Origin of the sequence: Shewanella litorisediminis (assembly GCF_016834455.1) — a bacterium.
Taxonomy (GTDB): Bacteria; Pseudomonadota; Gammaproteobacteria; order Enterobacterales; family Shewanellaceae; genus Shewanella; species Shewanella litorisediminis.
Genome location: NZ_CP069213.1, coordinates 2,965,421 through 3,023,091 on the forward strand (window position 1 = coordinate 2,965,421; position 57,671 = coordinate 3,023,091).

The 57,671-nt window shown below is 54.4% G+C and carries 52 protein-coding genes (2 of these 52 running past the window's edge); 12 read left to right on the forward strand and 40 right to left on the reverse strand.

Features of this window, described 5'->3' with window-relative positions:
* The 7 genes from JQC75_RS12980 to JQC75_RS13010 all read right to left on the reverse strand — a co-directional run.
* Positions 1 to 1,399: the 5' portion of a methyl-accepting chemotaxis protein gene (locus JQC75_RS12980; RefSeq protein ID WP_203324495.1), read on the reverse strand. 551 nt of this gene lie to the left of the window's left edge; 1,399 of the gene's 1,950 nt are visible here — the first part of the coding sequence; it begins with the start codon at positions 1,397 to 1,399; the stop codon falls past the left edge of the window.
* Between the two features lie 432 nt (positions 1,400 to 1,831).
* Positions 1,832 to 5,062 carry a carbamoyl-phosphate synthase large subunit gene (gene carB / locus JQC75_RS12985; protein ID WP_203324496.1) on the reverse strand — a complete coding sequence of 1,077 codons (3,231 nt, stop codon included), beginning with the start codon at positions 5,060 to 5,062 and terminating at the stop codon, positions 1,832 to 1,834.
* 24 nt (positions 5,063 to 5,086) lie between these two features.
* Entirely contained in the window at positions 5,087 to 6,232 is a 1,146-nt protein-coding gene (gene carA, locus JQC75_RS12990; RefSeq protein WP_203324497.1) for a glutamine-hydrolyzing carbamoyl-phosphate synthase small subunit, read from the reverse strand.
* Between the two features lie 180 nt (positions 6,233 to 6,412).
* Entirely contained in the window at positions 6,413 to 7,225 is an 813-nt protein-coding gene (dapB, locus tag JQC75_RS12995) for a 4-hydroxy-tetrahydrodipicolinate reductase (protein ID WP_203324498.1), read from the reverse strand.
* 53 nt (positions 7,226 to 7,278) lie between these two features.
* Positions 7,279 to 7,896, reverse strand: coding sequence for a BamJ family beta-barrel-assembly machinery protein (locus JQC75_RS13000; protein WP_203324499.1), 618 nt, complete (start codon positions 7,894 to 7,896; stop codon positions 7,279 to 7,281).
* Positions 7,897 to 7,979: 83 nt separating this feature from the next.
* Positions 7,980 to 8,780, reverse strand: coding sequence for a M48 family metallopeptidase (locus tag JQC75_RS13005; RefSeq protein WP_203324500.1), 801 nt, complete (start codon positions 8,778 to 8,780; stop codon positions 7,980 to 7,982).
* A gap of 82 nt (positions 8,781 to 8,862) precedes the next feature.
* On the reverse strand, positions 8,863 to 9,873 hold the full coding sequence (locus JQC75_RS13010) for a GlxA family transcriptional regulator (RefSeq protein ID WP_203324501.1): 1,011 nt from the start codon (positions 9,871 to 9,873) through the stop codon (positions 8,863 to 8,865).
* A gap of 98 nt (positions 9,874 to 9,971) precedes the next feature.
* Here JQC75_RS13010 and JQC75_RS13015 point away from each other — a divergent pair, with 98 nt between their 5' ends.
* Positions 9,972 to 10,598 (forward strand): glutathione S-transferase family protein, encoded by a 627-nt coding sequence (locus JQC75_RS13015; RefSeq protein ID WP_203324502.1) that lies wholly within the window; start codon positions 9,972 to 9,974, stop codon positions 10,596 to 10,598.
* 78 nt (positions 10,599 to 10,676) lie between these two features.
* Here the strand turns inward: JQC75_RS13015 and dnaJ are convergent, their stop codons facing one another.
* Positions 10,677 to 11,807, reverse strand: a complete 1,131-nt coding sequence (gene dnaJ / locus JQC75_RS13020; protein WP_011760619.1) for a molecular chaperone DnaJ — start codon at positions 11,805 to 11,807, stop codon at positions 10,677 to 10,679.
* Between the two features lie 88 nt (positions 11,808 to 11,895).
* A complete protein-coding gene (gene dnaK / locus JQC75_RS13025; protein ID WP_203324503.1) occupies positions 11,896 to 13,809 on the reverse strand; it encodes a molecular chaperone DnaK in 1,914 nt (637 codons plus the stop codon).
* A gap of 267 nt (positions 13,810 to 14,076) precedes the next feature.
* Between dnaK and JQC75_RS13030 the strand changes: the two genes are divergently transcribed.
* A complete protein-coding gene (locus JQC75_RS13030) occupies positions 14,077 to 14,988 on the forward strand; it encodes a DMT family transporter (RefSeq protein WP_203324504.1) in 912 nt (303 codons plus the stop codon).
* Positions 14,989 to 15,039: 51 nt separating this feature from the next.
* Here JQC75_RS13030 and JQC75_RS13035 read toward each other — a convergent pair whose 3' ends face one another.
* Positions 15,040 to 15,666 (reverse strand): hypothetical protein, encoded by a 627-nt coding sequence (locus JQC75_RS13035; protein ID WP_203324505.1) that lies wholly within the window; start codon positions 15,664 to 15,666, stop codon positions 15,040 to 15,042.
* A gap of 240 nt (positions 15,667 to 15,906) precedes the next feature.
* Here JQC75_RS13035 and JQC75_RS13040 point away from each other — a divergent pair, with 240 nt between their 5' ends.
* Complete coding sequence (locus JQC75_RS13040) at positions 15,907 to 16,329, forward strand: hypothetical protein (protein WP_203324506.1); 423 nt, start codon at positions 15,907 to 15,909, stop codon at positions 16,327 to 16,329.
* A gap of 105 nt (positions 16,330 to 16,434) precedes the next feature.
* On the opposite strand, the gene JQC75_RS13045 is transcribed toward JQC75_RS13040, so the two are convergent.
* The 4 genes from JQC75_RS13045 to JQC75_RS13060 form a co-directional block, all read right to left on the reverse strand.
* Complete coding sequence (locus JQC75_RS13045) at positions 16,435 to 17,697, reverse strand: glutamate-5-semialdehyde dehydrogenase (protein WP_203324507.1); 1,263 nt, start codon at positions 17,695 to 17,697, stop codon at positions 16,435 to 16,437.
* A complete protein-coding gene (gene proB, locus JQC75_RS13050; RefSeq protein ID WP_203324508.1) occupies positions 17,697 to 18,836 on the reverse strand; it encodes a glutamate 5-kinase in 1,140 nt (379 codons plus the stop codon). The genes JQC75_RS13045 and proB overlap by 1 nt, the downstream gene beginning before the upstream one ends.
* Before the next feature lie 165 nt (positions 18,837 to 19,001).
* The gene (locus tag JQC75_RS13055; RefSeq protein ID WP_203324509.1) at positions 19,002 to 20,291 is read right to left on the reverse strand and encodes an NCS2 family permease; all 1,290 of its coding nucleotides are present in this window, start codon (positions 20,289 to 20,291) and stop codon (positions 19,002 to 19,004) included.
* Positions 20,292 to 21,146: 855 nt separating this feature from the next.
* Positions 21,147 to 22,676 (reverse strand): M17 family metallopeptidase, encoded by a 1,530-nt coding sequence (locus JQC75_RS13060; protein ID WP_203324510.1) that lies wholly within the window; start codon positions 22,674 to 22,676, stop codon positions 21,147 to 21,149.
* A gap of 212 nt (positions 22,677 to 22,888) precedes the next feature.
* On the opposite strand from JQC75_RS13060, the gene JQC75_RS13065 reads away from it, so the two are divergent.
* Positions 22,889 to 24,349 carry an aminoacyl-histidine dipeptidase gene (locus JQC75_RS13065; protein WP_203324511.1) on the forward strand — a complete coding sequence of 487 codons (1,461 nt, stop codon included), beginning with the start codon at positions 22,889 to 22,891 and terminating at the stop codon, positions 24,347 to 24,349.
* 67 nt (positions 24,350 to 24,416) lie between these two features.
* On the opposite strand, the gene JQC75_RS13070 is transcribed toward JQC75_RS13065, so the two are convergent.
* Positions 24,417 to 25,325 (reverse strand): LysR family transcriptional regulator, encoded by a 909-nt coding sequence (locus JQC75_RS13070; RefSeq protein WP_203324512.1) that lies wholly within the window; start codon positions 25,323 to 25,325, stop codon positions 24,417 to 24,419.
* 385 nt (positions 25,326 to 25,710) lie between these two features.
* On the opposite strand from JQC75_RS13070, the gene aguA reads away from it, so the two are divergent.
* From aguA to JQC75_RS13095, 5 genes are all read left to right on the forward strand, one after another.
* Entirely contained in the window at positions 25,711 to 26,808 is a 1,098-nt protein-coding gene (gene aguA / locus JQC75_RS13075; protein WP_203324513.1) for an agmatine deiminase, read from the forward strand.
* Positions 26,809 to 26,934: 126 nt separating this feature from the next.
* Positions 26,935 to 28,638 carry an amidase gene (locus tag JQC75_RS13080; protein WP_203327223.1) on the forward strand — a complete coding sequence of 568 codons (1,704 nt, stop codon included), beginning with the start codon at positions 26,935 to 26,937 and terminating at the stop codon, positions 28,636 to 28,638.
* A gap of 180 nt (positions 28,639 to 28,818) precedes the next feature.
* Positions 28,819 to 29,070 carry a hypothetical protein gene (locus JQC75_RS13085; RefSeq protein WP_203324514.1) on the forward strand — a complete coding sequence of 84 codons (252 nt, stop codon included), beginning with the start codon at positions 28,819 to 28,821 and terminating at the stop codon, positions 29,068 to 29,070.
* Between the two features lie 31 nt (positions 29,071 to 29,101).
* Positions 29,102 to 30,538 (forward strand): helicase HerA-like domain-containing protein, encoded by a 1,437-nt coding sequence (locus JQC75_RS13090; RefSeq protein WP_203324515.1) that lies wholly within the window; start codon positions 29,102 to 29,104, stop codon positions 30,536 to 30,538.
* 75 nt (positions 30,539 to 30,613) lie between these two features.
* Complete coding sequence (locus JQC75_RS13095) at positions 30,614 to 31,030, forward strand: hypothetical protein (protein ID WP_203324516.1); 417 nt, start codon at positions 30,614 to 30,616, stop codon at positions 31,028 to 31,030.
* A gap of 76 nt (positions 31,031 to 31,106) precedes the next feature.
* On the opposite strand, the gene JQC75_RS13100 is transcribed toward JQC75_RS13095, so the two are convergent.
* The 22 genes from JQC75_RS13100 to JQC75_RS13205 all read right to left on the reverse strand — a co-directional run bounded on the left by JQC75_RS13100 (position 31,107) and on the right by JQC75_RS13205 (position 52,750).
* A complete protein-coding gene (locus JQC75_RS13100; protein ID WP_239002010.1) occupies positions 31,107 to 32,243 on the reverse strand; it encodes a tRNA/rRNA methyltransferase in 1,137 nt (378 codons plus the stop codon).
* A 109-nt stretch (positions 32,244 to 32,352) separates the two neighbouring features.
* Complete coding sequence (gene dinB / locus JQC75_RS13105; protein ID WP_203324517.1) at positions 32,353 to 33,420, reverse strand: DNA polymerase IV; 1,068 nt, start codon at positions 33,418 to 33,420, stop codon at positions 32,353 to 32,355.
* A gap of 85 nt (positions 33,421 to 33,505) precedes the next feature.
* Positions 33,506 to 35,503, reverse strand: coding sequence for a methyl-accepting chemotaxis protein (locus tag JQC75_RS13110; protein WP_203324518.1), 1,998 nt, complete (start codon positions 35,501 to 35,503; stop codon positions 33,506 to 33,508).
* Between the two features lie 194 nt (positions 35,504 to 35,697).
* Positions 35,698 to 36,168: a bacterioferritin gene (gene bfr / locus JQC75_RS13115; protein ID WP_011760638.1), complete on the reverse strand. Its 471-nt coding sequence runs from the start codon at positions 36,166 to 36,168 to the stop codon at positions 35,698 to 35,700.
* 11 nt (positions 36,169 to 36,179) lie between these two features.
* Positions 36,180 to 36,650, reverse strand: a complete 471-nt coding sequence (gene bfr / locus JQC75_RS13120; protein WP_011760639.1) for a bacterioferritin — start codon at positions 36,648 to 36,650, stop codon at positions 36,180 to 36,182.
* A gap of 145 nt (positions 36,651 to 36,795) precedes the next feature.
* A complete protein-coding gene (locus JQC75_RS13125) occupies positions 36,796 to 37,755 on the reverse strand; it encodes a GGDEF domain-containing protein (protein ID WP_203324519.1) in 960 nt (319 codons plus the stop codon).
* Positions 37,756 to 37,892: 137 nt separating this feature from the next.
* A complete protein-coding gene (gene nqrM / locus JQC75_RS13130; protein ID WP_203324520.1) occupies positions 37,893 to 38,117 on the reverse strand; it encodes a (Na+)-NQR maturation NqrM in 225 nt (74 codons plus the stop codon).
* Between the two features lie 3 nt (positions 38,118 to 38,120).
* The gene (locus JQC75_RS13135) at positions 38,121 to 39,146 is read right to left on the reverse strand and encodes an FAD:protein FMN transferase (RefSeq protein ID WP_203324521.1); all 1,026 of its coding nucleotides are present in this window, start codon (positions 39,144 to 39,146) and stop codon (positions 38,121 to 38,123) included.
* Positions 39,147 to 39,221: 75 nt separating this feature from the next.
* Positions 39,222 to 40,478, reverse strand: coding sequence for an NADH:ubiquinone reductase (Na(+)-transporting) subunit F (gene nqrF, locus JQC75_RS13140; protein WP_203324522.1), 1,257 nt, complete (start codon positions 40,476 to 40,478; stop codon positions 39,222 to 39,224).
* Between the two features lie 49 nt (positions 40,479 to 40,527).
* Complete coding sequence (nqrE, locus tag JQC75_RS13145) at positions 40,528 to 41,136, reverse strand: NADH:ubiquinone reductase (Na(+)-transporting) subunit E (RefSeq protein ID WP_203324523.1); 609 nt, start codon at positions 41,134 to 41,136, stop codon at positions 40,528 to 40,530.
* Positions 41,137 to 41,141: 5 nt separating this feature from the next.
* Positions 41,142 to 41,768 carry an NADH:ubiquinone reductase (Na(+)-transporting) subunit D gene (locus JQC75_RS13150; protein ID WP_203324524.1) on the reverse strand — a complete coding sequence of 209 codons (627 nt, stop codon included), beginning with the start codon at positions 41,766 to 41,768 and terminating at the stop codon, positions 41,142 to 41,144.
* Entirely contained in the window at positions 41,768 to 42,565 is a 798-nt protein-coding gene (locus JQC75_RS13155) for a Na(+)-translocating NADH-quinone reductase subunit C (protein ID WP_203324525.1), read from the reverse strand. Before JQC75_RS13155 ends, JQC75_RS13150 begins: the two co-directional genes overlap by 1 nt.
* A complete protein-coding gene (locus JQC75_RS13160) occupies positions 42,558 to 43,757 on the reverse strand; it encodes an NADH:ubiquinone reductase (Na(+)-transporting) subunit B (RefSeq protein WP_203324526.1) in 1,200 nt (399 codons plus the stop codon). Before JQC75_RS13160 ends, JQC75_RS13155 begins: the two co-directional genes overlap by 8 nt.
* Complete coding sequence (locus tag JQC75_RS13165) at positions 43,757 to 45,091, reverse strand: Na(+)-translocating NADH-quinone reductase subunit A (RefSeq protein WP_203324527.1); 1,335 nt, start codon at positions 45,089 to 45,091, stop codon at positions 43,757 to 43,759. The genes JQC75_RS13160 and JQC75_RS13165 overlap by 1 nt, the downstream gene beginning before the upstream one ends.
* A gap of 385 nt (positions 45,092 to 45,476) precedes the next feature.
* On the reverse strand, positions 45,477 to 47,279 hold the full coding sequence (locus tag JQC75_RS13170) for a hypothetical protein (RefSeq protein WP_203324528.1): 1,803 nt from the start codon (positions 47,277 to 47,279) through the stop codon (positions 45,477 to 45,479).
* Positions 47,280 to 47,395: 116 nt separating this feature from the next.
* Positions 47,396 to 47,905, reverse strand: coding sequence for an S-ribosylhomocysteine lyase (gene luxS, locus JQC75_RS13175; RefSeq protein ID WP_203324529.1), 510 nt, complete (start codon positions 47,903 to 47,905; stop codon positions 47,396 to 47,398).
* An 87-nt stretch (positions 47,906 to 47,992) separates the two neighbouring features.
* Positions 47,993 to 49,042: a TRAP transporter substrate-binding protein gene (locus JQC75_RS13180; RefSeq protein WP_380796528.1), complete on the reverse strand. Its 1,050-nt coding sequence runs from the start codon at positions 49,040 to 49,042 to the stop codon at positions 47,993 to 47,995.
* 75 nt (positions 49,043 to 49,117) lie between these two features.
* Positions 49,118 to 50,479 carry a TRAP transporter large permease gene (locus JQC75_RS13185; RefSeq protein WP_203324531.1) on the reverse strand — a complete coding sequence of 454 codons (1,362 nt, stop codon included), beginning with the start codon at positions 50,477 to 50,479 and terminating at the stop codon, positions 49,118 to 49,120.
* Positions 50,479 to 50,985 (reverse strand): TRAP transporter small permease subunit, encoded by a 507-nt coding sequence (locus tag JQC75_RS13190; RefSeq protein ID WP_203324532.1) that lies wholly within the window; start codon positions 50,983 to 50,985, stop codon positions 50,479 to 50,481. The genes JQC75_RS13185 and JQC75_RS13190 overlap by 1 nt, the downstream gene beginning before the upstream one ends.
* 150 nt (positions 50,986 to 51,135) lie before the next feature.
* A complete protein-coding gene (locus JQC75_RS13195) occupies positions 51,136 to 51,435 on the reverse strand; it encodes a BolA family protein (RefSeq protein ID WP_203324533.1) in 300 nt (99 codons plus the stop codon).
* Between the two features lie 55 nt (positions 51,436 to 51,490).
* Positions 51,491 to 52,018 (reverse strand): glycine cleavage system transcriptional repressor, encoded by a 528-nt coding sequence (locus JQC75_RS13200; protein ID WP_203324534.1) that lies wholly within the window; start codon positions 52,016 to 52,018, stop codon positions 51,491 to 51,493.
* Positions 52,019 to 52,129: 111 nt separating this feature from the next.
* Positions 52,130 to 52,750, reverse strand: a complete 621-nt coding sequence (locus JQC75_RS13205; RefSeq protein WP_203324535.1) for an alpha-ketoglutarate-dependent dioxygenase AlkB family protein — start codon at positions 52,748 to 52,750, stop codon at positions 52,130 to 52,132.
* A 91-nt stretch (positions 52,751 to 52,841) separates the two neighbouring features.
* On the opposite strand from JQC75_RS13205, the gene JQC75_RS13210 reads away from it, so the two are divergent.
* Positions 52,842 to 53,993: a methyltransferase gene (locus tag JQC75_RS13210; protein ID WP_203324536.1), complete on the forward strand. Its 1,152-nt coding sequence runs from the start codon at positions 52,842 to 52,844 to the stop codon at positions 53,991 to 53,993.
* A gap of 98 nt (positions 53,994 to 54,091) precedes the next feature.
* Here the strand turns inward: JQC75_RS13210 and grxB are convergent, their stop codons facing one another.
* Positions 54,092 to 54,742 carry a glutaredoxin 2 gene (gene grxB / locus JQC75_RS13215; protein WP_203324537.1) on the reverse strand — a complete coding sequence of 217 codons (651 nt, stop codon included), beginning with the start codon at positions 54,740 to 54,742 and terminating at the stop codon, positions 54,092 to 54,094.
* 130 nt (positions 54,743 to 54,872) lie between these two features.
* Here grxB and JQC75_RS13220 point away from each other — a divergent pair, with 130 nt between their 5' ends.
* Positions 54,873 to 55,307, forward strand: a complete 435-nt coding sequence (locus JQC75_RS13220; RefSeq protein WP_203324538.1) for an ATP-dependent zinc protease family protein — start codon at positions 54,873 to 54,875, stop codon at positions 55,305 to 55,307.
* Positions 55,307 to 56,212, forward strand: a complete 906-nt coding sequence (gene rimK, locus JQC75_RS13225) for a 30S ribosomal protein S6--L-glutamate ligase (protein WP_203324539.1) — start codon at positions 55,307 to 55,309, stop codon at positions 56,210 to 56,212. The genes JQC75_RS13220 and rimK overlap by 1 nt, the downstream gene beginning before the upstream one ends.
* Positions 56,213 to 56,217: 5 nt before the next feature.
* Here the strand turns inward: rimK and JQC75_RS13230 are convergent, their stop codons facing one another.
* Positions 56,218 to 57,117, reverse strand: a complete 900-nt coding sequence (locus JQC75_RS13230) for a sterol desaturase family protein (protein ID WP_203324540.1) — start codon at positions 57,115 to 57,117, stop codon at positions 56,218 to 56,220.
* 87 nt (positions 57,118 to 57,204) lie between these two features.
* Positions 57,205 to 57,671: the 3' portion of a DUF2804 domain-containing protein gene (locus JQC75_RS13235; RefSeq protein WP_239002011.1), read on the reverse strand. The gene runs 565 nt beyond the window's last position; only the last 467 of its 1,032 coding nucleotides appear in the window; its start codon lies beyond the right edge, outside the window; the stop codon is at positions 57,205 to 57,207.

A 57,671-nucleotide genomic window follows, 5' to 3' on the forward strand; every position in this document is an offset into this window, starting at 1 on the left:
CGCTCACATCCCTGATGTTATCCACCAACACCATGATGCTGCGTCGGGTGTCTTCCACAATTCCCATTCCATCCTGGGCATGGTGATCGGCCTCAGAGGCCATTTCTGACGCGCGCTGGGCGTTTCGGGCGATGTCATCCACAGTATGGGTCATCTCCTGCATGGCTGAGGCGGTGTGCACCAACTGATCGGCTTGAGATTCAGAGTTCACCCTGCTCTCCTGGGTTACCCCAAGCATGCCACTGGAAGACTCTCCCAGGGTTCGGGAAGCGTCGGTCAGCTCGCTGACGATACGCCGCAGATTGTCATTCATTTCGGCCATGGCCGCATAAATACCTGTACTGCCTTCGCGTTGGAAATTCTGCCCCAGGTTTCCGCCGGCAATTTCGCGGGCGATGGACGCCATTTCTCTGGGCTCGCCACCCACAGGTCGACGAATACCACGCACTACGGTGATGGCCAGCCAAATAGCCAGCAACAGCGCCGCTATGGCAACCACAACAACCGTATCTATGGCGTTTTCCCTTTCCTGCTGGGTGTGCAACCCCAGTTCATCCTGTTGCTGCTCAATCGCTTTATTGTATTCCTCGAGCACACCGGCCACGTTGGGTCCGATGACATTCAACCCCTCATTGATGCGTTTGTTCTGGTCCTGAATAATGCCGAAAACCGCTTTAAGGGCATCACGATATTGAATTCGTCCCTCATCAATACCCTGCACCTTGTCGGCAATAACAGACGCACTATCAACACTTTTAAGGCCATTAATGGTGCCGTCGAGGGCAGAGAGTTCCTGCAACGCCCGCTTATAGTCCTCTTCTCTGTTGGAAATCAGAAAACTGGCAGCAAAAAGCCGGGCAAGCATCAGTTTTTCCTGGCTCCTTGCCGCAATAAACAGGCCTTCAGCGTCCCCTTCCTGATACATGGCGGTGATCACATCGGTCACGTTTTCGCGCATTCTCAGCCCGGCAGGGTCCAACAAATCGCGCACCACCTGATTGCGAGCGGCAAAATCGCCTGTCACGGCTTTAAAGGTGGAAGCATAGCTTTTCACCAGCCCATCGGCCTGTGCCAGAAGACTATCCCGACCGGCATCAAGCTCCAATTCCCTGGCATTGGTAAAGTCTTGATTGAGTTCTGCTATGTTTTTCTGAAATGACTGATAAATGGCGTCGTCGGGAGTATTAAGGTATCTGAGTACATCGACCCGAGCCCGGAGCAAGGTGGCTTCAGCTTCACTGGCGGCATTTGAGCTTTTCGCCAACTGTCCATATTCGCTGAAGTTTTCGAAGCCGTCTGTCAATCCCCTGTATCCGGCCACTGTGACTACCAATAAGAGAACAATCACCACACCGAAAGAGTAATAGAGCTGCTGAGAAAGCCTCAGGCTGGAAAACATACGGGATCTCCTGTTTTTTGAGTTATATAAATCCGCACACCTCCCTGACAGTCGGAATGGTTCCGCAGTGCACGACGAGAATCAACCAACCAAGCACGCCCCGGCACCGCAATAACCCGCCAATCCTTGTTTCAATATAATTAACTAAATGTAAAGAAATAACAACGATTTGACATATACAGACACTAATACCATGTCATTTTCGCTCGGCTCTCCCCCAACGGCAACGCCCCCTAGCGGTAAGACCATACCCATCCAGGTGAACTTCCTGTGACAGGATAACCGGCCTGCGCTTCCCTGCAGGCATGGATTACAGGCTCTGACCTTGCTTTATAAGCACAGTATTAAGGGCTTCAATCAAGCCCCCTGAAAAGCAGAAACAAAAAAGCCACCCTGAGGTGGCTTTTTCAATGGAACATAACCCTTAGGCTATCAGCCCTGAGACTGCTTTACGCGCTCGTGCAGCTCTTGTACCGAGGCCACTTTATTGCGGTCATCGGCGTTGTGAGCCATACAGTTGGCGAAGGCGGCGTTCAGGGTGGTGGTGTAGTTCACCTTGTAACGCAGCGCAGCGCGACGCAGCTGGCGTGAATCTTCGATGGCTTGACGGCCTTCGGTGGTGTTCACTATGTAGCTGTACTCACCGTTCTTGATACGGTCAAGAATGTGTGGACGGCCTTCGTGCACCTTGTTCACCAGACGTGGGTTGATACCGGCTTCACCGAGGATAACCGCGGTGCCGTGGGTGGCATCCAGCTCATAACCCAGTTCAATCAGACGGGCAGCCAGGTCGGCAACCTTTTTCTTGTCGCTGTTACGCACAGACAAGAGGGCGCGGCCTGAGCGTGGTACGTCCTTGATAGAGCCCAGTTCAGACTTGGCATAGGCTTCGGCGAAGGTATCACCCACCCCCATTACCTCACCGGTAGAGCGCATTTCAGGGCCGAGCAGCGGGTCAACGCCGGGGAACTTGTTGAAAGGCAGTACCACTTCTTTCACTGAGTAGAAAGGCGGGATAACTTCCTTGGTAAAGTTCTGCGCTTTCAGGCTCTGACCTGCCATCACACGGGCGGCGATCTTGGCCAGTGGCACACCGGTGGCCTTGGATACGAATGGCACGGTACGGGCAGCACGTGGGTTAACTTCAATCATATAGATTTCGTTATCCTTTACCGCGAACTGCACGTTCATCAGACCCACTACGCCAAGCTCAAACGCCAGCTTGGTTACCTGCTCGCGCATCTGGTCCTGAATCGCCTTGGACAGTGTGTATGGCGGCAGCGAACAGGCTGAGTCACCAGAGTGAACACCGGCTTGTTCGATGTGCTCCATGATGGCACCGATAACCACGGTTTCGCCATCGCACACGGCATCGATATCCACCTCGGTGGCATCATCCAGGAAGCGGTCCAGCAGTACTGGCGAGGCGTTGGATACGCTCACGGCTTCGTTGAAGTAGCGGCGCAGGTCCTGCTCGTCATAGACGATTTCCATGGCGCGGCCACCCAGCACGTAGGATGGGCGAACCACCAGTGGGTATCCGATACGCTCGGCGGCGATCACGGCACCTTCCACTGTGGTTACAGTGTCGTTCTCAGGCTGCTTCATGTTCAGGCGCTTGATGGCCTGCTGGAAGCGCTCACGGTCTTCGGCACGGTCGATGGCATCAGGGCTGGTACCGATAATAGGCACACCGGCGGCTTCCAGGGCACGGGCCAGCTTCAGTGGCGTCTGGCCACCGTAGTGCACGATAACGCCCTTTGGCTTCTCGATGCGGACGATTTCCAGTACGTCTTCCAGGGTGACTGGTTCGAAGTACAGACGGTCTGAGGTGTCGTAGTCGGTAGAAACGGTTTCAGGGTTACAGTTAACCATGATGGTTTCAAAGCCGTCTTCACGCAGCGCCAGCGCGGCGTGCACACAGCAGTAATCGAACTCGATACCCTGACCGATACGGTTTGGACCACCGCCGAGCACCATGATCTTGTCTTTGTCAGACGGATTGGCTTCGCACTCTTCCTCATAGGTGGAGTACATGTAGGCTGTGTCGGTGGCAAATTCGGCGGCGCAGGTATCCACGCGCTTGTACACGGGGAATACGTTGAAGCGCTCACGCAGCTTGCGGATTTCGCCTTCGCTGATGCCAAGCAGTGCACTCATGCGAGCATCGGAGAAGCCCTTGCGCTTTAGCTTACGCAGGAAGTCTTCATCGATACCGGTTACGCCCAGCTCTTTAACCTTGGCTTCCAGCTGGATGATTTCTTCAATCTGTACCAGGAACCAGCGGTCGATGTTGGTCAGGGTGAAGATATCGTCCACAGACAGGCCGGCACGGAAGGCATCGCCTATGTACCAGATACGGTCTGCGCCAGGCTCTTTGAGCTCATGGCGGATTTTCTGCAGTGCATCGGCATCGTTCAGGTCGACGACAGGGTCGAAACCGTTGCGACTTACTTCGAGGCCACGCAGGGCCTTTTGCACAGACTCCTGGAAGGTACGGCCAATGGCCATCACTTCACCCACGGATTTCATCTGAGTGGTCAGACGGTCGTTGGCGCCGGCAAATTTTTCGAAGTTAAAGCGTGGCACCTTGGTGACCACGTAGTCGATGGACGGCTCGAAAGACGCAGGAGTGCGACCGCCGGTGATGTCGTTCATCAGCTCATCGAGGGTGAAACCCACGGCCAGCTTGGCGGCAACCTTGGCAATCGGGAAACCGGTTGCTTTAGAGGCCAGCGCTGAAGAGCGGGACACACGGGGGTTCATCTCGATAACGACCATACGGCCGGTTGTCGGGCTGATACCAAACTGTACGTTTGAGCCGCCGGTTTCCACACCGATTTCACGCAGTACCGCCATGGAGGCGTTACGCATGATTTGGTATTCCTTGTCGGTAAGGGTCTGGGCAGGGGCCACAGTGATGGAGTCACCTGTGTGCACGCCCATGGCGTCGAAGTTTTCGATGGAGCAGACGATGATGCAGTTATCGTTGCGGTCACGGACCACTTCCATCTCGTACTCTTTCCAACCGATGAGCGATTCGTCAATCAAAAGCTCGTTGGTAGGTGACAGTTCGAGACCCTGAGAACAGATTTCTTCGAACTCTTCCTTGTTGTAGGCGATACCGCCGCCCGAGCCACCCATGGTGAAGGAGGGACGGATGATACAGGGGAAACCCACCTGGTCGAGTACCGCGTAGGCCTCTTCCATGCTGTGGGCGATACCGGCGCGTGGACACTCCAGGCCAATCTTCTTCATGGCCTTGTCGAAACGGGCGCGGTCTTCGGCCTTGTCGATGGCATCGGCGGTGGCGCCGATCATCTCAACGTTGAATTCCTTCAGAACGCCTTTGGCTTCCAGCTCCAGGGCACAGTTCAGTGCTGTCTGGCCGCCCATGGTGGGCAGAATCGCATCCGGACGCTCTTTCTTGATGATGTTGCGCACCACTTCCCAGTGGATAGGCTCGATGTAAGTGGCATCGGCCATCTCTGGGTCGGTCATGATGGTGGCCGGGTTGGAGTTCACCAGGATGACACGGTAGCCTTCTTCGCGCAGGGCTTTACAGGCCTGGGCGCCAGAGTAGTCGAATTCACAGGCCTGGCCGATAACGATGGGGCCAGCACCCAGGATAAGAATACTTTTTATGTCGGTACGTTTTGGCATTGCTTCTATCTTCTCCAGCTCGGCTTACTTGGCGTTCTTGCGATACTCTTCAATCAGTTCGATGAAATGGTCGAACAGCGGGGCACAGTCGTGAGGACCTGGGCTGGCTTCAGGGTGGCCCTGGAAGCTGAACGCAGGTTTGTCGGTGCGGTGAATGCCCTGCAAAGAACCATCGAACAGCGACTTGTGAGTCACCTTGAGGTTGGCAGGCAGTGTCGCCTCATCAACCGCAAAGCCGTGGTTCTGGCTGGTGATCATCACAGTGCCTTTTTCCACATCCCCCACAGGGTGGTTGGCACCATGGTGACCAAACTTCATTTTCAGGGTCTTGGCTCCGCTGGCGAGGCCGAGCAGCTGATGGCCCAGACAGATACCGAAAACCGGGATGTCTGTCTTGAGAATTTCCTGAATGGCGGCAATGGCATAGTCACATGGCTCTGGGTCACCAGGGCCGTTTGACAGGAATACACCGTCCGGATTCATCGCCAGCACTTCGCTGGCCGGGGTCTTGGCGGGTACGACAGTCACGTCACAGCCACGGTCCACCAGCATACGCAGGATGTTGGTTTTCACGCCGTAATCGTAGGCTACCACTTTGAACTTGAGTTCAGATTCAGGGGTATCTGAAGGCAGACCGCCTTCCAGACGCCAGCTGCCACTGCGCCACTGATAGCGCTCGGCGGTGGTCACTTCTTTGGCGAGATCCATGCCTTTCAAACCAGGGAAGGCTTTGGCCGCAGCCAGTGCCTTGTCGCTGTCCAGGTCACCCACCAGAATGCAACCGGCCTGAGCACCCTTTTCACGCAGAATACGGGTCAGCTTGCGGGTGTCGATGTCGGCGATACCAACCACATTGTTGGCTTTGAGATAGTCGCTTAAGGATTGGGTGGAACGGAAACTGCTGGCGATAAGGGGAAGATCGCGAATGATGAGACCACAGGCATGAACTGCACTGGATTCTGTGTCTTCATCGTTGGTACCTGTATTACCGATGTGTGGATAAGTCAGTGTGACTATCTGGCGGGAATAAGAAGGATCCGTCAATATCTCTTGATAGCCTGTCATGGAAGTGTTAAAAACGACTTCTCCGACAGCAATTCCATCAGCACCGATTGCGGTACCTGAGAACAGGGTTCCATCTTCGAGTACGAGTAAGGCAGACTTTGTCAACGCGACCTCCGAAAGAGCCAAGTTATTGTTATGTGTGGATTTTTTTCGATTAAATTACCAAGTTTCCGTTAAAACACGAAATTTTGACAAATTCCGATGATTTTATAGGAAAACCCGCATTTCGTCTATACATTCGGGGCACCCAACCTAAAAAAAACCGCCTGACGGCGGTTTTTTCGATCAATTGAGTCCCAGCACCTGCTGCATGTCGTAAAGACCAGGTTTTTGTTCAGCAAGCCATTTGGCGGCACGCATGGCGCCATTGGCAAAGGTCATACGACTGGAGGCCTTGTGGGTGATCTCCAAACGTTCGCCGATATCGGCAAACATGGCGGTGTGCTCACCCACCAAATCGCCGGCGCGGATGGTGGCAAAACCTATGGTTTCGCGATCGCGCTCACCGGTAATGCCTTCACGGCCGTACACGGCCACTTTTTCCAGATCGCGACCCAGCGCCTGGGCTATCACTTCACCCATCTTGAGTGCGGTGCCGGACGGCGCATCTTTCTTGTGTCTGTGGTGACCTTCGATGATTTCGATGTCGGTGTAATCACCCATGACTTTGGCTGCCAGCTCCAGCAGCTTCCACATCAGGTTAACGCCAACCGACATATTGGGCGCCATCACTACAGGGGTTTCTTCGGCAAAGGCCACCACCTGCTCTTTTTGCGCATGGTTAAAGCCCGTTGTACCAATGACTATCGCCTTACCATGCCTGGCACACCACTCCAGATTGGACAGCGTGCCTTCTGGCGAGGTGAAGTCGATAAGTACATCAAACTTGTCGGCAACCGCATCGAGATTATCGACCAGCGCCAGCCCAAGGTGGCCAATGCCTGCCATTTCACCGGCGTCGACGCCAACCAGGGTCGAACCGGCACGCTCAATGGCAGCACCGAGGACGATGCCGTCATGATTGTCACAAGCTTCAAGCAGTGCACGGCCCATACGGCCGCTGGCGCCAATCACGGCTACCCTTACTTGTCCTGTCATTTCTTGCTCCCTGATTGCAAAAAAACGCCCGAGCATTGCTCAGGCGTTTCACATCAAACGATATCCAGCAGCTCAACCTCAAAAATCAGGGTTGAGTATGGTGGGATAGAAGCGCCGGCACCACGCTCGCCATAGGCCAGGTGGAAAGGCACGTACAGCTTGTACTTGGCGCCAACATTCATCAGTTGCAGTGCTTCGGTCCAACCGGCGATAACGCCGGAAACCGGGAATTCAGCTGGCTGACCGCGCAGCACAGAGCTGTCAAACACGTCGCCGCTGATGAAAGAACCATGGTAATGAGTGCGAACGGTAGACTCGTAAGTTGGCTTGTCGCCATTGCCTTCGGTCAGAATTTCGTATTGCAGACCTGATTCGGTCACAAACACGCCGTCACGCTTGGCGTTGTCAGCCAGGAACTGCTCGCCTTCGGCGATGGCAGCTTCGGCAGCCGCTTCCTGCGCTTTTTGCAGGCGACGGCTGATTTCGGTAAAGGCAACCTGCAGTTCCTGCATGGAAACGGCGCTTTCTTTACCATCGAATGCATCGGCCAAACCGGCCTGTACGGCTGGAATATCCAGACCTTCAAAGGAGTTGGCAGCCAGCTGCTCACCCAGCTGACGGCCCACGCCGTAGCTAGCCTGCAGCTCAACAGTGCTGAATTTATCAGACATAATTCGGTTTCTCTTGAACGTACGTGAAGTTAACGGCGTGCATTCTATCACAGAATGCGCCCGCGCGGCGAAAAAGGTCTGGCTTATTTAGTAATTTGACAGTTCTTCACACCGGCGGCTTTGGCCGCCTCATAAAGGGGCATCACTTTTTGTTCCAAGCGGGCCAATTCCGAAATACGGGTACTGTGGGATGGGTGGGTGGAGAGCAATTCCGGCCCCTGATCACCGCCTGCTTTAGCCATGTTTTGCCACAACAGGGTACCGGCTCGCGGATCGAACCCGGCGCGGGCCATTAATTCCAATCCCATGATGTCCGCTTCAGATTCCTGTGCCCGTCCATAGGGCAGAATGTAACCCACCTGAGTGCCCAGCCCCAGAGCCGCCATGTAAAGATCACGGTTGGACACGCCACCGGCACCCAGTGCCACATCGGCCAGTTGCAACCCGGTGTTGGTCAGCTGAGTGCGGGACACCTGCTCGTTACTGTGCTGCGCCAGCACGTGGGCGACCTCATGGCCAAGCACCACCGCCAGTTGGTCTTGGTTTTCAGCGACCTTGAGCAAGCCGGAATAGACGCCAATGTGGCCGCCGGGCAACGCAAAGGCATTCACCTGAGGTGAATCAAACACCACAACCTCCCACCCCTGAGACTGGTCAGGCAGTGCCGCTGTCACCCGCATGGCAACGCAGGAAACATAGGCATTGAGTCTGGCGTCCTTGCTGATTTTTTGCTGCTTCTTCATTTCTTCAAAGGAGGCTGCGCCCAGCTGGTTCATTTCAGCGGCTGAAAACAGTAAGGTTTGGCTGCGCCCCGTGGGGGATTGGGTAGTAACACAGCCACTTATCAGGCCAAGCATTAACAGGGGGGCGAGTAATTTTTTCATATTTCTTAATCCATTAAAGCCATGACGAACACAGTTTTGTCCTATTCTACCCTTGGCACTTCACCAAGCCAACCGCACGGCTTTAACCACTGGCACTGGCCGGGCCAAAGCGGCGCCGGTACTGCTCCATGGTCACGCCGGTTTGCCGCTTGAAGAGCCGCCGAAAGGAGCTAGCATCCTCATAACCCACCGACCAAATCACCTCAATGCTGGTGCGGCTCGACTGTTCCAATTGCCGCTTTGCAGCATCAATACGCACTCGCTGCAGGTATTCAATGGGGGTAACACCGGTAGCCGCTTTAAAGCGCCGTTTAAAATTGCGGGTGCCCATGGAAATGGCCTCGGCGGCTGAATCGACACTGATAGGCTTATCAAAGTGGTGCTTGAGCCAGCGCTCGGCTTTGCGAATGGCATCATCCTCGTGCTGTTTGCCGCTTTGCTGCAAAAAGGGTTGTTGCAGCTCCCGATTGGGTTCAAGCAGCATCAGCCTAGCACACATAAGCGCCAATTCCCGTCCGCCATAGCGCTCGAGCAACTTCAGCAATATGTCGGTAAAGGCAAAGAAGGCACCGCCACAAATGACATTGCCGTATTCCAGCAACATACGTTCACCATGATAACGCACCCGGGGGTAACGACGCCGGAATGCCCCTTCGAGCAGCCAGTGGGTGGTTGCCTCGCGGCCATCCATTAACCCGGCTTCAGCCAGCAGAAAGGTACCGCTACAGGCACTGGCCACCAGCGCCCCCTCAGCAGACCGGGCTTTAAGCCAGGCGGCCGCTTCTTGCTGCGCAGCGAGGTAATTGTCCACATCCGCATGGGATGCAGAGGCCTCAAAAAGACTGGTCACTATCACTATATCGGCAGCCTTTGCATCTGCCATGGCAAGCTCCGGCTGTATCCGTTGGCCGGATGCGGTTTCCACCGCCTTGCCGTCGGGAGAAACCACCTGAGCACTGAAACGCGCATTGTCGGGAATCGTGCTGCCATCGCTTTTTTCAAGGCAGCGGTTGGCCACATAAAAGATGTCCAGGGCAACCTGTACCGAGGACGCCATACAACCAGGCATGGCAAGCAGCAGTATTTTAGGCATGGCTAATGTCACTTTTCGCATCTAATTGGGCAAATATGACCATTAGTTGCCGTCAGTGCAAGGACTACACTGAGCCAAACCATCAACAAGGAGTTTGCATGATTACTCTCTACGGCACCCCCAATACCCGCACAGTGCGTGCGCTTTGGGCATTGGAAGAAACAGGCATAGCCTATGAATACCGCAAAATGGATCTTAAAGGAGGCGAGTGCCGGCAAGCAGCCTATCTTGCCATCAATCCCAACGGTAAGGTGCCGGCATTGGTGGATGGGGATCTGACGCTGCTGGAAACCAATGCTATCTGTGACTACATTGCCGAACTCGGTAATGGCTTACTGCCAACAGATGCCAAGGCCAAAGCCAAGGTGCGCCAGTGGAATGATTTTGCCCTGTCGGAGTTGGAAGTCGCCCCCTGGATGCTGCTGAAAAACCAACTGGTTTACCCCGAAGACAAGCAGCTCCCCCCTGAGGTGCTGCGAAACACCATGGTATGGGAAAGCCAACGTGCCCAGCACATTCTGGCTTTGGCCTTGAAGGAGCAGGACTACTTGCTGCCAGCGGGTTTCAGCCTGGCAGATATCAATATCTGCGTTGGGCTACTCATGCACTTTAGAACTGATTTGCCGCTGAACCCTGAGCTTTTGCCTTATCTCAAGCGCTGTATGTCACGTCCGGCGATAGCCAAATTGCAGGCCATGGGCGAATTGTCCCCCTTGCCTCTGTAAGCTGCCGTTTAAAAGTGCGATGCACACAGATAATAAAAAGCCCGGCATTTGCCGGGCTTTTCTGTGTCAGGTATGGGATCAGTTATTCAGATCCTGAAAGAACTTTTTCACACCATCGAAAAAGCCTTCAGCCTTTGGGCTGTGTTTTTTCGACTCACCGGTGAGGCTGGCTTCAAACTCGCGCAGCAGCTCTTTCTGACGCTCGGACAGGTTAACCGGCGTTTCCATTACCACCTTACACAGGAGGTCACCAACGGCATGGCTGCGAACCGACTTAACACCCTTGCCACGCAGACGGAACATGCGTCCAGTCTGGGTTTCGGCGGGGATCTTCAGGCTGACCTTGCCATCCAGGGTCGGCACTTCGATTTCGCCGCCAAGGGCCGCCTTGGCGAAGGAAATCGGCACTTCACAGTAAAGGTTGTTGCCGTCGCGCACAAAAATCGGGTGCTCACGCACGGTAACCTGAACGTAGAGATCCCCTGGTGGTGCACCGAATTCGCCCGCTTCACCTTCACCGGCCAGACGGATACGGTCACCGGTATCGACACCGGCCGGAATTTTCACCGACAGTGTCTTGGTCTTCTCGACACGGCCATTGCCATGACACTTGCTGCAAGGATCTTTAATAATCTTGCCGCGGCCATGACAGGTTGGACAGGTCTGCTGCACGGCGAAGAAGCCCTGACGCATCTGCACCTGACCCATACCATGACAGGTACCACAGGTCGTGGCAGACGAGCCTTTCTTGGCACCTGAACCATCACAGCTGTCGCAGCCAACCAGGGTTGGCACTTTCAGCTCTTTGGTCAGGCCACGTACGGCCTCTTCCAGCGACAGCTCCAGGTTGTAACGCAGGTCGGAGCCACGGGCTGCCTGACGCTGACCGCCACGACGGCCGCCGCCAAAAATATCGCCGAACACGTCGCCGAAGATGTCGCCGAAGTCACCGCCGCCACCGAAACCACCGCCACCGCGGTTGGGATCAACACCGGCATGGCCAAACTGATCGTAAGCGGCCTTCTTGTCGGTGTCGGTGAGGATTTCGTAGGCTTCCTTCACCTCTTTAAAGCTGGCTTCGGCCTCTTTGTCACCGGGGTTACGATCGGGGTGATACTTCATAGCCAGGCGCTTATAGGCCTTCTTGATTTCCCGCTCGCTGGCATCACGGCCAACGCCGAGCACCTCGTAATAATCTCGCTTTGACATAGGTTCACGCTATCTGGGATTCGTTAGGACAAACGGGCGTTAGGGTTTCCCCTTAACGCCCGCCACTTAAGTTAATAGGCCGGGCCTATTACTTCTTGTCGTCTTTCACTTCTTCAAACTCGGCGTCAACCACATCGTCTGCGGTCTTCTCGGCAGAGCTACCCTGAGCGCTGCCCTGGGCGCCCTGCGCCTTGGCCTGAGCGATTTCTACCAGCTTGGCAGAAGCTTCAATCAGTGACTGGGTGGCAGTGTCGATGGCTTCTTTGTCGTTGCCCTTCACTGCTTTTTCAACTTCAGCAATGGCCGCTTCAATCTTGGCCTTGTCGTCGCTGCCCAGCGCTTCACCGGCTTCTTCTACCTGCTTCTTGGTCGCGTGCACCAGACCATCGGCCTGGTTACGGGCCTGAGCCAGCTCTTCGAACTTCTTGTCTTCGTCGGCGTGGGCTTCAGCGTCGCGTACCATTTGTGCGACTTCTTCATCAGACAGACCAGAAGAAGCCTTGATGGTAATCTTCTGCTCTTTGCCGGTCTTCTTGTCTTTGGCAGACACGTGCAGAATACCGTCGGCGTCGATGTCGAAGGTCACTTCAATCTGAGGCATGCCGCGTGGAGCAGGCTCGATACCTTCCAGGTTGAACTGACCCAGAGACTTGTTGGCGCTGGCCTGCTTACGCTCACCCTGCAGCACGTGGATGGTCACGGCGCTCTGGTTATCGTCGGCAGTAGAGAACACCTGGCTTGCCTTGGTAGGAATAGTGGTGTTCTTTTCAATCAGCTTGGTCATTACCTGACCCATGGTCTCGATACCCAGAGACAGTGGGGTTACGTCCAGCAGCAGTACGTCTTTTACGTCACCGGCCAGCACGCCCGCCTGCACGGCAGCACCGACTGCCACGGCTTCGTCAGGGTTTACGTCCTTACGAGGCTCTTTGCCGAAGAAGTTGGTTACCGCTTCCTGCACTTTTGGCATGCGGGTTTGACCGCCCACCAGAATCACTTCGTTGATGTCAGACACAGACAGGTCCGCATCGGCCAGAGCCACTTTCAAAGGCTCCAGAGAGCGCTGGATGAGGTCTTCAACCAGAGATTCCAACTTGGCACGGGTCACTTTCACCACCAGGTGTTTTGGACCTGTGGCATCGGCAGTGATGTACGGCAGGTTCACTTCGGTCTGGTTGGTGCTGGACAGCTCAATCTTGGCTTTTTCAGCGGCTTCTTTCAGACGCTGCATGGCCAGAGGATCGTTACGCAGATCCAGACCCTGCTCCTTCTTGAACTCGTCAGCCAGGTAGTTGATCAGACGGTTGTCGAAGTCTTCACCACCCAGGTGAGTGTCACCGTTGGTAGCCAGTACTTCGAAGGTCTGGTCGCCGTCGTTGTTGTCGATTTCAATGATGGAGATATCGAAAGTACCACCACCGAGGTCATACACGGCCACAATGTTGTCGCCCTGCTTCTTGTCGATACCATAGGCCAGCGCCGCAGCAGTTGGCTCGTTGATGATACGTTTTACTTCCAGACCCGCGATACGGCCGGCATCTTTGGTAGCCTGGCGCTGCGCATCGTTGAAGTAAGCAGGTACAGTGATAACCGCTTCAGTGACTTCTTCACCGAGGAAGTCTTCAGCCGTTTTCTTCATCTTTTTCAGCACTTCGGCAGACACCTGAGGAGGTGCCATCTTCTTGCCGCGGCTTTCTACCCAGGCATCACCGTTGTCAGCCTGAATGATTTTGAATGGCATGATGTTCACATCACGCTGTACTTCGTCATCTTTGAAACGGCGACCAATCAAACGCTTGATAGCGAAGAAGGTGTTGGTTGGGTTGGTCACGGCCTGGCGTTTTGCAGGCTGGCCCACCAGCGTTTCGTCTTCAGTAAAAGCAATGATGGAGGGCGTAGTGCGATCGCCTTCAGCGTTTTCAATCACTCGCGCCTTGCCGCCATCGAGCACAGCTACACAAGAGTTGGTTGTGCCGAGGTCGATACCGATAATCTTACCCATGGAGTCCTCCAAAAAATTCTGTCACGCAATAATTCGTTACCTGATGTCGATATGGGGACGGGATTTTGGGTTTTCAAGCCCCGGTTCCATCGCTCGCCATATCATCCTTAACGCCTATATTGGGTCAGTCATTTCGATTACAAGGGCTGAGCAAAAATTTTTGATCCTTTTTACAGAATCAGGGCCGCAAACACGTATAATGCATGCAATCGAAGCGTTGACCCGTTCGGGTTGACCGGTTTGTCTCGAGTCACAGGAATCTGTTAGTTGAAAACCTCAAATCTGGCCTATCTGTACGGTATGGCCGCGGTGCTTTTGTGGTCTACCGTTGCGACCGCCTTTAAACTGGCGTTGGCCGAGTATTCACCTCTGCAATTGCTGTTTATTGCTGTCATCACTTCCATTCTGGCCTTGGGGGCCATTCTGGGGTTTCAGGGAAAACTCAGGCATGTCGTCCGTCAGTGGCAGGAAAGACCCCTGTTTTATCTGCAAACCGGGCTCCTCAATCCATTCCTCTATTATCTGGTGCTCTTTAAGGCGTACGATCTCCTGCCGGCGCAGCAGGCGTTATCACTCAACTACACCTGGGCCATTTTATTACCGCTGCTGGCCGTGCCTTTGCTCGGTCAACAGCTTCGCAAGACCGACCTGATAGCGGCCTTGGTCGCCTACGGCGGTGTATTTGTGATTGCCACCGGAGGCAGTTTGGCCGGGTTTTCCCTCTCGGAGCCAACCGGTATTGTGATGGCGCTGACCAGCACCCTGCTCTGGTGTCTCTACTGGATAGTGAATACCAAGGATAAGGGCGATCCTGTGGTGAGTCTGCTGCTCAGCTTTTTGATAGGCTTGCCCTTTGTGACCGTGGCTATGCTAATGACGCAGGGATTGCCTACTTTTTCCGGCAAAGGCCTTGCCGCCGCCGTGTATGTGGGATTGTTTGAGATGGGCGTAACCTTCGTGCTCTGGCTGATGGCACTCAAAAGCAGTGAACGCACCGCCAGCATCAGCACCCTGGTATTTCTCTCACCTGTGCTGTCGATTGGCTTTATCGCACTGGTGCTTGGTGAAGATATCAGGCTTTCCACCTTTATCGGCCTTGGCCTTATTCTCAGTGCATTGGCCCTGCAGCAATGGCTGCCGCGCTGGCTGGGCAGTCACACCGAAACCGTCAAATCATGAAAAAAGGCCCTGCACAGGGCCTTTTTTCACTAAGTCACTCTACAGCATCGGTTAAAGCTGCTGAATGCCTACTTCGCCAACGCCGACGTCAACCTTCAGCTTGCCTGTTCCGCTGCTTTGGGATTGAAAACTCTGGCTCACCAGCGCCTGGCTGATCGGCTGCTGCTGACCATTGCGGAGGAAGTTGACCTCACCGACTCCTGAGTGCAGCGAAATACTGCCATAGTCATGGCTGTGGTTTACCTGCACCTCGCCTACACCCAAATCGATTTCCAGGCTGTTATCCAAACCGGATGTGGCGATTCGCCCAACGCCCATATCAACGGATACGGCCGCATCGGCAGGCAAGGTTATGCGCCAGTGTTCCTTGAGGTCGTCATTGTCATTGAGTGACAATACCAGGCGTTTACCCTCTGTTATCTTGGTGTTAAGTTCAACTTCGCTGATATCCGTTTTACCGCCAAAGAGCCATCCAGAGCCTTTGGCCGGGGTCAGCACCACTTCCACACTAACTTCATCGCCGTCACCGGCCTCTATCTCTACTTCGCCCACTCCCACGTCCAGATAGAGGGTCTCTCCCTGATACGCAAAGGTTTGTGAAAGCGTTCTCTCCCCGGCAAGCACAGGCGCAGCTATCAGTATGGTCGCGAGGGTCACAGCGGTCAGGACAGGTTTCATGTTTATTCTCCATTCAGTAAACAGGCGCAGATTGATTCCTGTACTCAGCAAAGAGAATGCCAAAATTTATATTCATATTTATCAATGACTTGATGAATTAAGGTTTTCAGCATTAAGCCAACTCCCCAATCTGTTGGTCAATTTCACCACTCATGCAGCAAATTCGGCACAACAAGGTTGAAAACACCAGTTAACAGGTTTATAACTTTAAACCTCAAGTGCAAAGGAGAGCGCAAGAGCATGAGCCTGGTTATCAACGGCACCCCAATACTCAACCTGTCATCCATGGCTGAAAAACGCCTTCGTTTCAGTGCCTTGTCTGTGTGTATTGTCATGATTGTTGTCGACCATTACTACGGCAATATCTTCACTACCACCGCATTATTGCTGTACGCCATGTTTTTGTTTCCGGCGATTTATTTAAACCGCAATGTGCAACTTAAGTACTTTTCCCACGCTCAGGATCCAATAATCGCTTTTCGAATTATGAGTCTGCTGATTTGCGCCGCCTTGGTATTGGTATGGACTGTGGCGATTGTGGACCATATCGTTAATCCGCCGGTTTTCCCCAAAGAAGAGCGGTTCAAAGAGTTAATGGGTGAACATTATGAGCGGCCACAAACCATGACTCAGGCAAGGCCACTCACAGATGCAACCAAGTGATGCAACATAGCCACGCCCCAAGCGGCGGTTGAGCCGGAATTTGCCCATTAAAAAAGCCGCAGCATGCGGCTTTTTTAATGCAACTGACCAACACTGCGTTGGCGCTTATCGGCAAGTGTAATCGCCAATTCCCAACCATTTATAGGTGGTCAGGGCCTCAAGCCCCATGGGACCTCTGGCGTGCAGTTTCTGGGTGCTGACTGCAACCTCGGCGCCAAGCCCGAACTGGCCACCATCGGTAAAGCGGGTGGACGCGTTCAGATACACAGCGGCCGAGTTAACCTCATTCATAAAGTGGGTCGCAGCGGCAAGATTATCGGTGAGAATCGCCTCTGAGTGCCCGGATGAGTAGTGGCGGATATGGGCGATGGCCTCATCGATATCCGAAACCACCTTCACCCCCAGGGTCAGGGACAACCATTCTGTCCCGAAACTCTCATCAGAAGCAGCTTCAGAGGCAATACCTGCGCCATCAAGCTGTTTACGGCTTTGCTCGCAGGCTACCAGCTTCACGCCTTTCTCCTGCAAAGACTGTGCAAGCTTTGGCAACCAGCCAAGTTTGTCCTGATGGATAAGCAGGGTGTCCAGCGCATTACACACGGTGGGGCGCTGCACCTTGGCATTGATAATCACGTCTGCTGCACGATTTGTGTCGGCGTCCTTGTCCAGGTAAAGATGGCAGATGCCTATGCCACCCAAAATGACCGGGATGGTGGCCTGCTCGGCACACAGACGCTGCAATCCCTGCCCGCCTCTTGGCACTATCATGTCGACGAATTTATCCAGCTTCAAAAGGCCACTGACCAGGGCACGGTCCGGGTTATCAATCAGCTGCACGCAATCTTCCGGCAAGCCTTCGCTGGCCAATGCACGGCGAATGGCAGCGGCCAGTGCGATATTCGACTCGCGGGTTTCTTTTCCGCCGCGAAGAATGACCGCATTACCGGTTTTCAGGGCCAGCACGGCAATCTCTACGGTGACATTGGGGCGGGCCTCATAAATCACCCCAATTACCCCCAAGGGGACCCGGCGACGGCACAGGCGCATGCCGTTATCCAGTAGCCGACTGTCAAACTCTTCGCCTATGGGGTCGGCAAGGGAAATCACGTTATCGATATCGGCAATGATGCCCTTGAGCCGGTCTTCATTGAGGAGCAGCCTGTCAATCATGGCTTCACCCAAACCCGACGCGCGCGCCGCAGCCACGTCTTTGCCGTTGGCGGCCAAAATATCGTCAAATGCCAGCTGAAGTTCAGTGCCAATACGGCCAAGCAAGCGGTTCTTGGCAATCACGCCAAGGTTTGCCAGTGCAAAGCCCGAACGCTTGGCGGCCTGCCCCAATTGCAGCAAATAAGCCTGTGTGTCCATTACCTGGCCTCCCCAATCATTTCCAACACCACCATGTCGTTGCGGTGCACCACGGCATCGCCATAGTCATAGCCCAGCAGGGGTTCAATCTCGTCAGAGTGCTTACCGGCAATCAGATTCAATGCCTGCGACTGATAGCGGGCAATACCTCTGGCCACCACACGGCCATCGGGACTCACCAGTTCAAGGGTATCGCCACGTTCAAACAGGCCTTCAACCCCTGTGATGCCTTTCGATAACAGGCTGCGGCCCCGGCAGGTCACTGCGGCCACGGCACCTAGATCCAGCAGCAGGCGCCCCTTCGCCTTGGGGCCGGCCAAAATCCACTGCTTACGACTCTCCAGTGGGCTCTCAATGGCCAGAAAACGGGTACCCACAGCCTCGCGGCGGGCCGCCTTGAAAATCACTTCCGGATGATGACCCGAGGCAATAATCACTTCCACTCCGGCGCGGCGGGCAATGTCGGCGGCCTGTAACTTGGTGGCCATCCCACCTGTGCCAAGGCCTGACACAGAGCCACCTGCCAGCAGTCGCAGGCTGTCGTCGATATGCTCAACCTCAGGGATCAGGCGCGCATTGGGCTCTTTGCGGGGATCGGCATCAAACAACCCTTTCTGATCGGTGAGCAGCATCAGGAGGTCGGCATCACACAGGAGCGCCGCCCGGGCCGACAGATTATCGTTATCCCCCACCTTGATTTCGGTGGTCGCCACCGCATCGTTTTCGTTGATGATGGGGACAATCCCCTGTGCGAGCAGCGCATTGAGGGTGTCGCGGGCATTGAGATAACGCTCACGGTCATGAAGATCAGCCCGGGTCAGCAGCAGCTGGCCCACGTGCAATCCGTAGATACTGAACAGTTGTGACCAGGCGAGAATGAGCTGGCTTTGCCCGACAGCGGCCAGGAGTTGCTTGTTGGCCATGGTGTCGGGCAAAACCGGGTAGCCCAGGTGTTCACGACCGGCTGCAATGGCACCCGAGGTCACCAACACCACTTCCACACCTGACTTCATCAGCCCTGCCATTTGTCTGGCAAGCTCCACCATGTGTGCCTTATCCAGCGACTTGCTGCCGGATGTCAGTACACTGGTCCCCAGTTTCACCACTACCCGTCGGTAGCCCTGCACACTCGAGTTCATCTTGATCCATGTAAAAAAGCCGAACTCACCTTATACCCAAAGCAACCGCCCTTGCACAACGGCGCCGATGGATATTTGCCACAAAAAGCGCTCAAGTTAAAAAAATACATAAAAAAAGGGCCATACATTGTATGACCCTTAATCTATCAGACTGTGAGGGGACTATCAGGCAAAGGCAAACTTGGCCACAAACAGCAGTGCCAGCACCACAACGCCCACATTCAGGTCGCGGAAACGGCCACTCAGGGCCTTGATAGCCGCGTAGGAGATAAAGCCAAAGGCGATACCGGAAGCAATAGAGAACGTCAGCGGCATCAGGAGACACACCACCACAACGGGGGCCGCCTCGGTGATGTCCTCCCACTCTACATGTACCAGGCCCGACATCATCAGAATGGCCACGTAGAACAGGGTACCTGCGGTGGCATAAGCCGGTACCATACCCGCCAGCGGCGAGATAAACAGCGCGGCCAAAAACAACAGCCCCACGACCACGGCAGTTAAACCGGTACGGCCACCGGCACTCACACCGGCAGTACTCTCGATATAGCTGGTTGTGGTGGAGGTACCCAGACCCGCACCGGCGATGGTTGCCACACTGTCGGCGGTCAGGGCACGGTTCAGACGAGGCAGGCGGCCCTTGTCATCGAGGAAACCACCGCGCTGCGCTACAGCAACCAGGGTGCCTGAGGTGTCAAAGAGATCCACAAACAGGAAGGCAAACACCACCGACAGCATGCTCACTTCGAGCACGGCTGAGAGATCCATCTTCATAAAAGTGGGGGCGATTGACGGTGGCGCCGAAACCAGACCATTGTACTGGATGTCACCAAACAGCAGGCCCAGACCGGTAATGGCCAGAATGCTCAGGATAACGGCGGATTTCATACCGCGGTTTACCATGGCGATGATGAGGAAAAAGCCCAGAACCGCCATCACAGCTGGAAAGGCCTTGATGTCGCCCATGGTCACCAGGGTGGCAGGGCTGGCTACCACAATACCCGCGCTCTTGAGGCCAATCAGCGCCAGGAACAGACCGATACCGGCAGCGATACCAAGACGCAGCGACATGGGAATGGAATTCACAATCCATTCGCGAATGCGCACCAGCGACAAAATCAGGAAGCAGACACCGGACATGAACACGGCACCGAGCGCCGTTTCCCAGCTGTAGCCCATTTCACCGACCACTGTGTAGGTAAAGAAGGCGTTAAGGCCCATACCGGGCGCAAGTGCGATGGGATAGTTGGCCATCAGCCCCATGATCAAACAGCCTACGGCCGCCGCAAGACAGGTCGCCACAAACACGGCGCCATGGTCCATACCGGCATCGGCCAACATCATGGGATTGACGAAAATAATGTACGCCATGGTCAGGAAGGTTGTTAAACCCGCAACCACTTCCTGCTTTAAGGTCGTTTGGTTTTCTTTGAGTTTAAAGAGTTTTTCTAACATGGAACTGGGTTCCTTGATCTTGTTTTAGTATTGGGTACGAGAGGGTGAATGTAAAAATGCCTTAACATTCTCGATTCGGCGCAGATTATAGGGGCTTTCCCCTGGTCAGGCCAGAACAAATGCCCAAGGCGGGCGCTGGCGCAGAATGCAATCGATTGCGATGGTTAGAAAGGAAGCTTTCGATGGATAAAAAAAAGCCTGCTCAATGAGCAGGCAAAGACATGTTTCAAGCGTCCCGGATGGGAAAAGAATTACCGCGCTAGCGGAAACACCTTGGTATGTTGAATGATGCGAATCAACATACTACTTGAGTCCAAAAGTACCCAAAGGGGTAACACAAAGGTTGATGGATGATGGAAACTACTTCAAGAAGGGGTAGTTAAGCCCTTGAATCGCCATAGAGGGGACGATTAGCCCTTAAAAGTCATACTGTACAGACCACCGCGCAACAGAGTCGCGTTAAACCAGGTGTTCTGCCAAACGAAAGCGTTTTTACCAGTGTAAGACATAGTCATAAGCTCCAAATTAACAAGTCAGTAAGTACTCTAGCAAAGCTTGGCTCGGTTCCCTGGAGCTAGAGATTCTCATTTCCGTGGAGACAACTTGTCACTCGGTTCCCTGGAGAGGTATCCATCCTGGATTGACTAGAGGTGACAGGCATCTTGCCCTGTCAACGAGAGCCAGTATACCCAACTGTAGTTTTATTACAAGCATTATTTGAATATTTTTTGTTTTAGGTGATTTTCTGTAATTTTATTACACATTAAAACTGGGGTTATTTGTGATGGATGTCGGATAAAAATACGGAACACCTAAGGCATTCCGCTTTTTTTCAACAAGTTATAAATTGTGTAATTATTTTGTAATGTAATGACACATTACCGCCAAAGGCGATGCGGTTGGTTTACCATACAAAGGGTCCCCTTCTGTGGCACTGCCGGCAATGTCCAGATGCACATAGGGCAAGGGTTTATCACTGCCAAGACCGTGGGCTTCCAGGCCCGAGGCGCGGATAAGAAACGCCGCCGGGAACTGATGACCACGGGCCGTAACAGACGAAGGCGCATTATTGGAAGACAAAATATCCGACGCACCGGACACGTCCTTAATCTTGTCAAAGTCTTCCCGGCGCAGTCTGGAAACCTCGAAGGGCTCGCCAACGCTGTCACCGAGTGCAGCAATCACACCGGTCACGCCGCCGCTATGGGCCACCGAGTTGGCCACTGCCGCCGGATAACCTCCGTAGGCGCGAACCACGTGGCCAGTCAGGGTTGCCACCGAAAATATCTCCGGGTTGACGGCGCCCACGGCCTTTTGACGCAGGTGACTTAAGATGTCAGCCAGCACCAGTCGGCCTTCGGCATCGGTATTGCCAATGCGCACCCGCACACCGGCATGGCTTGGGATGATTTCATCGGTGACAAAAGCCTCAGAGCCAATGCTGTTACGCACCAGTCCGAGTTCAGCAATTACACGGATCCCTTTGGGTTTCAATAAAGACAGGGTTTTCATCAGGCCTGCCACGGCGGCTGCGCCGCCCTTGTCACGGCTCATGCCTGCCATGGCGCCGCCAATTTTCAAATCGGCGCCGCCTGTGTCGTACACCACGCCTTTACCGGCAAACAGGAAGGTACGCTCAATCTCGCCCTCGCCCAGGTATTCGAGTTTCACGACTCTTGGCTGGTGACGACCCACCGCAAAAGAGGCGCGGCCAACGGCGCTTAGCAGCGGATAGTCGCGCTCCAGTTCATCGCGGCCTTCAATCACCCGGGTGTGGATGTTGCTGCCCTCAAAAGCTTTAACGCAGTAATCAGCAAAAGCGGGCGCCGACATACGTTCAGGCTCGGTGCCGCACAGGTCCCGGGCAAGATTGCGGCCGGTTTCAAGGGCACAGGCAAGTGTGGCGAGCGACTCATCGGCGCCATAAAGGCCGATGGCTTCGATACTGCAAGGGGCAGCGCCCTGCTCCCGGGCCTCAAGGCTGGTCCATAATTCCTGTCCACAGCCCAGAGCGGCAGCCAGCATGGCTTCAGCCTTATCGTCACGGCCAAACACCGCCAGCAGTGGCCGGGAAGCACCTGCGTCTCTTGCCATGGCAATGGCGCTGCGGGCAGCTTGGGTCACTGAGCGCACGTCTTCGTAATCGCCATAGCTACTGCCGATGGGGGCGTAAATCAAGCGGCCACCGGCGAGGCCCGGTGCCAGCAGTAAGGTGGTGGTCTTTCCCACCCGGTTGTCGATACTGGCGGCGTGACCTGCCAACAGACGTACTTCATCGAAGGAAACTGCATCCAGTGAGGGGCTCAGCACCAAGAGCGCATCAAAGCCCTCGCCGGCGAAGATGCCATTTTCATCCTGTTCAACAACAAATTGTGCCTGAAACATGACCCGTCCTTTTGTTTTGATTGTGTATTGCAAGGCTCGGCTGATTATTCCTGCAATCAGTTTCATTTGCCACCCGGGATAAGACGTTTCACTGGAAACTTTGGCTTCCACGGCATGGATGTTTGCCCATCCACCCGGGCAACACACTGTGGTAAACTCGGCGCAATCAAGGGCGCACCGCCCAGTCATGACAAAAAAGCCGGGAGTATTCCGTGACTGCTATTAATCAGCTCTACCCTCAGCCCCTGTGGCAGTGGTTCGAACAAATCTGTGCCATTCCCCATCCGTCCAAACACGAAGCCGCCCTGAGTCAGCATATTCAGACCTGGGCCAAGGACAAGGGCCTGGCCGTAACAGTAGACAAGGTCGGCAACCTTATCATCCGCAAGGGTGCCACCGCCGGCATGGAAAACCGCAAGACTGTGGTGATCCAGGCGCACATCGACATGGTGCCGCAAAAGAACAACGACAAGGTACACGACTTCACCAAAGATCCCATTGAAGCCTATGTGGACGGCGAGTGGGTAAAGGCCCGTGGCACTACCCTTGGCGCCGACAATGGCATCGGTATGGCATCTGCCCTGGCCATCCTTGGTAGCGATGACATTCCCCACGGCCCACTGGAAGTGCTGCTGACCATAGACGAAGAAGCCGGTATGACCGGCGCCTTCGGTCTGGAAGCGGGTTACCTGGATGCCGAAATCCTGATTAACACCGACTCCGAACAGGAAGGCGAAATTTACATGGGCTGCGCCGGTGGTGTGGATGCCGAAATCACCCTGCCCATGGTGTGGGAAGCCCCTGCCGAGGGTTACAAGAGCTTTGCCCTGACCCTGTCTGGTCTCAAGGGTGGTCACTCCGGAGTGAACATTCACCTTGGCCGTGGTAACGCCAACAAGCTGCTGGCCCGTTTCCTGTTTGAAAACGTCGAGGCTCTGCAGCTGGAGCTGGCCGATTTCAACGGCGGCTCACTGCGTAACGCCATTCCCCGCGAAGCTGGCCTGACCCTGATGGTACCGGCCGAGCACGAGCAAGGCTTGAAAGACGCCGTCAGTGCCTTTGAAGCCCTGGTGCGTGAAGAGTTGGCGATTGCCGATCCCGGCGCCGTTCTGACCCTGACCGAAGTCGCCGAGCCCAAGCGGGTGATGAGCGAGCACAGCCAGAACACCTTTATCGACCTGCTGAACGCCTGCCCCAACGGCGTAATGCGCATGAGCGATGAAGTGGCCGGTGTCACCGAGACCTCGCTGAACGTGGGCGTTATTACCACAAGCGAGCAGGACGTAAAAATTCTCTGCCTTATCCGCTCACTGATTGACTCTGGCCGCACCCAGGTTGAAGGCATGCTGATTGCGCTGTCTAACCTCGCCGGCGGTGAAATCGAGCTTTCTGGAGCCTACCCTGGCTGGAAGCCGGACAACAGCTCACCTGTGATGGCCATCGTCCGCGAAACCTATCAGGACATCTACAACAAAGAGCCTGTGATCATGGTTATTCACGCCGGTCTCGAGTGTGGCCTCTTTAAGAAGCCCTACCCCGAGATGGACATGGTCTCCATTGGCCCCACCATTCGCTTCCCCCACAGCCCGGATGAGATGGTCAACATCGAAACCGTGGGCCAGTACTGGCAGCTGCTGCTGGCGGTGCTGGAGCGTATTCCAGAAAAGGCCTGAGCCTAATCCCATAAAAAAGGGCGACTCTTCAGTCGCCCTTTTTATTTATCTGTTGAAAATAGAAAATCTAGCCGCTCACCAACGTCTTCATCAGGCTGCGAAGCCAAATCAGCGCCGGATGAGCACCAAGCGCCGGGTGCCAAACGCAGTTCAGGTGATAGCCAGGCACATCCTCGGGCAGCTGCAACCGCTTCATCGGCCAGTGTTCAGCCAGCAAATCTGCCACCTTTTTGGGCAGCACCAATAGATAGTCGCTACGGCACACAATCGCCGCCGCCGACATATAGCTTTGGCTGTTCACCGAAATACGCCGCGACAAACCCTGACTTTCAAGCCAGTTATCGAGCCTTGCTTCTGAGGTGCCAAGGGGGGAGTGAAACACATGGGCCATGCCGATAAGTTCGCTAAGCGCAATCTGCTCGCCAACACCGGGTAGGTCTTTGCGCACCAAACCTGCCAATGGCTCGGTCAGCCAGGTCTCCTTGCCAAGATACGCCGGCACCTGCATGTATTCATCAAAGCCCAGCACCAAGTCTATCTCACCGGATGCCAGCTCCGCCTCCGGCAAACGATCCCGCAGGATACGGATTTCGATACTGACGCCGGGGGCGAGCTCATTTAGCCGCTGCATCAAAGGCGGCATCAGCACACACTCCACATAGTCGGTGGTGCACAGCACAAAGCGGCGCCGTGAGCTTTGGGGATCGAACGCTTCTTCTTCGCTGAGCTGCTGCTCCAAAAGCCTAAGCGCCTGACGCACGCCGCTGTGCAGATGCTGGGCGCGGGGTGTTGGCACCATACCCTGCGGGGTGCGCACCAAAAGTTGATCGCCAAAGGCGGTGCGCAGCCTGCCAAGGGCATGACTCATGGCCGGCTGACTGATAAAGAGGGACTCGGCCGCGCGGGTCACGCTGCCCTGGGTCATCAGGGCGTCAAAGGCAAGCAGCAGGTTAAGGTCGAGTTGATGGAGTTTCATGACCAATATTCATATCAATTATGGGCATATACATCTTATTCATTTGTTGTATGGCAGTGCAACTTCTTACACTGTGAAGGCTTCGACTTTGTCCCTGTGATGCAAGGCTTTTTCGATAAGGCTTCACTGCGTTTGAGTGGCGGGTTTGATTGGCGGGTTTAAGTGGCAGACTTGATCGATTGCCTTGAGCCATTGCTTCGAAAAAGTCTCCAGGCTTGCCCGTGCCACAATACCCACGCTGGGATTCTGGACGTTCGAAGCTAAGATTAATTTCACCGCGCTGCCATGCTGCCAGACGGCGGCGCAAGACATAACGGCATGAGCCATTTTCCCATTACCGCCCCTGCGTGGCTTAATGCCGATACAGGGTCGCAAGGACACAGCGATGAGCATCAAGACCATTAACTCTACTCCCGCCAGTGATGGCTTCACCATGCCAGCCGAATGGGCACACCAGCAGGCCGTTTGGATGATCTGGCCCTATCGCCCAGATAACTGGCGCGAAGCCGGTCGCTTCGCACAGGCGACCTTTGCCAAGGTAGCCGATGCCATTGGCGGCGCCACGCCAGTGTTTATGGGGGTTCCAGCCGAGTTTATGGATAAGGCCCGCGCCATCATGCCCGCCCACGTGACCCTGGTTGAGATGAACAGCGATGACTGCTGGGCCCGTGACACAGGCCCCACTGTGGTCACCAACGCCGCCGGCGAGTGCCGTGGCATCGATTGGGGCTTCAACGCCTGGGGCGGCCACAAGAGCGGCCTGTATTATCCATGGGATCAGGATGAAAAAGTGGCAGCCCAGATGCTCGCCCAGCACGGCATGGACAGATACCAGGCGCCGCTTATCCTCGAAGGTGGCTCCATCCATGTGGACGGCGAAGGCACCTGCCTCACTACCGCCGAGTGCCTTCTGAACGAAAACCGCAACCCACACCTCACCAAAGAGCAAATCGAAGCTCACCTGCGCGACTATCTTGGCGTGACAAGCTTTATCTGGCTGGGTGACGGCGTTTACATGGACGAGACCGATGGCCACATCGACAACATCTGCTGTTTTGTACGCCCAGGGGAAGTGGCCCTGCACTGGACCGACGATGTGAACGACCCGCAGTATGAGCGCTCTGTTGCCGCGCTGAAAGTGCTTGAAGCCGCGGTCGATGCCAAGGGCCGTAAACTTAAAGTATGGAAGCTGCCTCAGCCTGGCCCGCTGTACTGCACCGAGGAAGAGTCTGCCGGCGTTGAGAGCGGCACCGGCGTGCCACGTGAGGCCGAAGGCCGTCTGGCCGGTTCCTACGTGAACTTCCTTATCACCAACGACCGTATCGTCTACCCGCTTTTGGACGAAGCGACCGACGGTGAAGCTCAGCGCATTCTGGAAGAAATCTTCCCTGAGCATAAGGTTATCGGCGTGCCTGCCCGTGAGATCCTGCTCGGCGGTGGTAACATCCACTGCATTACCCAGCAGATCCCATCCGGCAAGTAATCAGCCTGACTATTTCTGCCATCGAGGCCCGGCTGTATGCCTGGAGCCTCGGTGAAAAGCATTCTGAGCGATGTTGCTGTCCACGATGGCTGCCATCGCCACACGTTACTTTTGGGAGTCACCAGCATGTTCGAAGTAACCGAGGTTTCCATTGCCGAGCTGCGCGGCGCGCTCGCATCCGGCCGCACCACAGCGGTCGAACTGGTTAAAGCGTATCTCGCCCGTATTGAAGCCTATGATGGCCCGGATACCGCCACCAAACTCAATGCGGTGGTGGTACATAACCCCGATGCGCTCAAAGAAGCCGAAGCGTCCGATGCGCGCCGCGCCCGTGGCGAGACCCTGGGGCCACTCGATGGCATCCCCTACACCGCCAAAGACAGCTATCTGGTGAAGGGCCTGACCGCCGCTTCCGGCAGCCCGGCCTTTAAAGATTTGGTTGCCCAGCGCGATGCCTTCACCGTGGAGCGTCTTCGCGCTGCCGGTGCCATCTGCCTTGGCAAAACCAACATGCCCCCCATGGCCAACGGCGGCATGCAGCGCGGCGTTTACGGCCGCGCCGAAAGCCCCTACAACGCCGACTACCTGACTGCGCCCTTCGCCTCTGGCTCCTCCAATGGCGCCGGTACCGCCACCGCCGCCAGCTTCTGCGCCTTTGGCCTGGCCGAAGAAACCTGGTCCAGCGGCCGTGGCCCGGCTTCCAACAACGGTCTGTGCGCTTACACCCCGTCCCGCGGCGTGATTTCAGTGCGCGGCAACTGGCCACTGACCCCCACCATGGATGTGGTGGTGCCCTACGCCCGCACCATGGCTGATTTGCTTGAAGTGCTGGATGTGGTGGTTGCCGATGATGCCGAGACCCGTGGCGATCTGTGGCGCATGCAGCCCTGGGTAAGCATCCCCAAGGCCTCGGAAGTGCGACCCGAGTCTTATCTCGCCCTCGCCTCCGGCACAGAAAGCCTTAAGGGCAAGCGCTTTGGTGTGCCCAAGATGTTTATCAACAAGGATGAACTGGCCGGCACCAGTGAAAACCCCGGTATTGGCGGCCCCACCGGTCAGCGCATTCATACCCGCGACTCTGTGATTGCTCTGTGGGAGCAGGCCCGCGAGGCGCTGGAAGCCGCCGGCGCTGAAGTGATTGAAGTGGAATTCCCGCTGGTTTCCAACTGCGAAGGCGACCGTCCCGGCGCACCAACCGTGTTCAACCGCGGCATAGTCACCCCTGAGTTCCTCCACGACGAGCTGTGGGAACTCTCGGGCTGGGCCTTCGATGACTTCCTGCGTGCCAACGGCGATCCCAAGCTCAATAAGCTTGAAGACGTGGATGGGCCGAAGATCTTCCCCCACGACCCGGGCACCCTGCCAAACCGCGAGGGCGACCTTGCCGCCGGAATGGATGAGTACGTCAACATGGCCAAGCGCGGCATCAAGCCATGGAATGAAATTGCCACAGTGCCCGACGGTCTGCGTGGCCTTGAGAAGACCCGCAAGCTTGACCTCGAAGATTGGATGGATGCGCTTAAGCTAGATGCCGTGCTCTTCCCCACCGTGGCCGACGTGGGCCCTGCCGATGCCGATGTGAATCCGGCTTCTGCCGATATCGCCTGGAGCAACGGCATTTGGGTAGCCAATGGCAACCTCGCCATCCGTCATCTTGGTGTACCGACCGTGACCGTGCCCATGGGCGTGATGGCCGATATCGGTATGCCAGTGGGTCTGACCTTTGCAGGCCGTGCCTACGATGACAACGCGCTGCTAAGCCTTGCTTCGGCCTTTGAATCCACCGGCAATAAACGCAAGGTGCCGCCGCGTACGCCGCCGCTGGCATAAGCCAATAGCTGAGACAGCCAGTTAAAAGCCACCCTCAGGGTGGCTTTTCGTTTTTCACTTTTTGCTTTTCACTTTTTGATAGGGGCGACAAGACCTGTCTTCACTTCTTTGCTATAACCATGGAACCATAAGTGACTGGCTCAGTCATAAACACATCGACTCAGCGTTCAAGGAAGACCCATGCGCTTACTCCCTGTGACACTTGCCACAGCTCTTACCCTGCTGCTGACCGCCTGCAGTGCCAATCAGGTAAACCAATCTGGCTGCGCCTTTGTGACTGGCATTTATGAAAACGACAACCAAAATCGCAGCAACCCGGATCACAGAGAAACGACGGCCAAAGAAAATGCCGGGGTCGGCGTGATAAATGCCCTTTTTGCCGGAATAGCTGGCCTTTTCAAAGATGAGCATAAAGAGGAAAACTGCCTCTAGCTCACGGCATCACTGACATGGAGAGCAACAGATGAATTCCATTCTTCTTGGCGGCGATGGCAATACCCAGGTTGCTCTCAATGCGGCCATGGCCAACCGCCATGGATTAATTACCGGGGCGACGGGAACCGGCAAAACCATCAGCCTGCAGTTGCTGGCGGAATCCTTTTCAGAGCTTGGCGTGCCCTGCTTTGTGGCCGATGTAAAAGGCGACCTCAGCGGCCTTGCTGCAGCAGGTAAAGACAATCCCAAAATTTCAGAACGCAGCAATCACATTGGCATGGCGGTACCCAACTTTTCTGCCAAGCCAACGCTTTTTTGGGACATCTATGGCCAGCGCGGGCTTCAGGCCCGTACCACCATCAGTGAGATGGGACCGCTACTGCTATCGAGCCTGCTTGAGCTGAACGATACCCAAACCGGGGTGTTATACAGCTGCTTTGCCTTTGCAGACGATGAAGGCATGTTACTGCTCGACCTTAAAGACTTGCGCGCGCTGCTGTCGTTTATGGCCGATAAAGGTAATAGCCTGTCGGGCAATTACGGCAATATCAGCAGTGCCAGCATAGGCGCCATCCAAAGAAAACTACTGGTGCTGGAAGAACAGGGAGCCGATGCCTTTTTTACCGAGCCGGCACTGGAGCTAGGCGACTTGATGCAAAACGATTTTTCCGGCAAGGGGGTCATCAGCCTGCTGGATGTGACACGGCTTCTCCATCAGGCCCCCAAACTCTATGCCACCTTCCTGTTTTGGCTGCTTTCTGAGCTGTTTGAAAACCTGCCCGAGGTTGGCGATGCCGACAAACCCAAACTGGTGCTCTTTTTCGATGAGGCGCATCTGCTGTTTAATGATGCGCCCAAAGTTCTGGTCGATAAAATAGAGCAGGTGGTCCGGCTTATCCGCTCCAAGGGTGTGGGGGTGTTTTTTATCAGCCAAAGCCCCATGGATATTCCCGAGGCGATCCTTGGCCAATTGGGTTGCCGTATCCAGCATGCCCTCAGGGCCTTTACCCCCAAAGATCAAAAAACCATTCGTGCCGTTGCCGAGAATTTCAGACCCAACCCCAATTTTTCCACCGCCGAAGTGATAACGACACTGGGTGTTGGCGAGGCGCTGGTGTCGGTGCTGGACGCTAAAGGCTCGCCAACGCAGGTAGAGCGGGTACTTATCTGCCCTCCCGCCTCCCGCATCGGCCCCTTATCCGATGAAGAGCGTCAGACTCTGCTTGCGCGCTCGCCGCTGAAAAGCAAATACCAGGAAGCCGTGGACAGGGAATCCGCCTTCGAAATCCTGTCTCAGCGCATTAATGCAACCCAAACGTCATCCAAACCGGACACGGCGAAAAAGCCATCCTCACGGCAAAGCGACAACGCCGCCGAAGCCTTTTTCAAGAGTCTCGCCCGGGCCGTGGGCTCCAAGCTTGGGCAAAGTTTGGTACGGGGAATATTGGGCTCACTCAAACGCTGAGACTTCAGCCGTTTTTAAGCAAGGTGCCCTAAGCTGCTGCGCTCGATATTTGGCTTTGAGTCTTGAGTGCATTCGATGTTTATAGGCTATTTGGTGGTGGCGGCCATCATTGTGAAAACCTCTCTGATGGGGCTTGGGGGAATGTCACTGGCCATCGCGTCAGTGGCGTATCTGCTAAACCGTCTGTGGATGCGCTCCCGCGCCCGGCCTTTTAGAGGCAAACAGGTAAGCAATCAGGCACAGACAAGCGTTCTTGGCAGTAAATTCGCCCAACTGTGTTTAACCGCGGCGCTGCTGCACCTGGCTGTGTACCTGGGATTGGTGGTAAAGCTGCTGATGATGGATGGCCTTGAGGACATACCGGCATTTCTCTTAAGCCACCTGGTACTGCATCATGTGCTTTGTGCCCTGATAGGCGGCATAGTTACCCTCATGGCCATCAGGCTCTATCTCGCCCGGCGCGAACCGCCATCCTTGCCCCGAATAGGTTGAGATAAAACGATAAAAGCGCCCGAGGGCGCTTTTATCTTAAGACAGCTCTGAATGAACGAGAGTGTGATGCAGGCCCTCAGCGCTGCTGGCGATACCATTCACCCAAAATCAGGCTGGCCGCCACACTCACGTTCAATGACTCCACAAGTCCGGTTCCCGGAATTTGCACGCCGATATCGGCGCGGCTCGCCACCGCCTTGGAGACACCATCCATTTCCTCACCAAATACCACCACCACCTTGGCTGGCAGACTGCTGCGATAGAGAGACTCACCACCGTGGCTGGAGGTGGTGATGATGCTGTAACCCGCCTGACGGCATTCCTGCAGTGCGTCTGTCAGTCTGTCACAGCGAATGCCCTCAACATGCTCCATGCCGCCTTCTGCGGTGCGGGCTGCCGCGCCGGATTGCAGTAATCCAGCTTCTGTCATGACGATGCCGGCCACCCCGAAATGGGCACAGCTGCGCATAATGGCACCGAGATTATGGGGATTGCCCACGCCATCAAGGGCGAGCAAACAATCTGTGGCTTTACCGGCATTGGCAGCCAGGTAGCTTGCCATGTCCCGCAAAGGCTTGCGACGCACCACCATCACCACACCGCCGTGATGCTGACTACCGGCAATTTTTTCCAGTTCATCGGCGTCCACCACATGGTATGCCTTGCGATTTCTGGCAAGGTATTTCATCACATCGGCGAATTTGGGCGCGGTCTCTTCATCCAGATACAGCTTAATCACCTCATCGCTGCGCAGCTTGAAGGTTTCGCGGCAGGCATTAATACCATAAAGGCGGGTCTCGTTCAGACGTTGATCCTTACCATCGAAACCAGCCTGGGCGGCAGGCGCTCTGTGCGCTGGCTCTCTGCGCGGATCTTCTCTATGCGGAGTATCTCTGCGCTGAAAGGAGTCCCGTCGCTCGGCACGCCCTGAGCCCGTGTTACGGTCAAAACGTCCCTTATTCGAGCTCCGGTCAGCGCCTTTTTTCTCGCGGCGCTCACCGCCTTTCAAAAACTCCCCGGCGTTACCCTTATCAGTCTGATGGCTGCGGCCTTGATGGCGTTCGGCTCTTGTTGGACTTGCATCGTCCTGCTCTGCCTTGTGCTGGCGCGGGGATGACTGCTTGCCATGGGATTGCTTCTGCCACGGAGAGGAGGTGTTAGCTGAAGGGGGTTGGCGCCTTGAAACGCGTTGCTGGGGTTTGGGATTGTTCACGCTGTGCTCACTGTTAAACTCGCGGCCCGCTGGCCACGAAACAAGGCTATTTTAGATGTCCCGGCGCCGGCTCACAACCAAAGGCGTATCAAGATAGGTTTATTCGTCGCTAAAGGCTCAGCGCCAACTGGGCGCTGCCCTCATTTTCTGCCTCGCTCTGACAAGCCAGACCCGCGGCAATCCCCACCAGGCGAACTCCCCGGCCCTCGGCACGCACAAAGGCCTGGCTGAGCAGCGATTCGAATAATCTCACCGAGGGTTCTTCGGCGCGACTTTCTATGGTGGTCTGACGAAAATCATCAAACTTAAGCTTTACCACCAGCTTGTGAATGCGCCTGCCCGACGCGCTGCGGCCAAGACGACGATTAAGCTCGGGAATGAGTGATGAGAGCACATCCAGACAGGCCTCACGGGTATGCAAGTCTTTGGGCACTGTGGTCTCTACCCCCACGGACTTGCGCTCCCGATGGGAGACGATGGCCCGTTCATCCCGGCCATGTGCCCTTTCATACAAAACGGCACCGAATTTACCAAAGTGCTCTGTCAGCAGCTTCAGCGGCACCTGCTGTACATCGGCGCAGGTTTTAAGTCCCAGCGCATTGAGCTTTTCTTCGGTGACCTTGCCGACACCGGGGATCTTACCCAGGGGTAAGGCTCTGACGAAGTGCATCAGGGTATCGGGCGACACCACATACTGACCATTGGGCTTATTGAGATCCGAAGCAACCTTGGCAACAAACTTGATAGGACTCACGCCCGCCGAGGCCGTCAGACCGGTTTCTTTGAATATGTCACTGCGAATCGCCTCGGCAATACGGGTGGCCGAGCCCTGATACAAGGTGCAGTCACTCACATCCAGATAAGCTTCATCCAGCGACAGAGGTTCAATCAGGGAGGTATAACGGCTGAAGATTTCGCGTATTTGTTGCGAAACGGCCTTGTACACCTCCATCCGCCCGGGAACCAGGATCAGGTTGGGGCACAGTTTCAGGGCGTAGGCCGAAGCCATGGCTGAACGCACGCCAAAGGCGCGGGCCTCATAGTTGCAGGTGCTGATGACGCCTCGCCTGTCGCTGCTGCCCCCTACCGCCAACGGCTTGCCGCGGTACTGTGGAAAATCGCGCATTTCAACGGCTGCAAAGTAGCAGTCCATATCGATATGAATGATTTTTCGCATAGGGAACACCTGAAATTACTGTATATAAAAACAGTATCAAAATTACAGGCAATAAAAAAGCGCCCTGAGGCGCTTTTTACCCGGTTTACACCCGGAACTGCGAGATGTTGCCGGACAGTGCGTGGGTAAGCTGCTCAAATGCCTTGAGACTGCCCACCAGCTCCTGGCTGGCCGAATGAGAGTCATCGGACAGTCCGCGTACATTTTCCACATTTTGCGCCACTTCGTCAGCCACCACCGCCTGCTGACCGATCGCCACAGTAATTTCAGTGGTTTGCTGCAGTATGGCGCCAATGGCATCGGTAATCTTGCCAAGTGAGTCTTCTACCTGACCGGTAAGCATCTGCCCGCGCTTGGCGTCGTTCACCCCCGCCTCCATCACAGATTCGGCGGCCATGGCACTCTGTTGTAAACGCTGGATGATGCCCTGAATGTTGGCGGTAGAATCCTGGGTGCGGGATGCCAGGGTACGCACCTCATCGGCCACCACGGCGAATCCGCGCCCCTGTTCTCCGGCCCTGGCCGCTTCAATGGCGGCGTTCAGCGCAAGCAGGTTGGTTTGCTCGGCGATGTTACGAATGACGCTGAGCACTTCGCCAATCTTTTCTGAGCTGCCCCTGAGTTCTTTGATAACAGCGGCGGCTTCTATCACCCTGGATGAGAGGGTTTCTATCCCGGCGGAGGCCTCGGCGACTATCTGCTTGCCGTCATCGGCCTGAGACTGAGCTGTTTCGGCAAAATTGGCCGTCCGCTGAGCGCTGGCAGCCATTTCCTGGCTGGTATGAGCCATCTCAATGGCAGCGGCGGCAACCGAATCGATTTGGGCCTTTTGCCTGGATACGGCGCCAACAGCCACATCACAAATTTTGCGGGCCTCGATAATACCGTCGTCCACATCGCGGGTCAGGTCGCGGGTCTGACGCAGCATTTGCTGCACCTTGGTCGCAAACCGATTAAAGGCATCGGCCATGAGTCCAAGCTCATCCTCACGCTGGATATCGATACGGCGGGACAAATCACCTTCACCGCTGGCCATATTGTTCATGGCACCCAGCAGAGAGTTGAGCTGCCTGCGAAGCGGGAGCAACAGCAGCCAAACCGTCACACCCACCAGGAAAATAATACCCAGCGACATCAGACAGGCATTCCAGAAGGCATCGCGCACCGGCGCTTCTATTACCTCGTGGGGCAACATAAAGGCCAAATGCCATTTTTGTTTGGGGTAGTCACCGGCTACTTCAACAAACGCCACACGCTGAGACTCCCCCTGATAGACCACATCGGCAAAGCCGTGTGATTGGCGCTGCATCAGCTGACCGAGGGCACTGAAACCTTCGCTGCCATTATTGTCGACCTTTTGAATGGATGAGCCGGGTGGGAAACTGTCGTTAAAACCGGGGAAATACACCAGCTTGCCATCGCCCGTCATCAGAAACGCCTGGCCGGAACCCTGATATTTAATGGGTGCCAGCAACGTCTTGCCTATGGTATCGATAAGAATATCCATGCCTCCAATCCCCAACAGTTGGCCGTTGGCACCAAAAACAGGCGTTTTTACGGTTGCCGAAATCGAGCCATCATTGGCATCAACCGCCGGGTCGCCCACAAACAGACCACCCTTGTCCAGCGCTTCCTGCCACCAGGGGCGCTTGTTGGTGTAGTAATTGGAGTCGCCATCGTAACGGCCATTGAGGTCGAAATATTCAAAGGTGTTGGCGGAGCCAAAGAAAACTGACTTGATGTCGGCGTCTTTGTCGGAAAAATATTTGAAGTACTGCACTATGCGCTGATATTGGTCGTCGCTGGCGAGATTGCTGCCTCTGGCCTTGTAATGGGTGAACCAGTCAACCAGACCGGGCTCGGCAAACACCGCATGGATAATCTGGCCTTTAGCCACAAAATAGCCCCGAATATCCCGGCTTTTTTGTTCCATCAGGGCATTAATGTCACCATCAATGGTGGCACGGGTGGACTGGCTGGCATCACGCACCAAAAAGGTTGCGATCAGCGCCAGCAATATTGCCAGCGCACCAACCAGCGTCAGTACAAGTTGTAGGCTCAAAGAACGTTTGATATGTCCCATCGGGTTACCCTTTCGCAGTTATTGTTGTTGGGCGAAATAGCTCATCAATCTAGCAACAATGGGCGCAGGATAACAGTAAAATTCGAGTAAATTTAGGCAAATAGCCCGGTACAAAAGAGCGTCATTGGCATAAAAATGCCGGCGTAATTGCCGGCATTTTTCTGTTGAAGCTATGCAGAAAGTAAAAATGGCCTTCAGGACATTTTGGACTGCAGATAATTGGGTAAACCAATGCGGTCTATCAGACCCAGTTGTTTTTCCAGCCAGTAGAGGTGGTCGTCTTCGGTCTCTTCCAGCAACTGTTGCAGCAGCTCACGGGTGACATAATCCCCTTTGGCTTCACACAGGGCAATAACCCGGCGCAGGTTATCGGCCACCTTGTATTCGTAAGCCAGATCGCTTTTAAGCATGGCTTCCACGTCTTTGCCTATATTGAGCTTTTCCCGGCTGGCTACATCCGGTGTGCCCTCGAGAAACAGAATACGTGACACCAATTTGGCCGCATGCTCACGCTCGTCATCTGACTCATGGGCAATGCGCTCGTAAAGCTCATTCAGCCCCCAATCCTCATACATTCTGGCATGCACAAAATACTGATCCATAGCCGATAATTCGCCGGTAAGCAGACCATTCAGCGCATCTATGACTTCTTGATGACCTTTCATCTTGCTCTCCTTCAATCGTCCATTTGTGACTGCAAGTAATTTTGAATGCCGGTGAGGCGAATAAGCTCAAACTGGGACTCGAGCCAGTCGAGATGTTCTTCCTCGTCTTCCAGGATGTCCTCGAGGATGTCGCGGCTCACGTAGTCCTGCAATTTTTCACATTCGGCAATCGCGGCACGCAGCAATGGCAACTGCTCTTCCAGCATGCTTTTATCGCAGCCAAGCATTTCTTCTGAATGTTCGCCTATGCGCAGTTTTCCCAGCGCCTGGAGATTCGGCAAGCCTTCGAGGAACAGCACCCGTTCAATCAGCTTGTCGGCATGCTTCATATCTTCGATGGATTTTTTGTAATCCTTGCTGTTGAGTTTTTCCAGGCCCCAGTTTTTAAACATCCGGGCATGGAGAAAATACTGATTGATTGCAGTAAGCTCGGCAGTCAATACCTTGTTGAGGTGGCTTACCACACTGGCATGGCCTTTCATAAGCAAACGTCCTTGGTTGGATAAAAATTGATCTACATCAAATTCAACCCTAGTACAGCCAGACCAAATAATCAACTTTTCCTTTAATATCAATGACATCTAAAGGTTAATTATTCTCATTGCGTTTATGCTTATCAAGGGGGAGTTAAAAGAGCTCTATGTCGTCATCGATTTGCGTTGGCAGCAAATCGCCGTGATTGAAGAGGTCATGGTAAAAGGCCCATCTGTTACGGCCATTATCTTTGGAAAAGTAGAGGGCTTTGTCAGCTTTCATCATCACAGACATGGGGTTATCTTCAAGGGTCAGTGATGTTATCCCGATGGAAAGGGTAACAGGGCCGGTTTTTTCATGCTGGATTTTACCGACGTCCGCCATCAATTTACGACAGATGCATTCCACATCATGCTGGGACTTGTTGTCCAGCAGCACCACAAACTCATCACCTCCGAAGCGAAATAAGGCATCGTCGTCGCTGAAGCACGCATTCATGGCCCGGCTAATCCGAAGCAGGACTTCATCCCCGTAAAGATGACCAAGGGTGTCGTTAATCTTCTTGAAGAAGTCGATATCAAAGGTCAGCATCCAAAAATACGGAGCGCGCCGGGTCTCTGCACGAATGTGGCTGAAGAGATGAAACAGACGTGCGTCATAGGCCTTTCGGTTGAGCAGGCCTGTTAAGCCGTCAGTCTGACTGTCGAGCACCACCCGGGCAAAGTTCTCATAAATACGGGCGAATGCCTGCAACATCATCAGACTCGCATTATCCAACTCGAGGTCGTAAACCAGGAGCACCTTGACCACGGTGTCGTTCATTTTCACCGGCAATGCCACCTTGCAACGTTCATCCAGCTCACAGATTGCATTTTTACCGGTATCTATGCACTGCTGCACACAGGGTGGCGGGTTATCCAGTGCCTGCACGAAATCCGTTGAAGTGAGGTATTTGGGAAAATGCGGCAAGTCACCCACATTAATCACTGCCACCTGTTTTACGCCCATGGTTTGCTCAATGGTTTCAATCAAACAGGTGGCAAGGGACTGCAATTGCCGCTGCTCGGTAATCGAGGCGACAGAATTCAGTATATGTTCGGGTGCAGAACTCATGACACAATCCCCCGCTTGGTGCTGAATGACCGACCCATGCCAGTATAGCCAGCATAGGTGTTTATTCGGGGAAATAAAACCGACATGGAAAAACGATAAAGGCTCCCAAGGGAGCCTTTATCCAATACTGTCCTGCGTTAAATTATTCTGTCCTTGGACAGCTTTTCCTTGCGAGCCTCTTCGGCAGCCATTTTGGCTTTGCGCTTGTCGCAGGGGTCATCACAGTCACAGGCTTTATCGATACCCAAGGCACCGAGGCCCCCGCAACTACCGGCTACGGCCTTTCTCTTGATGATATAGCCAATTGACATCAAAAGGAAAAACACCATAAGAACCGCAAAAGCTGCGATAAAGGTACTCATACATCACTCCTGAGTGGACTTAACGAAGGGCAAAAATGCGTCGCTATAGTGTACCACAAACTCTTCGCCCTGTTTTTCAATCAGCATTATCGCCAGTCCCTGCTGTTTGGCAAGTTCCAGTGACGCTTCTGTGCCCAGCACCATCATGGCCGTCGCCAGACCATCCGCAGTCATACAGCTTGGATGCAGCACAGTAACCGACGCCAGGGTGTGTTCGATGGGATAACCTGTACGGGGGTCGATGAGGTGGGAAAAGCGTTTGCCATCTTCTTCGAAGTAATTGCGATAGTCGCCGGAAGTAGCCATGCCCATATTTCCGGGTTCAATCACCTGGGACACAGCGCGGCCTTCGGCCTGTGGCTTTTCAACGGCCACGCGCCAGCTGCTGCCGTCGCCCTTGGTGCCTTTGATACGCAGCTCACCGCCAATTTCCACCAGATAACCGCTGGTGTGGTACTTATCGAGCAAACCGGCTATCACATCTACGCCATAGCCCTTGGCAATGGAAGACAAGTCCACATAGAGATGAGCATTGTGTTTGTAGAGGCGCGTACCCTCGATACTGATGTTTTGGATACCTGTGCGGGCCTTGGCGGCCGCTATCTCTTCTTCTGTAGGTGACTTGGTGGGACGCTTGTCCGGTCCAAATCCCCAGATGTTGACCAGTGGCCCCAGAGTGATATCCAGCGCGCCGCCAGTGAGCTCATTGAGACGAATTCCCTCACGGACAACCTTGATGGTGTCCTGTGACACTTCAACACCCTGCTCCAGAGGCAGTTGATTGAAGCGGCTGAGTTCAGAGGTGGGGCGATAGGTCGACATCTGGTCGTTCACCCGTTCCAATGCCAGGTCAATTTCGGCCTGCAGCAGTTGGCTTTGGGGCAAGGTGTCGCTGGGTACAACCTTGATGTGATACGTGGTACCCATGGTGCTGCCGGAAAGGCTGACCACCTCGGGCGCTTTAGAACAAGCTGAAATAAAAAAGGCCAGTCCGACGAGGACCAGCCAGTTTGATAAGGTCTTTTTCATTGGGACCTGCAATTCTCGATTCTTTACAGACACTGTTAAGAAACTTGGCCCCCGGAGCACCGGGGGCCAACACCATTATCCGCCGAAGTCATCCAACAGGATGTTTTCGTCTTCAACACCGAGGTCTTTGAGCATGGCAATTACTGCCGCGTTCATCATTGGAGGTCCACACATGTAGAACTCACAATCCTCTGGAGCTTCATGGTCTTTCAGATAGTTTTCGTACAGTACGTTGTGAATGAAACCGGTGTAGCCGTTCCAGTTGTCCTCTGGCTGAGGATCAGACAGGGCAACATGCCACACGAAGTTATCGTTTTCAGCTGCAAGACCGTCGAAATCTTCCACGTAGAACATTTCACGCTTGGAGCGGGCACCGTACCAGAAGCTCATCTTACGCTTGCTCTTCAAACGCTTGAGCTGGTCGAAGATGTGCGAGCGCATTGGGGCCATACCGGCACCACCACCAATGAATACCATCTCAGCATCTGTGTCTTTGGCGAAGAACTCACCGAATGGACCAGAGATGGTCACCTTGTCACCGGCCTTCAGGCTCCAGATGTAAGAAGACATCTTACCGCATGGCAGGCTCAGGTTACGTGGAGGAGGCGTAGCGATACGCACGTTCAGCATGATAATGCCAAACTCTTCCGGATAGTTGGCCATGGAGTAAGCACGGATAGTTGGCTCATCCACTTTGGATTCCAGCTTGAAGAAGCCGAAATGCTCCCAGTCACCACGGTATTTTTCAGGAATGTCGTAATCGGCATATCTGACGTGGTGAGCAGGGGCTTCAATCTGGATGTAACCACCGGCACGGAAAGGTACAGACTCGCCATCAGGGATGGCCAGCTTGAGTTCCTTGATGAAGGTTGCCTTGTTATCGTTGGAGATAACGGTGCAGTCCCACTTCTTGATACCGAAGATTTCTTCTTCCAGTTCAATTTCCATGTCGGTTTTTACGTTAACCTGACACGCCAGACGACAGCCTTTCTTGGCTTCGCCCTTGGAGATGTGGTCCAGTTCAGTTGGCAGAATGTCGCCACCACCAGACTTCACATGCACACGGCACTGACCACAAGAGCCACCGCCACCACAGGCTGATGATACGAAGATACCGCTGTTTGCCAATGCACCGAGCAGCTTGCCGCCTGCGGCAGTTGTGATGGCTTTTTCGGGATCGTGGTTGATACCAATAGTGATGTCACCGCTGGAAACCAGTTTGGATTTGGCGAACAGGATCACCAGCACCAACACAAGTACGATGGCGGTAAACATACTCACACCGAGGTAAACCTCGAGTGGAGTAGATTTAAAAATACCAAGAATATCCATTAATTTATCCTTAGAAGACCTTTACTTAACAGCCTTCTTGAGGTGCCCCTTACAGGGACACACCAGAGAACGACATGAATCCCAGCGCCATCAGGCCAGCGGTGATAAAGGTGATACCAAGACCACGCAAACCGTCAGGTACATCGGCGTACTTCATCTTCTCACGGATACCCGCCAGCAGCACGATGGCCAGAGCCCAACCAATACCTGAGCCGATACCATAAACCAGCGATTCAGGTAGGTTGTAGTCACGCTCAACCATAAAGGCCACGGCACCGAAGATTGCACAGTTCACCGTGATCAGTGGCAGGAAGATACCCAGCGCGTTGTACAACGGAGGGAAGTACTTATCCAACGCCATCTCGAGGATCTGAACCAGAGCAGCAATAACACCGATAAAGGTGATGAACTTCAGGAAGCTGAGATCTGCCTCTGGAACACCGGCCCATGCCAGTGCGCCAGGCGCCAGAATGCCCTGATAGATGATTTGGTTAGCGGGTACAGAAATCGCCAGTACCACGATAACAGCAACGCCCAGGCCCATGGCAGTTTTCACCTTCTTGGATACGGCCAGGAAGGTACACATGCCGAGGAAGAAGGACAGGGCCATGTTTTCAATGAAAACAGAGCGGATTAACAGACTGATATAATGTTCCATTGACCTTATCCTTTTGCTTCAACTTGCTCAGGCTTATAGGTGCGGATGATCCAAATCAGGATACCGATCAGGAAGAACGCACTCGGTGGCAGCAGGAGCATACCGTTGGGCGCGTACCAGCCGCCGTCAGAGATCTTGGACAGGATCTCTACGCCGAACAGAGAACCGTTACCGAACAGTTCACGTACGAAGCCAACAGAAAGCAGGATAGCGCCGTAACCCAGACCGTTACCGATACCGTCCATGAAGCTCATCATTGGAGGCGTCTTCATGGCGTAGGCTTCGGCGCGGCCCATCACGATACAGTTGGTGATGATAAGGCCCACGAATACCGACAGCTGCTTAGCCACGTCGTAGGCATAAGCCTGCAACACCTGGTCAACCACGATTACCAGCGAGGCGATAATCGCCATTTGTACGATAATACGTACGCTGCTTGGAATGTGGTTACGGATCATGGAGATGAACAGGTTCGAGAACGCGGTTACCGCGGTCAGCGCCAGGGTCATCACAATGGCAGTTTCCAGTTTGCTGGTAACTGCCAGCGCACTACAAACACCGAGGATCTGCAGCGCAATCGGGTTGTTATTGATAATAGGTCCGGTCAGAACCTTTTTCAGTTCGTTGGCCATTAGCTCAGCCCTCCGTTGCGTGCTTTTTCAATGAAACTCGCAAAACCTTCTTTACCCAGCCAGAACGTCAGCGAGTGCTGAACACCGTTACTGGTCAGAGTCGCACCGGACAGGGCATCAACGCCGTGTACAGAAGCAGCCACTGCTGGGTTTTTGGTTACGCTGATAGCCAGCTTACCCTGCTCGTCGTACAGCTTTTTGCCGTGCCACAGCGCTTTCCATTTTGGATTCTGAACTTCGCCACCCAGGCCAGGCGTTTCACCTGAACCTGTGAAGTCGTAGTAAACCAGACCCTGAATGGTGTTCAGATCCGGCTCCAATGCCAGGAAGGCAAACATGGTAGACCACAGGCCATAACCTTTTACAGGCAGGATCACAGTCTTGAGGGCACCGGCATCATCACGTACCAGATACACCACAGCCTGATCAGGTACACGCTTGATAGAAGCGATATCGTTCTCTGGCTTGGAAGAGGTTTTTGGATCGCGGGCAGCTTTTTCCTGATCAAAGGTATTGCCATCCACGCCATCAACAAACTCGCCACTCTTGAGGTTTACCACACGGGCTTCTACATACTTGTCGTAGGTCGCCAGGATGTCAGCCTTGGTCACGTTACCGCCCTTGGTGTCTACCAGGTTAGCGGCTTCGAGAATGTACTTTTGCTTATCCAGCAGCTTGTTTTCCTGCTGGGTTGGGCGCAGTAATACGGCTGCGGTCGATACGAAAATCGAGCACACCAGGCACAGGCCAACAACGATAAACAGCGTTCTTCCGAACGAATCTTTATTCTTAGCCACGGGCAATCCTCCGCTTGATATTTGCCTGTACCACGAAATGGTCGAACAGTGGCGCAAACAGGTTGGCAAACAGAATGGCCAACATCATACCTTCAGGGAACGCTGGGTTGATCACACGAATGAACACCGCCATGGCACCGATCAGGATACCGTAGGCCCACTTGGCCTGGTTGGTGAAAGAGGCAGACACAGGGTCGGTTGCCATAAACATCATACCGAAGGCAAAACCACCCAGTACCAGATGCCAGTACCAAGGCATGGCGAACATGGGGTTGGTGTCAGAACCGATAAGGTTCAGCAGCATGGAAACGGCAATCATACCGACCATCACACCACCCACGATGCGCCAGGAAGCGATACGGGTATAGATGATAACCAAACCGCCCAGCAGAATAGCCAGAGTCGAAACTTCACCCACAGAACCTGGGATAAAGCCGAAGAAGGCATTCCACCAATCCTGATTCAGACCGTACTCCAGAGTACCGGTAGCAGCCTGGCTCAGGTGGGTTGCACCGGAGAAACCATCAGCCACAACCCAGCTGGTGTCACCGGACATGTTCAGCGGATAGGCAAAGAACAGGAAGGCACGACCGGCCAGCGCAGGGTTTAAGAAGTTACGTCCGGTACCACCGAACACTTCCTTGGCAACCACCACACCGAAGGTGATACCCAGCGCAACCATCCACAGCGGGATAGTGGCAGGCAGGGTCAGGGCGAACAGAATCGAAGTTACGAAGAAACCTTCGTTCACTTCGTGGCCGCGCACCATGGCGAACAATACTTCCCAGATACCGCCGACGGCGAAGGTCACGGCATAAATAGGCAGGAAGAAACAGGCGCCGTACCACATCAGGGTGGCCCAACCGGAATCGGCAGTCAGCTCAGTGCCGAGGATACCGAACAGGCTAACCTGCCATACATCAGGGGTACCGAAGCCAGCAGCCAGCGCCAGCTGAGCCTGCAGACCTACGTTGTACATACCAACAAACATCGCCGGGAAGGCACAGGCCCACACGGTGATCATCATACGCTTGAGGTCGAGGTTATCGCGAACGTGGGTCTTGCCCTTGTTCACCAGACCTGGCGTATAGAAAATAGTGGCGGCCGCTTCATACAGGGCATACCACTTCTCGTATTTACCGCCTTTTTCAAATTGCGGTTCAATACGCTCAAGAAAATCTTTCAAGCTCATCAGCCTTCCCTCTCAACCGTATCCAGGCAACCGCGCAGATAGGAACCGTAGTCATACTTGCCTGGGCATACAAAGGTACACAGTGCCAAATCTTCTTCATCCAGCTCCAGTGCACCCAGGGCAACAGCGCCGTCCACATCACCGGATACCAGGTCACGCAGCAGCATGGTTGGCAGAATATCCAGAGGCATGACACGCTCGTAGCTACCGATTGGCACCATGGCGCGGTCTGAACCGCCAGTACTGGTGGTCATATTGAACAGACGACTTGGGGACAGGTGACCCAGGAAGGCACGGGTGATGGAGAATTTGTTCGAGCCTGGCAAAATCCAGCCAATGAACTCTTTCTCTGTATCTTCTTCCAACAGGCTAACCTGCAGGTGGTAACGACCCAGATAGGCGTGAGGACCAGTGGCAGTGCGGCCATTCAGCACAGAACCAGACACCTTGCGCACCTTGCCTTCACCCACTTCACCGGCTGTCAGGGTCTCAATGCTGGCACCCAGCAGAGTACGCACCAGACGAGGCTTAACGGCTTTCGGACCGGCAACAGAGATAACGCGGTTGTTGTTCAGTTCACCTGTGGTAAACAGCTGGCCAATGGCAATCACATCCTGATAGCCAACATGCCACACGGTACGCTTTGCAGAAGCAGGCAGAATAAAGTGGATATGGGTACCTGGCAGACCAGCAGGGTGCACACCACCAAACTCATGCACTTCGGCATTTGCGGCAGGGATATCGGCACCAGAGGCCTTACACAGATAAACCTTGCCCTCAGTCAGCTTTGCCAGCACCTTGAGGCCATTGGCAAAGTCTTCTTTATGCTCGGCGATCACCAGAGCGGGATCGGCTGCATGAGGGTTGGTATCAATAGCAGTAACAAAGATACCGGCAGGAGACGCGTCCACTGCAGGCACCTTGCTGAAAGGACGGGTACGCAGGGCGGTCCACATACCTGATTCGATCAGGTTGTTTCTTACTTGCTCGGCACTCAAGCTGTCCAGCTGGGCGGCATCGAATTTGTCAAATGCAACGGCGTCGTTGCCTTCGATTTCGATCACCACAGACTGAAGCACACGCTTGGCACCCCGGTTAATTTCAGTAACAGTACCACTGGCCAAAGCCGTATATTTTACGCCAGGATTCTTTTTGTCTTCAAAAATCACCTGACCCTTGGCTACCTTGTCGCCTACCTTGATTCTCATGGTAGGACGCATGCCAATATACTCTTCACCCAATGTAGCTACGTGTTTAATGGCTGGGCCATCATGGATAACTTGCTCTGGACCACCCGCAATGGGCAAATCCAATCCTTTCTTAATTGTAATCATATCCACATGCACTACGTTTGAAGGAAAGACAAAGCGCCGCGTTCCTGCGGGGCACCCGGTTTTAAACAACACCGTTAGCGTTGAGCTGGCGCAGATTAATCACAGAAATGCGATCGCAATCACGCTGGTCGCGCGCATTTTACCCCAAACGCCCTGCCATCGCCACGAAAATTATAAGTGATTTCAAACTTCCCGAGCGCCTGTTTGCGGTGAATTTGAAGGTTTTCCTGCCAGCTTTTGTGTCGCCGTGACAGATTTAAAAAAATGTCGCAACAAAAAACTTATTTCATTGATAAACAAAAACTTTAAACCATAAAAACGAAATGAAACCGCTTAGTATCCTAAGAGGGGCATAAACAAATTGAGGGACAATAAGGTCGGTGATTCAACCGTGCCAGCGATACCCCAGACTGACTAAAACCTCACCCGACATTGGACCAAAGTCGGTAGGCATTGACACAGGCTCGGCAGACACATTATCACCTCTGAGATACACCTGATGGGCGCCCCGTTGCCAGTTGATACTGACATCAATTCGGCGCTGGTTCTCATCGGCAAATTCACTGTCACGGCCGGTCACCGAGAGTGACCACTCACCTGCCTCCATCCCCATGGCAAGTGTGACCTGCCGCTCCGGTTGCCAGGGCACCCTGTCACCTTCCTGCCAGCAAAAGTCAACCTGTTCGAGACAAGCGCCCGAGGCAAAGCGAGTACGATTCTCTTCCAGTTGGATAGACAGGGGCATCTTCACCATGCCAAGTTGCCCTGACCACTGAAGCCCAAGACTCAGCCCCTCGGCATCCACCTCGCCGGCATTGAACTGAGATACACCGCGAACCGTCTCGCAGTCAGAATATTCCGTACAATCAAAATGTAAGTTATCAAAGGTCTGATACCAAAGCTCCCCGTGCAACTGCAAGTCGCCCAGGGGCCAACGGGCCGTTAATCGCAGGTGATCAGCGCTTTGGGATAAGGCCTCGAGATTACCGGGTGATGGCGGGGCAAATCGATGCTCTCCCCTCAAGGCAATGCGCTCGTCGGCAAACCACAGGCCGACACCGTAGTGCCAGCCCTCAGCCCTGAAGTCAGTGCCCGCTTCGCCGCTGTCACGGGCCAAATCGGCGCGGCGCCACAGAGCATCCATATCAATGTCTAACCAATCAAAGCCAAAACGAGCCCGGACACCGAGGTCAAGCACGCTGGCACTGTCGCTGATGATCTCATCTGCAAGCAAATAATCGGCTCCATCCCTTTGATAAGCAAGGCGGTAGCCGATGGCGTGGGAGCCAAATCTGTCAAGGCTTTCACTGACAATCCCATAGGTATGAAACTGGCTGTCACCAAGTTTGCCGCTGAAGTCCCCCGGATACTTATCCTGAGAAGCAGGCATCGCCGTCATATCCGCCAGGAAGGTGCGAAACCCGGTTTCCTGATAAAACAGCCGGGTGTCGGTACGGCGACTATCGCCGGTTTGTGCGCTGTGACTGAGCTGCAGCCGCTGCCTGTCACTTTTCTGCACAAACTCACTGCCGGGCATCGCCGATGTGTTGTCCTTATATAACCATGAGAGCTCGGTGCGCTGCTTTTTTCTGGCCCCCGGCAAGCTCGAGGCCCCAAGTCCAACGAAGACTTCGGTATCTTTGGTGGGTACCAGCCAGTCGCTGCCCTCTTCACGTCGCAGGTGACTGCCGGCAAAGCTCATATCCAGAGCATCGTTACGGGAGGCAAACCCAGCGATGAGGCCACCGGATTTATCATCCCGCGCCTCAAGCCCAATGGAATTAGCATTAGTGCCTATGGCGGGAACCAGGTAATTGCCAGCGCCTTGAGTGCCACAAGCAAGCTCGGCCCCGCTGATTGACGCACAATTTTCCATTGCCTCAACACCGAAACGACCTGCATCGAGCCAAACACCGGGGGCAATATAGGGCGCGGCAGCGAGGGATATGCCCATAAAGTTGGGGACGGTGGCGTGGCTGTCGCCATGAAGAAAGCGACTTTCGCCAAACACATGCCCCCGCCCGACCATCAGGCCGGAAGGGTAAAGTGGCAGTGCTGACGGGGTATTCAACCCGAGTCGCTCTAAAAAGAAAGGAGTGGTATCGGGCGCTGTAACTTCACTCGCCCAACCTGAAGTACTTGCAACGCCCATCAATAGGCAGCCAGCAAGCGCAGGGGTTTGTTTCATCCATTCATCCCGGAATTGCCACCTTGGGTGGCTTATTGTAATTTTTTTGTGACATGGATGATTTTAGACGAAAAAAAAGCGGCTGGCGCCGCTTTTTTGACGTTCTGTCAGAGAAATCAGAGTTTGTGCAAAATTTCGTCAGACAATGTGAGTTCGTCGTTGCGGTTCACACTGATCCCGGCACCAATCACTGCTTTGGCAATGTCCTGCGCCTGTGACAATGAGTGCATCTCAAAGGTCCCGCACTGGTATTCATTCAGCTCAGGAATCGCCTTTTGATCGGCCACATTCAACACGTCTTCCATGGCCGCAAGCCAGGCATCTGCAACGCGTTTTTCAGCCGGTTCGCCAATCAGGCTCATGTAAAAACCGGTGCGACAGCCCATGGGAGAGATATCAATAATTTCGACGTCGTCACCATTGAGATGATCACGCATAAAACCGGCAAACAGGTGTTCCAGAGTATGGATACCACGCTCGCTGAGAATATCTTTGTTGGGGGCACAAAAACGCAGGTCAAACACTGTGATGGTGTCACCTTTTGGGGTGCTCATGGTCTTGGCCACGCGCACGGCCGGGGCGTTCATGCGGGTATGATCAACGGTAAAACTGTCCAATAATGGCATGGTGCTCTCCAGCCCCTTCTGTTTCGGGGCACAAATTGGGTGGTGCAAAGTGACGCAAGCATAGCATCAAAGCCGGGCCACCAAAACTCATTCGCGTAATCGGCGGTACGCGTCCTCAGAAATCAGATGGTACTTTCTCACCCCTGCTTCGTATTTACGGTAGGCATCATTCACTTTTTTCATCAAGGGATCCTGGCTCGATTGCTCGGTAATCACCTCGGCTGACACCTTTCTGAGCTGAGTCATGACTTCTTCGGGAAACTGCTTTAGCACAACACCATGCTCATTCACCAGAGAATCCAGCGCACCTACGTTACGTGCCGTGTATTCATCCAGCATATCCTGATTGGTCGCCTTGGCTGCTATCTTCACTATCGCCTGCAGATCCCTGGGAAGCTTTTCAAAGGCTTCTTTGTTAATCATAAACTCAAGGGTGGTACCCGGCTCATGCCAGCCCGGATAATAGTAGTACCTGGCCACCTTGTGCAGACCAAAGGCCAAATCGTTGTAAGGTCCTACCCATTCGGTGGCGTCGATGGCACCGGTTTGCATAGCGGTATAGAGCTCTCGCCCCGGCAGGGTTACGGGCACCCCTTCCAGGCGCTTGAGCACTTCACCCCCGAGGCCCGGCAAACGCATCTTAAGCCCTTTGAGGTCTTCAATACTGTTGATTTCCTTGTTAAACCACCCGCCCATCTGCACGCCGCTGTTACCGCCCGGCATAGGGAGAATACCGAAAGGGGCATACACTTCTTCCCAAAGCTCCTGACCACCCCCATAGGTGAGCCAGCCATTCATTTCCTGGGCATTGAGCCCGAAGGGAATGGAAGTGAAAAACTGCGCCGCAGGCGCCTTGCCTTTCCAATAATAGGAGGCGCTGTGGGCCATCTGCACCGAGCCCTGGCTGACCGCATCAAACACTTCCAGTGCCGGCATCAACTCCCCTGCCCCATACACCTTGATTTTGAGACGCCCTGCGGACATTTCATCCACCATCACGGCAAAGTGCTCCGGCGCTGTACCAAGCCCGGGAAAGTTCTTGGGCCAGGAGGTTGCCAGCTTCCACTCTATGGTCTTGGCGGTGGATGGCTGCGCCGCTTCAACAGCCTGTTTATCGCCATTGCAGCCGGGCAGCATACTCGCTGCCATCAAGAGGCAAAGTCCTATTTTTATTTGCATTTCCTTAACTCCATTATTCAGGCCGGAACATGATTAGCCATACAAAACCGACGGCAGCCAGGTGGCAAGTGCCGGCCAAATGCCAAGCAATATCAACATCAGTAATTGCAGGATGACAAACGGGATCACCCCACGATAAATCTGTCCGCTCGAGACAGTGTCGCCACTGACACCCCTTAAATAGAAGAGGGCAAAACCAAAGGGCGGTGTCAAAAACGAGGTTTGCAGATTGAGGGCTATCATAATCCCAAGCCACACAGGGTCGAGCCCCATGGCAAGCAAGATTGGCGCAACCAGAGGCACCACCACAAAGGTGATCTCGATAAAATCCAGGATAAAACCGAGCACAAAGATAACCGTCATCACCAGCAACATGGCACCCACCACACCACCGGGCATGTTGGCAAACAGATGATGAATAAGCTCTTCCCCGCCAAGTCCCCTGAAAACCAGCGAAAACACAGAGGCACCAATCAGGATCAAAAACACCATGGAGGTGATTTTAACCGTGCTTTGCATCACTTCCTTCAGAGCCAAGACGCTCAGCTGCCGCTTGAGGAGCGCAATCACCAGCGCACCTGCCGCCCCCACTGACGCCGCCTCTGTTGGGGTCGCGATACCGGCAAGAATGGAACCCAGTACCAGAAAAATAAGCAGTAGCGGCGGCAGCAAAGCTGAAATCACCTTGGCCAGTGACGCAGGCTCCACCTCCTGCTCGGTGACACTGCCAAAATCTGCCGGTGAGCGCCATAAGCGAAACAGGGTGTAGAGCATATACAGGCTCACCAGCAGCAAACCGGGAATGAGGGCACCGGCAAAGAGATCCCCCACAGACACAGACTTGGGATTAAAAATGCCCATCTTTAACTGCGCCTGCTGGTAAGCGTTTGACAACACATCCCCCAGCAGCACCAGCGCGATGGACGGAGGAATAATTTGCCCCAGAGTGCCGGTGGCGCAGATGGCTCCGGCGCTGAACGCCGGACTGTAACCGCGTTTAAGCAGGGTTGGCAGCGACATCAACCCCATGGTAACCACGGTGGCGCCGACAATGCCGGTACTCGCCGCGAGCAAGACCCCAACAAAAAACACACTGAAAATCAGGCCGCCACGAAAGCGCCCCAAGAGTTCCCCCATGGTGGTGAGTAACTGCTCGGCAATCCGCGACTTTTCGAGCACGACGCCCATAAACACAAACAGCGGCACCGCCATCAGAATTTGATTATTCATAATGCCGAAAATGCGATTGGGCAGCAGGCCAAACAGCCCCATATCGAAGGCGCCGAAAAAGCTGGCGACCAAGGCAAACAAGAAAGACACGCCACCGAGTGTCAGTGCCACCGGGTAGCCCAACATCAAGACCAGACAAATGATCAGAAACAGCAGCAGCGCCATCAGCAAGCCTCCCTGCCAAAGAGCGCCTTGCCATGACGGTAAAGGTCGCACAGCCCCTGCAATATCAAGCTGGCGCACAGCCCCAGCAGCAGGGACTTTTGCAGGTATACCCAGGGCAGGCCACCGGCCTCGGCCGAGCTTTCACCGATCCGCCAGGCATTGATCACATAGTCAAAGCAGTAGATACCGATAGCGAGAGATAAGGGGAATAAAAACAATAGAGTACCGACAAAATCAATCCAATGGCGGGTGCGCTCGCTGCACTGACGATAAAACACGTCAACCCGCACATGGGCATCCCGTTTGAGGGTAAAACCCGCGGCCAGAGTAAACACGGCACCATGGAGATAAAGCGCGGTTTCCTGTAGCGCAGTGGCACCGGTTGCAAAGGCATAACGGAGCACCACCACCGCAAGGGTCATCAGCACCATGCCAAGGGTAAACCAACCCACCAGCCTGCCGACGGCCTCGGTTATCCCATCCAAAAATCCAATCAGTTTTCCCATAATTACGCTGTAGTTATATCGTTATTGTTATCAGTGCAACCTATTGATAACAGAAATCCTACAACGAGGAAACCGGCAACGCCCATGGCAGGGAGTGAAAAATAAAACACCCGCCAAAGGCGGGTGTTGTAACAGCGAACACCAAAGACGTCAGCCCCGACATTTGGGCGACGCTGGTACAGCATCCATGTCCTGCCACTCTGTGGGCGTATAAGTGAACATCGACAGGGCGTGAACCCCGTTGGCAAGCTCTTCGGAAAGTGCCGCATTCACGGCACGGTGACGGCCAATCAGACGCTGTCCCTCGAAGCTATCACTGGCGATGACCACCTTGAAATGGGTTTCTGAACCCTTGGGCACATTGTGCATATAGCTTTCGTTTATCACTTCAAGATGCGTGGGCGCAAAGGCATCATTCAGCTTTGCAGAAATAATATCGGCAACAGACATAGCAGTGTTCCGGTAATGGCAATTGGCGGCAGATTAGCGCCGCCCGGGTTAAAGATCAAACCCTGTGTGCCGCCAAGGCCGATTCCCGATAATGGACCCTGGCGTTAGGCTCCACCGCTTCCAGCGCCGAGGTCAGTGTCGCAATGTCCATCTCAGGCGGTAGGGCAACAGATAAGCTGGCGTTAAACAGAGTGCGCCCAAGGCTCGTGACCTGCACCCGATGGCTTTCCATACGCGACACACAGACGCCAAGATTGGCCAGAACGTCATTCACATCCCGGGTCAATCCGGGTCTGTCGTTACAGTCAAGTTCCAACTCAATCTGCTGCACGGGCCCTTCCACCGCGGCAACCGGCGCATACACAAACCCAAGGGTGGGAAATTCACGGGCCAGACAATCCCTCAGGGCGGCCTCTTTATCGTCTTCGATGCTGACTTTCATCATGGCCGCAAATTGGCCGTCCAGCATAATGAGTTTGCTTGAAAGCCACTCAGCGCCCTGCTCGCGGCTGACCGCTGCCAGGGATTTGAGCACGTCCGGACCGAGTGGCCCCACGACGGTGGCAATAAACTGAATTTTCATGGACACGCCTCCTTGAAACACCTCAGGGTGATGTACTCACTCTACTTGGGGCAGGTGTCCGGGTCTGTGGTTGAGTGCACAGTTCAGGTTGTCAGGTTGAGCCCGCGGCAATCAGCGGCCGTGAAAATAAGGCTTAAGGTTTCTGAAGGTGAAGCTTATCCGTGGAGGCAGTTTTTTTTGGCTGCGGGGAATGGCGTGCTCCCAGGTAGACTGCATGGGGGGATGCATCAGCAACAGGTCGCCACTTTGTAAGAGCACCCGGCAACGCAGACCATCCAGACGACGGCGCATCAGCAAGGGGCGGGTAGCGCCCAGGCAGACGATGGCAATGAGGGCGTCTTCCACAAGCTCTGGCTCATCGTCGGCATGAAATCCCATGGCATCTTCTCCGCCGCGATAATGATTAACGAGGCAACCGTTAAAGCCAGTGCCACAATGCCCCTCAAGCGCCTGCTTGAGCCGCATCAAGTAATGGGGCCAGGGTTTGGGAGAAATAAGTAAAGAAGAGTAGCGGTAGGCGCAGCCTTCATCGGCAAACCACACCTGCTGCCGGGGTATGGGGTGCCACTTGCCATAGACTTTAATCTCTGGCGACTCGAAGGGATAATCGGCGGCCTCTGCCATCAGCAGCGCCTGTTGACGGGGGCTCAGAAAGGCCGGTACATGGCTGACAGGCGGCTCTGACTTTGCCCCCTTTGCACCCGCCAATGTGAGTTCAAGCTGATTGGTCACATCTGCTCCTATGCTTGAGGTAACAGGAAGAGTCGCAAGCGGCGCGACAATTTGCGATAATCGCGCCCCCACTGAAGAGATACTCTGACATATGACGACCCGATTTTCAGCATTCCTTTCCGGTAACCCGTGTGAGCTGGACCTGCACAGGTTTCCAACCACCAGCGATCCCAACCTGCAAGCATGGGATGCCGCCGACGAACACCTGCTGAAATACCTGGAAGAGTCCAACGCCGATTTGGCAAACAAAATTCTGGTGATTAATGACAGCTTTGGTGCCCTTACCTGCGCCCTTGCCGCCGTTAAACCCGATGCGGACATCGTCTTTGCTGCCGATGGCCGCACCGCGCATTTGGGCTGTAAGGCAAACCTGGCTGCCAATGGGCTCGCAAACACCAACGTCGATTATCAGGACTGCACCGACATTGGCCGCAACGCCCAAGGAAGGCAAATCCTGATGAAGCTGCCCAAGAATCTAAACTTCCTGGCCGATACCTTAAGCCAGCTGAGCCAGACCCTGAAGGCTGGGGATGTGATTCTGTTGGGAGCAAAAGCCAAGCACATCAATCAGTCGCTGCTGGCCCTGATTGCCAAAGCTGTGGGCCCGGCAACCGCCAGCCTCACCTGGAAGAAGACCCGCGTCATCACCATAGTTGCCGATGGCAGCCCACGTCCCGCCCCAAAACCCAGTATGTGGGATGTGCCTGAGCACGGATTACAAGTAACCAATTTGAGTAACGTGTTCGCGGCCAGCAAACTGGACATTGGCGCCCGCTTGATGATGGAACACCTGCCGCAGGGGCAGTTTACCTCGGTTATCGACCTTGGCTGCGGCAATGGCGCGCTGGGGCTGAAGGCGGCCCAGAGCTACCCGGATGCCAGGCTCTATCTGGCGGATGAGTCGGCCATGGCGGTGGAAAGCGCACGCCGGAACTGGGCACTCAATGGCCTGGATACAAGCCGCGCCGAATTTATCTGGGATGATTGTTTAAGCCACCTGCTCAGTGAGGTTCAAGCGGATTTGGTGCTCTGCAATCCACCGTTTCATCAGGGTGAGGCCATTACCGACCATATCGCCTGGCAGATGTTCAACGATGCCAGGCGAGTGCTGAAGCCCGGCGGCTTACTGCATATCGTGGGCAACCGCCACCTTGGCTATCACATCAAACTCAAGCGCTTGTTTGGCAATTGCAAAACCATCGCCAGCAACGGCAAATTTGTGATTTTGCAAGCCGTTAAATAGCGCCAGCCTTTGCTGACAAAACAAAGTATAAAATCGAAAAAAACGCCCCTGAATGGGGCGTTTTTATTATCGAATGACGTTGCAGAAGCCCGCAGCCGCTATATCGCTATACCGTCAAACAGAGCGACGCCAGTGAGCTCTGCCACTTCATCTACATAGCGACGGATGTGCTCACCATAGTTAAGCCCTTTCACTGCGGTGAGGTTTCTCAGCACGGGGAAAAGCAGGATATCGTCGTATCCCAACTGGTTATTACGCTCGCTTGGCAGCAGCATAAAATCCAGTTCGCCAAACAATGGCTCCAGTGCAGCCATGTACTCTGCCGACGCGGCAAAGGCCTCGTCGAAGCTCATGCCTATCAGGGCACTTTTCTTTTCGGTGTACCAGCGGACGGCGGCTTCAGAGCCATATTCGGGTAAACCGAGCCGCACATTGCGTGGATGCAGCAATCGACTGCTGTAGTAAGCGGCCTTATCCAACCAGGCGGCGATATGCTGCTCATGCTCCGCAGGTTTCAGCAAAGCTTCACCACCCACCGCATCGAGATAGGCAACAATATCCAGACTCTCTGCCATATAACTGCCGTCATCTTTTTGCAGAATGGGCACCATATTGGCACCGACCATACGAATGCGGCTGTCCACATCATCGTTTTGCAGTATGACTTTTTCCAGCGCAATGCCCTTATAGCCCGCTGCCATCATGGCGCGAACACAATAGGGACAATGTTCAAACACAAACAGCTTCATTGAGTTTCCTCGGCACGCTTTGGTCGAATGGCCAGAAGCTTACCTGATTTTCAAGCCAGGGGTATAGGGGGCGAGATCCGGCTCAATCAACTATCTTTAACTGTGCACGTTTCTTCTAACAGGATGAACCATGGTCGCAGCTTCACTTCCGGTCATCGGCTGGCGTGAATGGGGCGTACTTCCGGAGATTGGCTATGAAAGAGTCAAAATCAAGATAGATACCGGCGCAAAAACCTCTTGTCTGCACGCCTTTAAAATCAAGCCTTTTTACCGTAACAAGGTTAAGTGGGTTGAAATCTGGCTACATCCGGATCAGAAGTCCTCCCGCACGGTACGTTGTGAGTTTCCGGTCCATGACAGACGTCTGGTCACTGACTCAGGTGGCCATACACAATTGAGATACGTGATCAAAACTTGCCTGGTATTGGGTCCACATCGGTTTGAACTGGAGTTGACGCTGAGCCGCCGCGACAACATGCGTTTTCGAATGTTACTCGGGAGAAGAGCCCTCGATGGACATTTTCTGGTTGATCCGTCGGCTTCCTATTTAACAGGAGTAGACTGATGCGAATTGCCATTCTATCCCGTAACAAAAATCTTTATTCCACCACCCGCTTGGTGGAAGCGAGCCAACAAAGAGGCCATGAGGTCATGGTCATCGATCCGTTGACCTGCTACATGAACATCAATATGAAATCACCCAGCATACACGCAAAGGGACAAGTACTGCCGCGATTCGATGCTGTGATCCCACGCATTGGCGCTTCAATTACCTTCTACGGCACCGCAGTACTGCGTCAATTTGAAATGATGGGAGTACAGCCCCTGAACGAGTCGGTAGCCATCACCCGTTCCCGAGACAAACTGCGTTCGCTGCAACTCCTGTCACGCAAAAACATCGGTTTGCCGGTAACAGGCTTTGCAAGCAAGCCGGCGGATGTCCCGGATTTACTGCAGATGGTAGGTGGAGCCCCCTGCGTCATTAAATTACTGGAGGGCACTCAGGGCATAGGCGTGGTGCTGGCCGAAACCCGCAAGGCAGCGGAAAGCGTGATCGAAGCCTTTATGGGGCTAAAGGCCAACATCATGGTGCAGGAATATATAGCCGAAGCCGGTGGAGCAGACATAAGGTGCTTCGTGATTGGGGATAAGGTTATCGCTGCCATGAAACGCCAGGCCATTGCCGGAGAATTTCGCTCAAATCTGCATCGGGGTGGCACAGCCACCCTGGTCAAGTTGACGCCGGAGGAACGTTCCACCGCAGTGCGTGCGGCAAAAACCACAGGGCTGAATGTGGCCGGGGTCGACATACTGCGCTCACTGCATGGCCCTCTGGTGATGGAGGTGAATTCTTCACCCGGCCTCAAGGGCATTGAGGAAGCGACCGGCATAGACGTAGCCAGCAAAATAATCGGCTTTATCGAAGCTCATCAAACCCACCACAATACCAAAACCCGAGGCACGGGCTGAGTCGGTCAAACCCCGTCAGCCCTTGGCTTAACCTCGTCAATGTCACAGGGGTCGGTGGCACCGGAAGGTGGCGCAAAAAGCTGACGCCAACGTTCACTCAGGCTGAGCCCGGGCGCCATCGCATCCCTGAACATATCATGCCATTCGCTGAAGGTGACAGTAAGCGGGTTCATGCTGTTAACTGGTTTGGTGATACCGTAGCGCACGGTTTCCTCTTCTTTTACGAAGGTGCCAAACAGCCTGTCCCAAATGATGAGCACACCGGCGTAGTTTTTATCTATGTATTGGGGGTTTGAGCCGTGATGTACCCGGTGGTGACTCGGGGTATTGAATACCCACTCCAGTGGCCCGAGCTTGTCCACCAGCTGGGTGTGCACAAAAAACTGAAATCCAAGGCTCGCCAGCACCGCAAACACCACCCAGGCGGGGTCGAAACCTATCACGACCAGGGGGATCCAGAATATCCACATTCCCGCCAGCGGATACATCAGGCTTTGTCTGAATGCGGTGGAAAAGTTCATGTTTTCTGAGCTGTGATGGGCCACATGTGCAGCCCACATCCAGCGGCAGCGGTGGCTGCAACGGTGGAACCAGTAATAGCAAAAATCCTGTGCCAGCAGCAGCAACACAAAATTCAGCCCATTCATTTCAATATCAAAGAGCCGCCAGCCGAAGAAATACAGGTAAAGTTTGGCAATCAGAAATCCGCAGAGCAGATCGGCAGCCTGGTGCATTCCCGCCAGGCTGAGGTTGCACAAGAGCTCTGCCTTGCTGTACCTGGCATTTTCCGGCAGGCGTTTACGCACGTTGGCGACCACAAACTCCAATGCCATACACAGAAAAAAAATCGGCGCCAACACTATCAGCAGCAGCTCCGGGTGGGCGATTAGCTTGTCGAGGTTCATTGTCTTCCCTGTTGTCTGTGTCCAAAAGCGCTTCCGCCTCAGGACAACTTATTATTCTTATGCTTTTAATCTTGATGCAGTGGCCACTTACCACTTGGCAAAATGATCTTCGGTGAGACCGAGCACGCCATCCAGGCTGACTTTACGGCCGTCCACGTCCCTCACCCATCCAGAAAATTGCCCCTGATACTGGCGGAAGTTACTTTTCAGCAGCATCAGGTTAAGCCGCTCAGAGCGGCTGGCCAATGGTCTGAAATCGAGTTCAAGCTCGTCCCGCTCAGACCACAAATGCCAGCGACCACGCTCTGCCTGACTGCGGTCAAACTCGAAATGCACAGACCCCAAGTGTTTACGCACCCCATCGAGCCAAAGCACGTTTTCGCTGCTGCCGGTTTCATTTACCCCGGCGGCAATATTTAGCCCCAGAATGCTGCCCCCGACATGGGCGTTGATGGAGGTCCAGCGCCAGCTGGTTTCCCGTCGCATGTAGCCTGCGGAGAAATCGTACCCCGCCAAAGCCCGCCCAAGAGGTTGAGGCTCATGGTTGATGTAAA

Bases quoted from the DNA above. Each gene is read 5' to 3' on its own strand.
- rimK (WP_203324539.1), top strand. From the start codon at position 55,307: ATGCGAATTGCCATTCTATCCCGTAACAAAAATCTTTATTCCACCACC.
- JQC75_RS13005 (WP_203324500.1), bottom strand. From the start codon at position 8,780: ATGAAAAAATTACTCGCCCCCCTGTTAATGCTTGGCCTGATAAGTGGC.
- JQC75_RS13070 (WP_203324512.1), bottom strand. From the start codon at position 25,325: ATGAAACTCCATCAACTCGACCTTAACCTGCTGCTTGCCTTTGACGCC.
- JQC75_RS13040 (WP_203324506.1), top strand. From the start codon at position 15,907: ATGAGCCTGGTTATCAACGGCACCCCAATACTCAACCTGTCATCCATG.
- nqrM (WP_203324520.1), bottom strand. From the start codon at position 38,117: ATGAGTACCTTTATCGCAGCTTTTGCGGTTCTTATGGTGTTTTTCCTT.
- dnaK (WP_203324503.1), bottom strand. From the start codon at position 13,809: ATGGGTAAGATTATCGGTATCGACCTCGGCACAACCAACTCTTGTGTA.
- JQC75_RS13060 (WP_203324510.1), bottom strand. From the start codon at position 22,676: ATGTTTCAGGCACAATTTGTTGTTGAACAGGATGAAAATGGCATCTTC.
- aguA (WP_203324513.1), top strand. From the start codon at position 25,711: ATGAGCATCAAGACCATTAACTCTACTCCCGCCAGTGATGGCTTCACC.
- luxS (WP_203324529.1), bottom strand. From the start codon at position 47,905: ATGCCATTATTGGACAGTTTTACCGTTGATCATACCCGCATGAACGCC.
- JQC75_RS13170 (WP_203324528.1), bottom strand. From the start codon at position 47,279: ATGAAACAAACCCCTGCGCTTGCTGGCTGCCTATTGATGGGCGTTGCA.
- grxB (WP_203324537.1), bottom strand. From the start codon at position 54,742: ATGAAGCTGTTTGTGTTTGAACATTGTCCCTATTGTGTTCGCGCCATG.
- JQC75_RS13080 (WP_203327223.1), top strand. From the start codon at position 26,935: ATGTTCGAAGTAACCGAGGTTTCCATTGCCGAGCTGCGCGGCGCGCTC.
- proB (WP_203324508.1), bottom strand. From the start codon at position 18,836: ATGAACTCGAGTGTGCAGGGCTACCGACGGGTAGTGGTGAAACTGGGG.
- JQC75_RS13085 (WP_203324514.1), top strand. From the start codon at position 28,819: ATGCGCTTACTCCCTGTGACACTTGCCACAGCTCTTACCCTGCTGCTG.
- JQC75_RS13000 (WP_203324499.1), bottom strand. From the start codon at position 7,896: ATGTCTGATAAATTCAGCACTGTTGAGCTGCAGGCTAGCTACGGCGTG.
- JQC75_RS13090 (WP_203324515.1), top strand. From the start codon at position 29,102: ATGAATTCCATTCTTCTTGGCGGCGATGGCAATACCCAGGTTGCTCTC.
- JQC75_RS13185 (WP_203324531.1), bottom strand. From the start codon at position 50,479: ATGGCGCTGCTGCTGTTTCTGATCATTTGTCTGGTCTTGATGTTGGGC.
- JQC75_RS13035 (WP_203324505.1), bottom strand. From the start codon at position 15,666: ATGAAACCTGTCCTGACCGCTGTGACCCTCGCGACCATACTGATAGCT.
- JQC75_RS13045 (WP_203324507.1), bottom strand. From the start codon at position 17,697: ATGGACACACAGGCTTATTTGCTGCAATTGGGGCAGGCCGCCAAGCGT.
- JQC75_RS13015 (WP_203324502.1), top strand. From the start codon at position 9,972: ATGATTACTCTCTACGGCACCCCCAATACCCGCACAGTGCGTGCGCTT.
- bfr (WP_011760639.1), bottom strand. From the start codon at position 36,650: ATGAAAGGCCATGCCAGTGTGGTAAGCCACCTCAACAAGGTATTGACT.
- JQC75_RS13160 (WP_203324526.1), bottom strand. From the start codon at position 43,757: ATGAGCTTGAAAGATTTTCTTGAGCGTATTGAACCGCAATTTGAAAAA.
- nqrE (WP_203324523.1), bottom strand. From the start codon at position 41,136: ATGGAACATTATATCAGTCTGTTAATCCGCTCTGTTTTCATTGAAAAC.
- JQC75_RS13200 (WP_203324534.1), bottom strand. From the start codon at position 52,018: ATGAAAATTCAGTTTATTGCCACCGTCGTGGGGCCACTCGGTCCGGAC.
- JQC75_RS13135 (WP_203324521.1), bottom strand. From the start codon at position 39,146: ATGAAAAAGACCTTATCAAACTGGCTGGTCCTCGTCGGACTGGCCTTT.
- JQC75_RS13195 (WP_203324533.1), bottom strand. From the start codon at position 51,435: ATGTCTGTTGCCGATATTATTTCTGCAAAGCTGAATGATGCCTTTGCG.
- JQC75_RS13165 (WP_203324527.1), bottom strand. From the start codon at position 45,091: ATGATTACAATTAAGAAAGGATTGGATTTGCCCATTGCGGGTGGTCCA.
- JQC75_RS13180 (WP_380796528.1), bottom strand. From the start codon at position 49,042: ATGCTGCCCGGCTGCAATGGCGATAAACAGGCTGTTGAAGCGGCGCAG.
- JQC75_RS13095 (WP_203324516.1), top strand. From the start codon at position 30,614: ATGTTTATAGGCTATTTGGTGGTGGCGGCCATCATTGTGAAAACCTCT.
- JQC75_RS13230 (WP_203324540.1), bottom strand. From the start codon at position 57,117: ATGAACCTCGACAAGCTAATCGCCCACCCGGAGCTGCTGCTGATAGTG.
- dnaJ (WP_011760619.1), bottom strand. From the start codon at position 11,807: ATGTCAAAGCGAGATTATTACGAGGTGCTCGGCGTTGGCCGTGATGCC.
- dinB (WP_203324517.1), bottom strand. From the start codon at position 33,420: ATGCGAAAAATCATTCATATCGATATGGACTGCTACTTTGCAGCCGTT.
- JQC75_RS13125 (WP_203324519.1), bottom strand. From the start codon at position 37,755: ATGAGTTCTGCACCCGAACATATACTGAATTCTGTCGCCTCGATTACC.
- JQC75_RS13055 (WP_203324509.1), bottom strand. From the start codon at position 20,291: ATGTTAGAAAAACTCTTTAAACTCAAAGAAAACCAAACGACCTTAAAG.
- nqrF (WP_203324522.1), bottom strand. From the start codon at position 40,478: ATGGATATTCTTGGTATTTTTAAATCTACTCCACTCGAGGTTTACCTC.
- JQC75_RS13220 (WP_203324538.1), top strand. From the start codon at position 54,873: ATGGTCGCAGCTTCACTTCCGGTCATCGGCTGGCGTGAATGGGGCGTA.
- JQC75_RS13110 (WP_203324518.1), bottom strand. From the start codon at position 35,503: ATGGGACATATCAAACGTTCTTTGAGCCTACAACTTGTACTGACGCTG.
- carB (WP_203324496.1), bottom strand. From the start codon at position 5,062: ATGCCAAAACGTACCGACATAAAAAGTATTCTTATCCTGGGTGCTGGC.
- JQC75_RS13150 (WP_203324524.1), bottom strand. From the start codon at position 41,768: ATGGCCAACGAACTGAAAAAGGTTCTGACCGGACCTATTATCAATAAC.
- JQC75_RS13010 (WP_203324501.1), bottom strand. From the start codon at position 9,873: ATGCCTAAAATACTGCTGCTTGCCATGCCTGGTTGTATGGCGTCCTCG.
- JQC75_RS13210 (WP_203324536.1), top strand. From the start codon at position 52,842: ATGACGACCCGATTTTCAGCATTCCTTTCCGGTAACCCGTGTGAGCTG.
- bfr (WP_011760638.1), bottom strand. From the start codon at position 36,168: ATGAAAGGTCATCAAGAAGTCATAGATGCGCTGAATGGTCTGCTTACC.
- dapB (WP_203324498.1), bottom strand. From the start codon at position 7,225: ATGACAGGACAAGTAAGGGTAGCCGTGATTGGCGCCAGCGGCCGTATG.
- JQC75_RS13190 (WP_203324532.1), bottom strand. From the start codon at position 50,985: ATGGGAAAACTGATTGGATTTTTGGATGGGATAACCGAGGCCGTCGGC.